Annotated in this window: 47 protein-coding genes and 2 pseudogenes; 15 read left to right on the top strand and 34 right to left on the bottom strand. The window is 71.8% G+C overall.

Features of this window, described 5'->3' with window-relative positions; all coding sequences use genetic code 11:
• Positions 1–181 precede the first annotated feature (181 nt).
• On the bottom strand, positions 182–1,102 hold the full coding sequence (locus ACZ68L_RS39760) for an SDR family oxidoreductase (RefSeq protein WP_469587801.1): 921 nt from the start codon (positions 1,100–1,102) through the stop codon (positions 182–184).
• Positions 1,103–1,236: 134 nt separating this feature from the next.
• Here ACZ68L_RS39760 and ACZ68L_RS39755 point away from each other — a divergent pair, with 134 nt between their 5' ends.
• The 4 genes from ACZ68L_RS39755 to ACZ68L_RS39740 are packed head-to-tail and all read left to right on the top strand — an operon-like array spanning position 1,237 to position 4,692.
• A complete protein-coding gene (locus tag ACZ68L_RS39755; protein WP_469587799.1) occupies positions 1,237–1,992 on the top strand; it encodes an enoyl-CoA hydratase family protein in 756 nt (251 codons plus the stop codon).
• A 14-nt stretch (positions 1,993–2,006) separates the two neighbouring features.
• Positions 2,007–2,855 carry a CoA transferase subunit A gene (locus ACZ68L_RS39750; protein ID WP_469587806.1) on the top strand — a complete coding sequence of 283 codons (849 nt, stop codon included), beginning with the start codon at positions 2,007–2,009 and terminating at the stop codon, positions 2,853–2,855.
• Positions 2,852–3,628 carry a CoA-transferase subunit beta gene (locus ACZ68L_RS39745; RefSeq protein WP_469587796.1) on the top strand — a complete coding sequence of 259 codons (777 nt, stop codon included), beginning with the start codon at positions 2,852–2,854 and terminating at the stop codon, positions 3,626–3,628. Before ACZ68L_RS39750 ends, ACZ68L_RS39745 begins: the two co-directional genes overlap by 4 nt.
• Entirely contained in the window at positions 3,625–4,692 is a 1,068-nt protein-coding gene (locus ACZ68L_RS39740; RefSeq protein WP_469587793.1) for an NAD(P)H-dependent flavin oxidoreductase, read from the top strand. The genes ACZ68L_RS39745 and ACZ68L_RS39740 overlap by 4 nt, the downstream gene beginning before the upstream one ends.
• 395 nt (positions 4,693–5,087) lie before the next feature.
• Here the strand turns inward: ACZ68L_RS39740 and ACZ68L_RS39735 are convergent, their stop codons facing one another.
• Complete coding sequence (locus tag ACZ68L_RS39735) at positions 5,088–6,254, bottom strand: acyl-CoA dehydrogenase family protein (protein WP_469587791.1); 1,167 nt, start codon at positions 6,252–6,254, stop codon at positions 5,088–5,090.
• 45 nt (positions 6,255–6,299) lie between these two features.
• On the opposite strand from ACZ68L_RS39735, the gene ACZ68L_RS39730 reads away from it, so the two are divergent.
• Genes ACZ68L_RS39730 through ACZ68L_RS39720 form a run of 3 tightly spaced genes read left to right on the top strand, consistent with a single transcriptional unit; the run spans position 6,300 to position 8,426 of the window.
• Entirely contained in the window at positions 6,300–6,539 is a 240-nt protein-coding gene (locus ACZ68L_RS39730) for a hypothetical protein (protein ID WP_469587788.1), read from the top strand.
• Positions 6,526–7,599 carry an acyl-CoA dehydrogenase family protein gene (locus ACZ68L_RS39725; RefSeq protein WP_469587786.1) on the top strand — a complete coding sequence of 358 codons (1,074 nt, stop codon included), beginning with the start codon at positions 6,526–6,528 and terminating at the stop codon, positions 7,597–7,599. Before ACZ68L_RS39730 ends, ACZ68L_RS39725 begins: the two co-directional genes overlap by 14 nt.
• 38 nt (positions 7,600–7,637) lie before the next feature.
• Positions 7,638–8,426 carry an SDR family oxidoreductase gene (locus tag ACZ68L_RS39720; RefSeq protein ID WP_469587783.1) on the top strand — a complete coding sequence of 263 codons (789 nt, stop codon included), beginning with the start codon at positions 7,638–7,640 and terminating at the stop codon, positions 8,424–8,426.
• 153 nt (positions 8,427–8,579) lie between these two features.
• Here ACZ68L_RS39720 and hsaA read toward each other — a convergent pair whose 3' ends face one another.
• The 4 genes from hsaA to ACZ68L_RS39700 all read right to left on the bottom strand — a co-directional run bounded on the left by hsaA (position 8,580) and on the right by ACZ68L_RS39700 (position 14,014).
• Complete coding sequence (hsaA, locus tag ACZ68L_RS39715; RefSeq protein ID WP_469587780.1) at positions 8,580–9,746, bottom strand: 3-hydroxy-9,10-secoandrosta-1,3,5(10)-triene-9,17-dione monooxygenase oxygenase subunit; 1,167 nt, start codon at positions 9,744–9,746, stop codon at positions 8,580–8,582.
• Positions 9,747–9,805: 59 nt separating this feature from the next.
• Positions 9,806–11,443 carry an AMP-binding protein gene (locus tag ACZ68L_RS39710; protein WP_469587777.1) on the bottom strand — a complete coding sequence of 546 codons (1,638 nt, stop codon included), beginning with the start codon at positions 11,441–11,443 and terminating at the stop codon, positions 9,806–9,808.
• A 70-nt stretch (positions 11,444–11,513) separates the two neighbouring features.
• A complete protein-coding gene (locus ACZ68L_RS39705; RefSeq protein WP_469587775.1) occupies positions 11,514–12,308 on the bottom strand; it encodes an SDR family NAD(P)-dependent oxidoreductase in 795 nt (264 codons plus the stop codon).
• 146 nt (positions 12,309–12,454) lie between these two features.
• Positions 12,455–14,014 (bottom strand): FAD-dependent oxidoreductase, encoded by a 1,560-nt coding sequence (locus tag ACZ68L_RS39700; RefSeq protein ID WP_469587772.1) that lies wholly within the window; start codon positions 14,012–14,014, stop codon positions 12,455–12,457.
• Between the two features lie 174 nt (positions 14,015–14,188).
• On the opposite strand from ACZ68L_RS39700, the gene ACZ68L_RS39695 reads away from it, so the two are divergent.
• A complete protein-coding gene (locus tag ACZ68L_RS39695; protein WP_469587769.1) occupies positions 14,189–14,800 on the top strand; it encodes a TetR/AcrR family transcriptional regulator in 612 nt (203 codons plus the stop codon).
• Between the two features lie 46 nt (positions 14,801–14,846).
• Here the strand turns inward: ACZ68L_RS39695 and ACZ68L_RS39690 are convergent, their stop codons facing one another.
• The 15 genes and pseudogenes from ACZ68L_RS39690 to ACZ68L_RS39620 all read right to left on the bottom strand — a co-directional run.
• Positions 14,847–15,773, bottom strand: a complete 927-nt coding sequence (locus ACZ68L_RS39690) for a 3-oxoacyl-ACP reductase (RefSeq protein ID WP_469587766.1) — start codon at positions 15,771–15,773, stop codon at positions 14,847–14,849.
• Positions 15,774–15,870: 97 nt separating this feature from the next.
• The gene (locus tag ACZ68L_RS39685; RefSeq protein WP_469587764.1) at positions 15,871–16,686 is read right to left on the bottom strand and encodes a 2-keto-4-pentenoate hydratase; all 816 of its coding nucleotides are present in this window, start codon (positions 16,684–16,686) and stop codon (positions 15,871–15,873) included.
• Complete coding sequence (locus ACZ68L_RS39680; protein WP_469587761.1) at positions 16,679–17,536, bottom strand: MaoC/PaaZ C-terminal domain-containing protein; 858 nt, start codon at positions 17,534–17,536, stop codon at positions 16,679–16,681. Before ACZ68L_RS39680 ends, ACZ68L_RS39685 begins: the two co-directional genes overlap by 8 nt.
• The gene (locus ACZ68L_RS39675) at positions 17,533–18,714 is read right to left on the bottom strand and encodes a lipid-transfer protein (RefSeq protein WP_469587758.1); all 1,182 of its coding nucleotides are present in this window, start codon (positions 18,712–18,714) and stop codon (positions 17,533–17,535) included. Before ACZ68L_RS39675 ends, ACZ68L_RS39680 begins: the two co-directional genes overlap by 4 nt.
• Positions 18,711–19,160: a MaoC family dehydratase gene (locus ACZ68L_RS39670; RefSeq protein WP_469587755.1), complete on the bottom strand. Its 450-nt coding sequence runs from the start codon at positions 19,158–19,160 to the stop codon at positions 18,711–18,713. The genes ACZ68L_RS39675 and ACZ68L_RS39670 overlap by 4 nt, the downstream gene beginning before the upstream one ends.
• Positions 19,157–20,275: an acyl-CoA dehydrogenase family protein gene (locus tag ACZ68L_RS39665; protein ID WP_469587752.1), complete on the bottom strand. Its 1,119-nt coding sequence runs from the start codon at positions 20,273–20,275 to the stop codon at positions 19,157–19,159. The genes ACZ68L_RS39670 and ACZ68L_RS39665 overlap by 4 nt, the downstream gene beginning before the upstream one ends.
• Positions 20,275–21,297 carry a bifunctional MaoC family dehydratase N-terminal/OB-fold nucleic acid binding domain-containing protein gene (locus tag ACZ68L_RS39660; RefSeq protein ID WP_469587750.1) on the bottom strand — a complete coding sequence of 341 codons (1,023 nt, stop codon included), beginning with the start codon at positions 21,295–21,297 and terminating at the stop codon, positions 20,275–20,277. Before ACZ68L_RS39660 ends, ACZ68L_RS39665 begins: the two co-directional genes overlap by 1 nt.
• On the bottom strand, positions 21,294–22,460 hold the full coding sequence (locus ACZ68L_RS39655; RefSeq protein ID WP_469587747.1) for an acyl-CoA dehydrogenase family protein: 1,167 nt from the start codon (positions 22,458–22,460) through the stop codon (positions 21,294–21,296). Before ACZ68L_RS39655 ends, ACZ68L_RS39660 begins: the two co-directional genes overlap by 4 nt.
• 42 nt (positions 22,461–22,502) lie before the next feature.
• Positions 22,503–24,158, bottom strand: a complete 1,656-nt coding sequence (casI, locus tag ACZ68L_RS39650) for a steroid-22-oyl-CoA synthetase (protein ID WP_469587744.1) — start codon at positions 24,156–24,158, stop codon at positions 22,503–22,505.
• Positions 24,159–24,568: 410 nt separating this feature from the next.
• Complete coding sequence (locus ACZ68L_RS39645) at positions 24,569–25,330, bottom strand: SDR family NAD(P)-dependent oxidoreductase (protein ID WP_469587741.1); 762 nt, start codon at positions 25,328–25,330, stop codon at positions 24,569–24,571.
• 14 nt (positions 25,331–25,344) lie between these two features.
• Positions 25,345–25,992 (bottom strand): PaaI family thioesterase, encoded by a 648-nt coding sequence (locus ACZ68L_RS39640; RefSeq protein ID WP_469587738.1) that lies wholly within the window; start codon positions 25,990–25,992, stop codon positions 25,345–25,347.
• Positions 25,989–26,879, bottom strand: coding sequence for a MaoC/PaaZ C-terminal domain-containing protein (locus ACZ68L_RS39635; RefSeq protein ID WP_469587737.1), 891 nt, complete (start codon positions 26,877–26,879; stop codon positions 25,989–25,991). Before ACZ68L_RS39635 ends, ACZ68L_RS39640 begins: the two co-directional genes overlap by 4 nt.
• Positions 26,880–26,881: 2 nt before the next feature.
• A complete protein-coding gene (locus tag ACZ68L_RS39630; RefSeq protein WP_469587734.1) occupies positions 26,882–29,077 on the bottom strand; it encodes an acyl-CoA dehydrogenase in 2,196 nt (731 codons plus the stop codon).
• Between the two features lie 8 nt (positions 29,078–29,085).
• Positions 29,086–30,246, bottom strand: coding sequence for a steroid 3-ketoacyl-CoA thiolase (locus ACZ68L_RS39625; protein ID WP_469587731.1), 1,161 nt, complete (start codon positions 30,244–30,246; stop codon positions 29,086–29,088).
• A 136-nt stretch (positions 30,247–30,382) separates the two neighbouring features.
• Positions 30,383–30,655 (bottom strand): annotated as a pseudogene (locus ACZ68L_RS39620) (SDR family oxidoreductase); the annotation flags it as partial.
• A 211-nt stretch (positions 30,656–30,866) separates the two neighbouring features.
• Between ACZ68L_RS39620 and ACZ68L_RS39615 the strand changes: the two are divergent.
• The 3 genes from ACZ68L_RS39615 to ACZ68L_RS39605 all read left to right on the top strand — a co-directional run bounded on the left by ACZ68L_RS39615 (position 30,867) and on the right by ACZ68L_RS39605 (position 33,636).
• Positions 30,867–32,024 (top strand): Rieske 2Fe-2S domain-containing protein, encoded by a 1,158-nt coding sequence (locus ACZ68L_RS39615; RefSeq protein ID WP_469587727.1) that lies wholly within the window; start codon positions 30,867–30,869, stop codon positions 32,022–32,024.
• Positions 32,024–32,347 (top strand): ferredoxin, encoded by a 324-nt coding sequence (locus ACZ68L_RS39610; protein ID WP_469587724.1) that lies wholly within the window; start codon positions 32,024–32,026, stop codon positions 32,345–32,347. Before ACZ68L_RS39615 ends, ACZ68L_RS39610 begins: the two co-directional genes overlap by 1 nt.
• Before the next feature lie 314 nt (positions 32,348–32,661).
• A complete protein-coding gene (locus tag ACZ68L_RS39605; RefSeq protein WP_469587721.1) occupies positions 32,662–33,636 on the top strand; it encodes a site-specific integrase in 975 nt (324 codons plus the stop codon).
• Positions 33,637–33,648: 12 nt separating this feature from the next.
• Here the strand turns inward: ACZ68L_RS39605 and thrS are convergent, their stop codons facing one another.
• The 10 genes and pseudogenes from thrS to ACZ68L_RS39555 all read right to left on the bottom strand — a co-directional run bounded on the left by thrS (position 33,649) and on the right by ACZ68L_RS39555 (position 45,206).
• Positions 33,649–34,977: a threonine--tRNA ligase gene (thrS, locus tag ACZ68L_RS39600; RefSeq protein WP_469587718.1), complete on the bottom strand. Its 1,329-nt coding sequence runs from the start codon at positions 34,975–34,977 to the stop codon at positions 33,649–33,651.
• An 86-nt stretch (positions 34,978–35,063) separates the two neighbouring features.
• Positions 35,064–35,384: pseudogene (locus tag ACZ68L_RS39595) on the bottom strand (Tn3 family transposase); the annotation flags it as partial.
• Positions 35,385–35,642: 258 nt separating this feature from the next.
• A complete protein-coding gene (locus ACZ68L_RS39590) occupies positions 35,643–37,124 on the bottom strand; it encodes an FAD-dependent oxidoreductase (protein WP_469587716.1) in 1,482 nt (493 codons plus the stop codon).
• The gene (locus tag ACZ68L_RS39585; RefSeq protein WP_469587713.1) at positions 37,121–38,050 is read right to left on the bottom strand and encodes a VOC family protein; all 930 of its coding nucleotides are present in this window, start codon (positions 38,048–38,050) and stop codon (positions 37,121–37,123) included. The genes ACZ68L_RS39590 and ACZ68L_RS39585 overlap by 4 nt, the downstream gene beginning before the upstream one ends.
• A 314-nt stretch (positions 38,051–38,364) precedes the next feature.
• Positions 38,365–39,549, bottom strand: a complete 1,185-nt coding sequence (locus tag ACZ68L_RS39580; protein ID WP_469587710.1) for an acyl-CoA dehydrogenase family protein — start codon at positions 39,547–39,549, stop codon at positions 38,365–38,367.
• Between the two features lie 8 nt (positions 39,550–39,557).
• A complete protein-coding gene (dmpG, locus tag ACZ68L_RS39575) occupies positions 39,558–40,619 on the bottom strand; it encodes a 4-hydroxy-2-oxovalerate aldolase (protein ID WP_469587707.1) in 1,062 nt (353 codons plus the stop codon).
• 21 nt (positions 40,620–40,640) lie between these two features.
• Positions 40,641–41,549 carry an acetaldehyde dehydrogenase (acetylating) gene (locus tag ACZ68L_RS39570; protein WP_469587705.1) on the bottom strand — a complete coding sequence of 303 codons (909 nt, stop codon included), beginning with the start codon at positions 41,547–41,549 and terminating at the stop codon, positions 40,641–40,643.
• 59 nt (positions 41,550–41,608) lie between these two features.
• Entirely contained in the window at positions 41,609–42,646 is a 1,038-nt protein-coding gene (locus ACZ68L_RS39565; protein ID WP_469587700.1) for a 2Fe-2S iron-sulfur cluster-binding protein, read from the bottom strand.
• Positions 42,643–44,340 carry an FAD-binding protein gene (locus tag ACZ68L_RS39560; RefSeq protein ID WP_469587695.1) on the bottom strand — a complete coding sequence of 566 codons (1,698 nt, stop codon included), beginning with the start codon at positions 44,338–44,340 and terminating at the stop codon, positions 42,643–42,645. The genes ACZ68L_RS39565 and ACZ68L_RS39560 overlap by 4 nt, the downstream gene beginning before the upstream one ends.
• Entirely contained in the window at positions 44,337–45,206 is an 870-nt protein-coding gene (locus ACZ68L_RS39555; RefSeq protein ID WP_469587694.1) for an alpha/beta fold hydrolase, read from the bottom strand. The genes ACZ68L_RS39560 and ACZ68L_RS39555 overlap by 4 nt, the downstream gene beginning before the upstream one ends.
• Positions 45,207–45,518: 312 nt before the next feature.
• On the opposite strand from ACZ68L_RS39555, the gene ACZ68L_RS39550 reads away from it, so the two are divergent.
• A complete protein-coding gene (locus ACZ68L_RS39550) occupies positions 45,519–46,088 on the top strand; it encodes a flavin reductase family protein (protein WP_469587692.1) in 570 nt (189 codons plus the stop codon).
• A 102-nt stretch (positions 46,089–46,190) separates the two neighbouring features.
• Here the strand turns inward: ACZ68L_RS39550 and ACZ68L_RS39545 are convergent, their stop codons facing one another.
• On the bottom strand, positions 46,191–47,021 hold the full coding sequence (locus ACZ68L_RS39545; RefSeq protein WP_469587803.1) for an IclR family transcriptional regulator: 831 nt from the start codon (positions 47,019–47,021) through the stop codon (positions 46,191–46,193).
• 371 nt (positions 47,022–47,392) lie between these two features.
• Positions 47,393–48,193, bottom strand: coding sequence for a helix-turn-helix transcriptional regulator (locus tag ACZ68L_RS39540; RefSeq protein WP_469587690.1), 801 nt, complete (start codon positions 48,191–48,193; stop codon positions 47,393–47,395).
• Between the two features lie 52 nt (positions 48,194–48,245).
• On the opposite strand from ACZ68L_RS39540, the gene ACZ68L_RS39535 reads away from it, so the two are divergent.
• Complete coding sequence (locus ACZ68L_RS39535; protein WP_469587688.1) at positions 48,246–48,725, top strand: DUF2000 family protein; 480 nt, start codon at positions 48,246–48,248, stop codon at positions 48,723–48,725.
• Positions 48,726–49,031: 306 nt separating this feature from the next.
• Entirely contained in the window at positions 49,032–49,955 is a 924-nt protein-coding gene (locus ACZ68L_RS39530) for an LLM class F420-dependent oxidoreductase (RefSeq protein WP_469587685.1), read from the top strand.
• A gap of 529 nt (positions 49,956–50,484) precedes the next feature.
• On the opposite strand, the gene ACZ68L_RS39525 is transcribed toward ACZ68L_RS39530, so the two are convergent.
• On the bottom strand, positions 50,485–51,138 hold the full coding sequence (locus tag ACZ68L_RS39525; protein WP_469587683.1) for a maleylpyruvate isomerase family mycothiol-dependent enzyme: 654 nt from the start codon (positions 51,136–51,138) through the stop codon (positions 50,485–50,487).
• A gap of 71 nt (positions 51,139–51,209) precedes the next feature.
• Here ACZ68L_RS39525 and ACZ68L_RS39520 point away from each other — a divergent pair, with 71 nt between their 5' ends.
• Positions 51,210–52,190: a LysR family transcriptional regulator gene (locus ACZ68L_RS39520; protein ID WP_469587680.1), complete on the top strand. Its 981-nt coding sequence runs from the start codon at positions 51,210–51,212 to the stop codon at positions 52,188–52,190.
• Positions 52,191–52,280: the final 90 nt, after the last annotated feature.

Below are 52,280 nucleotides of genomic sequence, written 5' to 3'. Positions count from 1 at the left end.
GCGTCCAGGCAGAGGGCGAGGGGGGGGGGGGGGGGGCCCCGGCGACCCCGTTGAAAACCCCGGGGTTGCAGGGGCGGGGGCGGGGGGGGGGGGGTGGGGGGCGGGGGGCGCGGGGGGTGGGGGGGGGGGGGGGGGGGGGGGGGGGCCCCCCCCCCCCCCCGCGGCGCGTCCCGGCGCGGCGTCAGCGGGCGCCGTACACCGGCTGAGGCGTCTCGGACGCGGCGAGCAGCTCGGTCGCGGCCGCCCCGGCCTCGGCCGGGCTCCAGCGGGCACCCTTGTCGACGGTGGGGCCCGGCCGCCAGCCCTCCATCACGGTGATCCGGCCGGCCTCGGCCTCGAAGACCCGGCCGGTCACCCCGGCGGATGCCGCCGAGCCCAGCCAGACGACGAGCGGCGATACGTTCTCCGGGGCCATCGCGTCGAATCCACCGTCCCCGGGCGCCGCCATGGACTCGGCGAAGGTCTGCTCGGTCATCCGGGTGCGGGCGGCCGGGGCGATCGCGTTGACCTGGACACCGTAGCGGCCCATCTCGGCTGCGGCCACCAGGGTCAGGCCGACGATTCCCGCCTTGGCCGCGGAGTAGTTGCCCTGGCCGACACTGCCCAACAGCCCCGCCCCCGAGCTGGTGTTGACCACACGGGCCTCGGGGAGCCGGCCGGCCCTGGCCTCGGCGCGCCAGTGCGCCGCCGCGTGCTTGAGCGGCAGGAAGTGCCCCTTGAGGTGGACGTGCATCACCGCGTCCCAGTCGTCCTCGTCCAGGTTCACCAGCATCCGGTCGCGGAGGAATCCGGCGTTGTTGACGAGTGTGTCGAGCCGGCCGAATGAGTCGAGCGCGGTGGCCACGAGGGAGGCCGCGCCGTCGGTGGTGGCGATGTCGCCGCTGTGCGCGACGGCTTCACCGCCGGACGCACGGATCTCCTCGACGACCTGCTGCGCGGGGCCGGTACCCGCTCCGGAGCCGTCGAGGCCCACGCCGAGGTCGTTGACGACGACCCTGGCGCCCTCGGCGGCGAGGGCCAGGGCATGTGCGCGGCCGAGTCCGCGGCCGGCGCCGGTGACGACGGCGACGCGTCCGGCGCACAGGGCGGTCGGTGAGGTCATGGCAGGTGTCCTTCCGATTGGGGCGGGAAGCGGGGCGGCCGTACCGCTCAGTGGCATGACGCTCTCCCGTGGCTTCCACATCACTGCTACGTTTTACCTAACAAACATTTGGTGGAAAGGTAGCTGATCTGCTCATGGGTGTCTCCACCTCCGCCCCGGAAGAGGGCATCTCGGTCGTCACCGTGGACTTCCCCCCGGTCAACGCCCTCCCCGTACAAGGCTGGTACGAGCTGGCCGCCGCAGTGCGCGCCGCCGGAGCCGATCCGAAGGTCCGATGCGTGGTACTCACCGCCGAGGGCCGCGGCTTCAACGCGGGCGTGGACATCAAGGAGATGCAGCGCGCGGCCGGGCCCGAGGCGCTGATCGGCGCCAACCGCGGCTGCTACGAGGCGTTCGCCGCGGTCTACGATTGCGAGGTTCCCGTGGTCGCCGCCGTACACGGCTTCTGCCTGGGCGGCGGCATCGGCCTGGTGGGCAACGCGGACGCCGTCGTGGCCAGCGACGACGCGACCTTCGGCCTCCCGGAGCTGGACCGCGGCGCGCTCGGCGCGGCCACGCACCTCGCGCGGCTCGTCCCCCAGCACCTGATGCGGGCCCTGTACTACACCTCGCGCACCGCGACGGCCGAGGAGCTGCACCGGCACGGCTCGGTGTGGCGGGTGGTCCCGCGCGACGGCCTCACCGAGGCCGCCCTCGAACTGGCCCGGGAGATCGCCGCCAAGGACGGCTATCTGATCCGGCTGGCCAAGGCCGCCATCAACGGCATCGACCCGGTCGACGTCCGCCGCAGCTACCGGTTCGAGCAGGGCTTCACTTTCGAGGCCAACCTCAGCGGCGTCGCCGACCGTGTGCGCGACACCTTCGGCACGGACAAGGAGCAACAGGCGTGACACAGGACAAGACGATGACGGCCGACGAAGTCGTCGGCCGTCTGGAGAGCGGCATGACGATCGGCATCGGCGGATGGGGCTCGCGCCGCAAGCCGATGGCCCTGGTGCGCGCGCTGCTGCGCTCGGACCTCACCGACCTGACCGTGGTCTCGTACGGTGGTCCGGACGTCGGCCTGCTCGCCGCCGCGGGGAAGATCCGCAAGCTGGTCGCGGCGTTCGGGACGCTCGACTCCATACCGCTCGAACCGCACTTCACCGCGGCCCGGCAACGGGGCGCGTTCGAGATGGTCGAGCTCGACGAGGCGATGCTGATGTGGGGCCTGACCGCCGGTGCGCACCGGCTGCCCTTCATGCCGGTGCGGGCCGGTCTCGGATCGGACGTGCTGAAGGTCAACCCGTCGCTGCGCACCGTCACCTCCCCGTACGAGGACGGTGAGGAGCTGGTCGCGGCACCGGCCCTGCGTCTTGACGCGGCCCTGGTCCATCTCAACCGCGCCGACGCACAGGGCAACGGCCAGTACCTGGGACCCGACCCGTACTTCGACGACCTGTTCTGCGAGGCCGCCGACCACGCGTACGTCTCCTGCGAGCGGATCGTCGACACGGCGGACCTGCTCAAGGAGCACGGACCGCAGACCCTCCTGGTCAAGCGCCTGTTCGTGGACGGCGTCGTCGAGACGCCGAACGGCGCGCACTTCACGTCCTGCGTGCCCGACCACGAGCGCGACGAGGCCTTCCAGCGCGCCTACGTCCGGGCCGCCCGCGACCCCGAGGCATGGCGGGCCTTCGACGAACGGTTCCTGTCCGGGGACGAAGCCGCCTATCAGGCCGCCGTCACGGCGTTCCACCAGGAGGAAGCATGAGCGCCACCGAGACCGGCACCCCGACGGCGACCCGCGCCGACTACTGCGTGGTGGCCTGTGCCGAGGCCTGGCGGAACGCCGGCGAGGTCCTCGCCAGCCCCATGGGCACCGTCCCGGCGATCGGGGCGCGTCTGGCCAAGCTCACCTTCTCGCCCGATCTGCTGCTGACCGACGGGGAGGCACTGCTCATGGGCGACGTGCCCGCGGTGGGGGTGCAGCCGGGGATCGTCGAGGGCTGGCTGCCGTTCCGTCAGCACCTCGCGCTCACCGCCACCGGCCGCCGGCACGTGATGATGGGCGCCAGCCAGCTCGACCGGTACGGCAACCAGAACATCTCCTGCATCGGCGACTGGGCCAGGCCCACGCGACAGCTGCTCGGAGTGCGCGGCGCTCCCGGCAACACCCTGAACAATCCGACGAGTTACTGGGTGCCCAGGCATTCGGCGCGGGTGTTCGTCGAACGCGTCGACATGGTCAGCGGCGTCGGGTACGACCGGGCCGCGGCGGCCGGCCCCTCCGCGACCCGCTACCACCGCATCCCCGACGTCATCAGCAATCTGGGCGTCTTCGACTTCGAGACCCCCGACCGCACGATGCGGCTGCGCTCCCTGCATCCCGGCGTCACCGTCGAGCAGGTCTCCGAGGCCACCGGATTCGCCCTCACGATCCCCGACGAGGTGCCCCTCACCCGTGAGCCCACCGAGGCGGAACTGCGACTGATCCGCGAGGTCATCGATCCGAAGGGGCAACGCGAGCGCGAGGTTCCGGCATGAGCGGGCCCGGGTCGATCCCGACCGCGCTCACCACGCTGACCGGGGTCCGGCATCCGATCGTGCAGACCGGGATGGGCTGGGTGGCCGGCCCCCGCCTCGTGTCCGCCGCCGCGAACGCGGGAGCCCTCGGGATTCTCGCCTCCGCCACGATGAGCGTCGAGCGGCTGCGCGCGGCCGTTCGCGAGGTCCGGTCCCGTACGGACGCGCCGTTCGGCGTCAATCTGCGGGCCGACGCGGCGGACGCCGGCGACCGGGTGCGGATCATCATCGACGAGGGGGTGCGGGTGGCGTCCTTCGCGCTCGCACCGTCGAAGCAGCTGATCGCCCGGCTCAAGGACGCGGGTGTCGTCGTCATCCCGTCCGTCGGGGCCCGACGGCACGCGGAGAAGGTCGCCGCGTGGGGTGCCGACGCGGTGATGGTGCAGGGCGGCGAGGGCGGCGGCCACACGGGGAACGTGGCCACCACGGTGCTGCTCCCCCAGGTCGTGGACGCCGTCGGCATCCCGGTGATCGCGGCCGGCGGCTTCCACGACGGCCGCGGTCTGGTCGCCGCGCTCGCCTACGGGGCGGCCGGTATCGGCATGGGCACGCGCTTCCTGCTCACCTCCGACAGCACCGTCCCCGCGGCGGTGAAGGCGAAGTACCTGGCCGCCACGGTGAAGGACGTCACGGTCACGACCAAGGTCGACGGGCTGCCGCACCGCATGCTGCGCACCGAACTGGTCGACGCCCTGGAGCGATCCGGCCGTGCGGCCTCGCTGCTGCGGGCGCTGCGGCACGCCTCGGCCTTCAGGAAGGAGTCCGGGGCGAGCTGGTCCGGGCTGGTCCGCGACGGACTGGCGATGAGGCACGGCAAGGAGCTGACCTGGAGCCAGGTCCTCATGGCCGCCAACACTCCGATGCTCCTGAAGGCCTCGATGATCGATGGGCGCACCGATCTCGGGGTGATGGCCTCCGGGCAGGTGGCGGGGCTGATCGACGATCTGCCGTCCTGCGCGGAGCTCGTCGACCGCATCATGGCCGAGGCGCAGGCCACGCTGAAGACGCTCTCCGGGGCCGGTTGACGGCCTCCCGCACACGCCGCCGGGGCGGTCCGGACTCCGGACCGCCCCGATCCGTGTGGATCGGACGGCGCCGGCCGTCGGCCGCACCGCTCAAGTCCGGGACGGAGAACCGCTCGGAGCTGACTTCACCCACGTCCGGGCACGTCCGTGTCCACCACGCCACCCTGACTCGACGCTCCGCCGCCGAGGCCTGCGCGCATACCGGTGCCCCCGGCCGTCATGTCGTCATCGGCCGGGGGCGGAGCGGACACGCACACCGTCGCCCGGTGACGGCTCACCTGCCCGCGATCGGCCCGTACTCCTGGCGGGCGGTCGCTCGGCCGATCCCGGCGGCGGCGATCACCCGGTGTGCCCGTCCAGGAGGCGGTGCCCCGAGACATGGGGCGGCCGGGGCGTCACGGGCGGATCTCCCTGGGCAGCCCGAGGACACGCTCCGCAATGATGTTGCGCTGGATCTCGTTCGATCCGGCGTAGATGGTGTCGGAGCGGGAGAAAAGGAACAGCCGCTGCCAGTCGTCGAGTTCGTAGGGTTCACCGGCGGCGAGCATGCCGCCCGCGCCGCAGACGCTCATGGCGAGTTCACCGAGCTCCCGGTGCCAGGTGGCCCAGAAGATCTTACCGATGGACGCTTCGGGCCCGGGAGCGCCCGCCGCCACGCCGTCGAGCATGCGCAGGGCGTTGCAGCGGATGGTCTCCAGCCCCGTCCAGGCGCGGGCGAGCCGGTCGCGGATCAGCGGATCGTCCGCGGCGCCGTTGCGCCTGGCCAGTTCGATGAGGGCTTCGAGTTCGCGCCGGAAGCCGACCTGCTGGCCGAGGGTGGAGACACCGCGTTCGAAGCCGAGCGTGGCCATGGCGACGCGCCAGCCCTCGCCCGGCGCTCCGACGATGTGTTCGGCGCGGGTGCGGGCCCCGTCGAAGAAGACCTCGTTGAACTCGCTGGTGCCGGTCAGCTGGGCGATCGGACGGATCTCGACGCCGGGCTGGTCGAGCGGGACCAGGAGGTAGGACAGGCCCTCGTGGCGGGACGAACCGGGCTCGGTGCGGGCCACCACGAAGCACCACTGCGCCTCGTGGGCGAGTGACGTGAAGATCTTCTGGCCGGTGACCACCCAGGAGTCGCCGTCGCGCTCGGCCCTGGTCCGCACGTTCGCCAGGTCGGAGCCGGCGTCGGGCTCGCTGTAACCCTGGCACCACAGCTCCTCGGCCGCGACGATCGGCGGCAGGAAGCGGGCCCGCTGTTCCGGCGTGCCGAAGGCCACCAGGGTCGGGCCCAGCAGTTGTTCGCCGATGTGGTTGACGCGGGCGGGCGCGTCGGCGAGGGCGTACTCCTCGTGGAAGGCGACCTGCTGCTCGATGGTCGCGCCCCGGCCGCCGTACTGCTCGGGCCAGCCCACGCAGGTCCAGCCGGCGGCCGCCATGTGCCGCTCCCAGGCGAGCCGTTCGGCGAAGGCCTCGTGCTCGCGGCCCGGTCCGCCACGGCCTCGCAGTCCCGCGAAGGGACCGGTGAGATTGGCGGCCAGCCAACTGCGGATCTCGGTGCGGAACTCCTCGACGCTGCTCATGGGGTTACGTTAATCTACCAAACACTTGTTAGGGAAGGAGGGTCGATGCCGGCTGCCCACGACGAACCGGATGAGGCCGCGTACCGGGCCGCACGGACGGCACCGCGGACGCACGGGGCCGTAGGCCGCACCGGCGGCCCCGGCCTGTCCCTCTGGATCCGCGAGGCCCGCCCGCCGCGCGACGCCCGGGACACCCCGGCCGCCTGCCGGGCCCACGTACTGGCCGCCTGGCGCGCACGACAGTGTGCGCCACACCGAGGGGAGCAGCCCGATGCGGCTGACTGAGGAGCAGGAAGAACTGAAGTCGGCCGTACGGTCACTGCTGACCCGGCACGAAGGAGCCGAGGCCTGGCGGCCGTTGACCGAGCAGATCGGCGTCGCCGGGCTCGCCGTGCCCGAGGAGTACGGCGGGGCGGGCGGCGGCGCCCGGGATGTCCACGTGCTGATGGAGGAACTGGGCCGGACCCTGAGTCCGCTGCCGTTCCTCGGCTCGGCGGTGCTCACCGCCGGGGCACTGCTCGCCACCGGCGACAAGGCGGCCTGCGGGCGTCTGCTGCCGGGGCTCGTCGAGGGGGCCTCGGTGGGAACCCTGGCCTGGGCCGAGCAGGGGTCCTGGGACCCGGAGGCGGTACGCGCCGAGGCCGTGCCCGGACCCGGTGGCACCTGGCACATCACCGGGACGAAGGAGCATGTGCTGGACTGGCCCCGGGTGGACGTGCTGCTCGTCGCGGCCCGTACGGCGGCCGGGGTCTCGCTCTTCGATGTGGCGGTGGACGCCGCCGGGGCGCACCGTGCGCCCGTCGTCACCATGGACGGCACGCGGAGCCAGGCACAGTGGGTGCTGGACGGCGCCGACGCGCGTCTGATCGGCGTGGACGGCGACGGCGGACGGACCCTGGCGCAGGTACGGGACCTGGCCTGCGCGGCGCTCGCCGCGGAGCAGGTGGGCGCGGCCTCGCGTTGCCTCGAACTCACCGTCGCCTACGCCAGGGACCGCGTCCAGTTCGGCCGCCCCATCGGCTCGTTCCAGGCCGTCAAGCACCGGCTCGCGGACGCCTACGTCCTGGTGGAGTCGGCACGTTCGGCAGCGCTCGGCGCCGCCTTCGCCGCCGACCAGGAGCCCGGCGCGCTGCCACGGGCCGCCGCTGTCGCGAAGTCGGTCTGTTCCGAGGCGTTCTCGGCGGTGGCCGGCGAGATGATCCAGTTGCACGGCGGCATCGGCATCACCTGGGAACACGACGCGCACCGTTACTTCAAGCGGGCGCACGGAGCGGGCGAACTGTTCGGTTCGCCCGCGCGGCACCGGGCGCGGCTCGCCGCCGGGCTCGGGCTGACCACGCACTGACCACCGACCGGGCACACCCGGCAGAGAGGCCGTACATCATGGACATCGGCAACCCGTTCGACTTCACGGGACGCGTGGTGCTCGTCACCGGCGGCACCAAGGGCATCGGTGCCGCCATCGCCGAGGCGTTCCTCGATGCCGGGGCCGACGTCGTCGTCTGCGGCCGCAACGCCCCGGACACGACGCCGGCGGTGCGGGGCCGGGCTGCGGTCTTCGTCTCCGCCGACGTGCGCGACCCCGCGGCGGCGGTCCGGCTCGTCGACGCCGCGGTGGAACGCTTCGGCCGCCTCGACGTACTCGTCAACAACGCGGGCGGCTCCCCGGACGCCGACGCGGCCACCGTCTCGCCCCGTTTCGTGGAGAGGATCGTCGCGCTCAACCTGCTCGCACCGTTCTACGTGGCGCAGGCGGCCCACCGCGTCATGAGGACCCAGCACGGCGGCGGTTCGGTCATCAACATCGGCAGCGTCTCCGCGCACGACCCGCAGCCCGGCACCGCCGCCTACACAGCCGCCAAGGCAGGACTGCTGGCCCTCACCAAAGCACTCGCTCTGGAGTGGGCTCCCGAGGTGCGGGTCAATCACATCACCACCGGGCTGATCCGCACCGAGGGCGCGGCAGCCGTCTACGGCACGGACGGCGGGGTATCGGTGGCCCGCGTCATCCCGATGGAACGGATGGCCGTCCCCACGGATGTCGCCCGCGCCTGCTTGTTCCTGGCGAGCGGGCTGTCCGGATACGTGAACGGGGCGGACCTCGCGGTGCACGGCGGCGGGGAGTTCCCCGCCCGCTATCTCGCCGCGAGGTCGGCCGACGGGCAGGTGTGAACGGGGCGAGGACGCTTCGGCGTGAACCCCGCGTGAACCGGCTGGAGCCCCCGCGCAGGGGGCTCCGGCCGGTTCACTCGGGGTTCACGCGGGCGGATTCACGGGCGGCGACGCGTCCGCGCGGGGTGCGTTCCCCCGGGGCCGGGACGATCCTCAGACCAGGTTGTCCTCGACTGTCAGACCGAAGGCCCCGCGACCGTACATGGCGAGGGCCCGTTCCACGTCGTTGGCCACGTGGACGCTTCCGGCGTGGGCGTCCCGCCAGGCGCGCTCGATGGGGTTGCCGCGCCGCAGCGCGTTGCCTCCGGCGGTCTTGAAGAGCAGATCGATCGCGGCGACGGCCCGTTCGGTGCCCCGGACCTGGTCCCGCCGCGTGCGCAGTCTCAGCTCCATGGGGATCTCCCGCCCGGCGGCGGCGAGTCCGGACAGCTCGCTCAGGTTCCGGTCCATCTGCAGGATCGTCGCGTCGATGTCGGAGGCGGCACGCGCGATGGCGACCTGGGCGAACGGGTCCTCGGTGAACCTGCCGCCGCCGAGGCTGAGCCGCACCCGCTCCTTCATCAGCGAGAGATAGGACTCGTAGCCGCCCGACACGACGCCGATCACCGGTGCCGTGATGGCACTCGTGAAGATCGCCCCGAACGGCAGCCGGTACAGCGGCCCCTGGTTGACCTGCTGCCCCGGCCCCTTCAGCTGGGCCTGCTCGTAGTTGCGAAGCACGCGGTGGGCCGGGACGAACGCCGACTCGACGACGATGTCGTTGCTGGCGGTGCCGCGCAGCCCGACCACGTCCCACATGTCCTCGATCGCGTAGTCGGACCGGGGCACCAGGACGGTGAGGAAGTCCACCGGCCGTCCCCGCGCCCCGACGACGAGAGCGCCGAGCAACGCCCACGAGGCGTGCTCGCAGCCCGAGGAGAAACTCCACCGGCCGGTGAGCCGGTAGCCGCCGTCGACGGGGGTGAGCCGGCCCACCGGCGCGTACGACGAGGAGATGCGGGTGTCCGGGTCGTCGCCCCAGACGTCGTCCTGCGCCCGAGACGGGAAGAGGCCCAACTGCCAGGGGTGCACGCCCAGGACGGACGCCACCCACCCCGTGGAACAGCACACCGCGGAGATCTCCCGCACCACCTCGTAGAAGTCGGCCGGGTCGGCCTCGATGCCGCCGTACCGGGCCGGCTGCAGCATCCGGAACACACTGGCCTCGGCCAGGTCACGGACCGTGGCCCCCGATATGCGCCGCGCCTCGTCCGCGGCGACGGCCCGTTTCCCGATGGCCGGCAGCAGAGCGCGCACCGACTCCAGAACCTGATTGCCCATCGTCCGTCCTCCAGGCCCTCGCGAGCCGTGTCCGTGCGGTGCACGCGGCACCGCGTCCGTCAGAGCGTCCGCAGCGCGGCCTTGTCGACCTTGCCGGAAGCGTTGCGCGGAAGAGTCCCCAGCACGACGACCTCGCGCGGGACCTTGAAGTTGGCAAGCCGCTCGCGGCAGTGGGCGACGAGGTCGTCCGGGTCGGTCCCGGCGCCCGGACGGGCTGTCACATAGGCGCGCGCGACTTCCCCGAGCCGTGCGTCGGGAACCCCGACCACGGCTGCCTCGGCGACGGCGTCGTGCCCGGCGAGCACCTGCTCGACCTCCGCCGGATAGACGTTGAACCCGCCGACCACGAACATGTCCTTCGAGCGGCCGGTGATGACCAGATTGCCGCGCTCGTCGAGGTGGCCCACGTCGCCGGTGGCCAGCCAGCCGTCCGCGTCGACGGCCGCCGCGCTCGCCGCGGGATCGTCCAGGTAGCCGAGCATCACGTTGTAGCCGCGGACCATGATCTCGCCGTCCCGCCCGGCGGGCAGCGGACGCCGGTCGCCGTCGGCCACCCGCACCTCGACTCCGTCGATGGGGCGGCCCGCGGTCAGAGCCACCGTCTCGGCGTCGTCGTCCGCGGAGCACGCGGTGACCGTGCCGCAGCATTCGGTCAGGCCGTACGCGGTGAGCACCTCGGGGAAGAGTTCAGCCCGCATCCGCCGGACGAGAGCGACGGGCACCACGGCCGCACCGGTCACCGCCAGCCGCAGCGACGACAGGTCGGACCGGCTCCTGCCGGGCGCGTCCAGGAGTTCGGTGTAGATCGTGGGCGGGCCGGGCAGGACGGTGATCCGCTCCGCCTCGACGGTGCGCAGAGCCCGGTCCACGTCGAACACCGGCTGCAGCACCATCGTGGCGCCCCGCAGCAGGCAGGCCAGCACGCCGGCCTTGTAGCCGAAGCAGTGGAACAGCGGGTTGATGATCAAGTAGCGGTCGTCGCCGGTGACTCCGGTCCGGTCGCACCAGGCCCGGTACGTGGTGAGGTTCTGCTGATGTGTGGTCAGCGCGCCCTTGGGCCGACCGGTCGTGCCCGAGGTGAAGAGCAGGTCGGAAGGGTCGTCGGGGCGTACGGACGCGGCACGGGCGGCGGCCTCCGCGTCCGGCACGCGCGCGCCGAACCGGAGAAAGTCGTCCCACGACAGGGTGCCGGGGCGCTCGGCACCGTCCAGCGTCACCACTGCGGCCAGCCCGGTCAGCCCCGGCACCGGCCTTCCGGCGTCCCCGAGTCCCGGCACCCGCCCCGCACCCGCACCCGCACCCGCACCCGCACCCGCACCCGCACCCAGCATGGCCAGGTAGTCCTTGCCGAGGAAGCCGTTCTCCAGGAACAGCAGCCGTGCCCCGCTGCGTTCCAGGAGCCAGCGCGCCTCACCGCCCTTGTAGCGCGTGTTGACGGGTACCAGCACCGCCCCGGCCGACGCGACGGCGAGCGCGGCCACCACCCAGTGGTGGCTGTTGGGCGCCCAGACGGCGATCCGGTCGCCGCGTCGCGTGCCGAGCCCGATCAGCGACTTCACCGCCGCCCGTACCCGGTCGCGCAACTGCTCCCAGGTCAGCCGTACGTCACCGTCCACGACCGCCTCCCGGTCGGGGCTCCGGGTCGCGGCGAGGTCCAGGGCGGCCGGGATCGTCAGGGGGTGCTCGGTCTCGCTCATCTGTTCTCCGGGAGTGGTCGGCCTGCGCGATGGGTACGGGGAAGGCCGGGCGAACACACGTGATGCTCCGTCAGGACGACGCGGGCAGCAGCCGCTTGGATGCCTCGTGGGCACCGAGGACCAGTTCGGCACGGGGGAATCCGCTGCGCCGCTCGGCCGTTTCGGCGTTCCCGCCGGCCACCCGCACCGGACCGTCGGCGAGGTGCTCCAGGCCCTCCTCGGCGACATCGTCCGGCTCGGCGACACGCAGGCCGGGCAGGTCCATGCGCAGCCCGGCGCGCTCCATGGCGGGTGTCCGGGTGACGCCGAGGACGAGTTCGAGGACGTCCACGCCGTACGGCCGCAGTTCCAGCCACAGGCCCTCGGCGAAGACGCGGCTGAATGCCTTGGCGGCCGAGTACACGCTGATCTGTGCCTGGCCCAGGTAGCCGGAGAGCGAGCCGACCAGCATGATGCCGCCGCGGCGCCGCTCCTTCATCAGGGCCCCGAAGTGGTGGGTGAGAGCCAGTTGCGCGGTGATGTTCAGGTCCAGTACGCCCTGGACGCGGTCGAGTTCGCCGGTCACGAACTCGTGGCCGTAGCTGTTGGCGCCTGCGTTGAAGATCAGCAGACCGACCTCCAGGCCGTCGGTCACGGCGCGGACCGAGGCCAGGGCCCCCGGGTCGAGCAGGTCGAGTTCGAGGGTGCGGACCTCGACGCCCTTGGCGCGTGCCCGCTCGGCGGTCTCATTGAGCGGATCGGGCTTGCGCGCGATCAGGACCAGGTTGATCCCGGCCTCCGCGAGCCGGTGCGCGAACGAGGCGCCGACTCCTTCGGAGCCTCCGGCGACGACCGCCCATGGCCCATACACGCTCTTGTCGGTCATCGAGTCCCTCTCTCTCGTCATGCCCGGCGGTCCCGGCCCGGCCCCTCCCCGCCCCTGCACCGCTGCGGTGCCGTGACCGTAGAACGGCCGTCCCGGGCCGCGCCGCCGGACATCCCACTGGCCGGGACGCTTTCGCCGCCCCGGCGTCAGGCGGTGTCGCCGGGTTGCCCGGTCATGTGCCGGACGGCCAGCGAGGCGAAGACCATGGCGGTGCCGATGGGGACGCCGGGACCCGGGTAGACGCGGCCCGTGAAGGACGCGCTGGTGTTTCCGGCCGCGTACAGGCCCGGGAGCGGCCGGCCCCCGGTGTCGAGGACGCGGGCGTGCACGTCCGTACGGAGTCCGCCCTTGGTGCCGAGGTCGGCGAGGACCAGCCGGGCCGCGTAGTAGGGCGGCCGGTCGAGCGGGACCAGGCACGGGTTGGGGCCGGGGGCGTTCTTCGTGTCGGCGAAGAACAGGTCGTAGGGGTCCTCGCCCCGGTGATGGTCCGCGTCGATGCCGGTGGCGGCGAAGCCGTTGAAGCGGGTGACGGTGTCCGTCAGCACATCGGCCGGGACCCCGATGAGACCGGCGAGCTCCGTCAGCGTGCCGGCCCGCACCCAGGTTCCGGACGCCAGGTGTTCCGCGGGCCCGGTGGGCGGCACGGTGATGGCGGGCAGCGTGCCGCCCTCCCGGGAGTCGAAGATCAGATACATGGGGGTCCGTGCTCCCTGGGCGGCGATGGCGCGGCCCATCCGGTCGTACGGCAGTGACTCGTTGGCGAAGCGCCGGCCTGATGGGTCGACGACGATCCCGCCGCGCAGGCCGAGGGTGAACGCGGCCGTGCCGTCGGGGAGTTCGGTACCCGGGCACCACCAGGCCTCGTCCATGAGACCGGTGGCGGCACCGATCGCGACGGCGGCGCGCAGTACCTCGCCGGTATTGGTCCCCCGGGGTGCCATGCTCCACACGGCACTGCCGGGGACCCCGTGTTCGGTGCGCAGGGTGTCGTCGCCCTCGAAACCGCCGGCCGCCAGCAGGACGCCGCGCCGGGCCCGCACCCGGACCGTGCCGCGCGGGGTCCGCGCCTCCACTCCCGTGACCCGTCCGTCCTCGGTGACCAGCCCGGTGACCTGGTGTTCGGTGCGGAATCGGGCGTTACCGGTGCGGGTGGCGGCGAGCAGGAGGCGGCCGATCAGGGCGCGACCCGCGCTGAGCGGCGCGTCGGGGTGGCCCTGTCCCGCGCGGTCCCGGTCGACCGCCGGGCGCACCAGGGGCAGGAGGTCGCCCAGCAGGTCCGGTGGCAGGTCGCGCGGTACGACGGAGCGTCCGGCGTCCATCCGGCCGGGGGCGGCGACGTAGTCGGGGAAGGCGCGCCACTCGAACTCGACGGCCGGGTCGCGTTCGAGCCGGGCGACCAGTTCGGGGGCGTGCCGCAGGAAGGCGTCGCGGCGTTCGGCTTCGGCGTCACCGAGGAGCGCCCCCAGATAGGCCCCGGCGGCGTCGGTGGAGTCGTCGAGTCCCGCCCGTTCCTGCACCCGGGTGCCGGGCAGCCAGCAGGCGGCCCCGGAGTACGCGGAGGTGCCGCCGAGCAGCGCCGTCCGTTCCAGTACGACGGTGTCGAGGCCGTCCGAGGCCGCTGCCAGGGCCCCGGTCATCGCGCCTGCCCCGGACCCGACGACGATCACGTCGTGGGTGGCGCCCCATTCCTGTCGGCCGCCTTGCATGTGCCCCTCCTGTGCCTCGGTGGTGTGGGACCTCAGCAGACCGCGCGAGCGGCTGCGGGTGTACGGCCGGTCCCGCTGACCGGTACGGCGTCCGGGCGGCACCTGACGCGGGGCCGGGGCCCGCGTATTGTCGGAGGCCGTCGACGGAACCGAGCGCCTGGAGGGAGTGGCAGCGTGCCCAGAATCGCCGAGGCCAGGGCGGGGGCCGAACCCAGTTCGCCCCGGCAGCGCGCACGCCGTCAGAGCATCCTGAAGGTGGCGGCGGACCTCGCCGCCGAGACGGGGCTGGAGCGGGTGCAGATGCACGAGGTGGCCAGGTCCGCGGGGGTGGCGATCGGCACTTTGTACCGGTATTTCCCGTCGAAGACCCATTTGTTCACGGCCCTGATGGCCGACCAGATCGAGGAGTTCGGGGCGCGGCTGCCCGATCGCGCGGCGGATGCCTCACCCGAGGACGTCGTCTTCGAGGCGCTCGGCAGCGCCACCCGCAAGCTGCTGCGCCGGCCGGCCCTGGCCATCGCGATGATCCAGTCGGCGAACGCGGCCCGTGCCTCGACCGTCCCCGATCTGGCGCGGATCGACACGGGGTTCCTCGATCTGCTGCTGCGGGCCTGGGGCGTCGAGCAGCCCACGGAACATCACATCACCCGTCTGCGGCTGCTGATCCTGCTCTGGTACGGGGTGCTCCAGGCCCGGCTCAATGAGCGGCTCACCCCGCAGGAGGCCGACGCCGACCTGCGGATGGCCTGCCGGCTCCTGCTCGCCCCGGCGACGGACGCCGACTGACCCGGCCGACGGGCGGGACGCGCGCCGGCCGGGTCGGTGCCCGCGCTCACGGGGTCTTCTGTGTGCCCGTCGTGTCGAGTCCGGCGACGCTGTGGGCGGCGTAGGTCCGGTGCGGGTCACGGCCACTGAAGTACGGCGTGAGCTGGGCGTCGAGCTCCTCCGAGGTGAAGGTGCCGTCGGCCGCGGTGAACTTCCGTTCCACGGTGGGTGGGGCGAGCAGGGCGATCATGTCGCCGTAGGCGACGAAGACCTGCCCGCTGATCCCGTCGGCGGCGGGCGAGGCCAGGTGCGCGACGAGGGTGGCGACCCGTTCCGGGGCCATGATGTCGAGGCCGCCCGGCGCGTTCACGCCCGCACCGAAGGCGTCGGCGGTCATGGCGGTGCGGGCCCGCGGGCAGATGGCGTTGGCGCGCACACCGTAGCGGGCCAGGCCCTGGGCGGTGGCCAGGGTGAGCGCGGTGATACCGGCCTTGGCGGCGGAGTAGTTCGGCTGGCCGGGGGCGCCGAACAGGAACGCCTCGGACGAGGTGTTGATCACGCGGCCGTAGACCGGGGCGCCGGCCGCCTTGCTCGCCGCACGCCAGTGCGCTGCCGCGGCGCGGGAGACGGCGGCATGGCCCTTGAGGTGGATCCGGATGACGTCGTCCCAGTCGGATTCGGTGAGGTTGAACAGCATCTTGTCGCGGAGTACGCCTGCGTTGTTGACGACGATGTCCAGGCTGCCGAAGCTCTCCAGGGCGGCCCGCACCAGACGGTCGCCCATGGACCAGTCCCCGACGTCACCGGTGACCGCGACCGCCCTCGCGCCGAGGGCCTCTATCTCGGCGACCACGTCCTCGGCCGCCGGGCCGATGTCGTTGACCACCACGTCGGCGCCGAGTCCCGCGAGCGCGAGGGCCTCGGCACGGCCGAGCCCCGCTCCGGCACCGGTGACGACCGCGGTGCGCCCCTCCAGGGTGTTCGTCGAGCTCATGCTGCCTCTTTCCGTGTTCCGTCGAGCCGTTGGATACGCCGGCGCACCCCGGCGATGCCGAGGGGGGTGCGCCCCGCCCACGAAACTAGTATCAATTTCAGTTTTCGGTCCGGCGGTGTCCCGTTGAGTGGATGAAGCCGACGGAGACGGAGCCGAGCCCCTCGAACTCGGCCCGGAACTCGTCCCCCGCCCGTACGTCGACGGCCCGGGTGCAGGACCCCGGCAGGACGACGTGCCCGGCCTCCAGACGCACCCCGCAGGACGCCACCTTGCGGGCCAGCCAGGCCACGGCCTCGGTCGGGTCGCCGAGCACCGCGCTGGTGTTTCCGCGGGCGATCTCCGCGCCGCCCCGGTACAGCACGGCGGCGATGTCGGCCGGGTTTAGGTCCTGCGGCCGGACCCGGGCCTCGCCGAGGATCACCCCGGCCGACGAGGCGTTGTCGGCGATCGTGTCGGCGAGCCGGATCCTCCAGTCCCTGATGCGGCTGTCGATGAGTTCGATTGCGGGGACGAGGTACTCGGTGGCCGCGAGGACGTCCGCCGTCGTGCACCCCTCCCCCGGCAGACTCCGGCCGAGTACGTACCCGATCTCGACCTCGATCCGGGGGCGGCAGTAGCGGTCGGCCGCCACGGAGGTCCCCTCGGGCAGCACCATGTCCGAGAGCAGATGGCCGTAGTCGGGCTCGTCCACACCCATCATCTGCTGCATGACCTTCGAGGACAGGCCCACCTTGTGTCCCCGGACCGTGCGGCCGTCCGCCAACTGCCTGCGGATGTTGATCAGTTGGATCTCGTAGGCGTCGGCCGCGTCGATCCCCGGGCAGGTGGTGGTGAGCGGTTCGACCGGGGCCCGGTCGCGCTGTGCGGCCCAGAGCACTTCGGCGGCCTCGGCGCGCTGCGCGGGCTCAAGCATCGGGGTTCTCCTTCTGGTCCGGGGTGTCGGCGTCGAATCGGGCACGGCCGCCGGTGAGCACCGCGCGGGCGTCGTCGGCGGACGCCTCGAAGCGCACGGCGACATCGTGCGGGGCGTCCTCGCCATGCGGGGCGGTCCAGCCGCGCAGGGCGAGCCGGTCGCCGGGGTACGCCGGAGCGGCGAACCGGGCCTCCAGCTCCACCAGTCCGGCCGGATGCACACCGAGCTCGTCGGCCAGCGACAGCAGGCTCGCGGCGAGGGTGCACAGCCCGTGCAGGAAGGGCCGGGGCATCCCTGCCGCCTTCGCCGCCTCGGGGTCGATGTGCATGGCGTGCCGGTCGCCGAGCAGCCGGTAGAGCGCCGCCTGCCGTGAGTGCGTGGCCACGGTCGGTGTGTGATCGGCCGGCCGGTCGGGGCTGCGCGGGGCGGACGGGCCGCGCTCGCCGCCGAAGCCCCCACGGCCCGGGGCGAAGAGGGACCAGGTCGCCGTGAAGCGCTCGCAGGACACCTCCACGTCGAAGACGGCGGCGGAGCCCTTGTCCCAGACCGCCGCCACACGCGCCGACGTCGTCAGCTCGCCGGAGGCGTCCAACGGCTGTTTCATCACAAGGCGTTGGCTGCCGTGCACGGCGGTGGTGACATCGAAGGCGCCGAGCTCGCCGAGCGCGTCGGGCGCCCACTGGGCCAGGGTCAGCGCGAAGGTGGGCAGCACCCGCAGGCGCTCCTCGTACACCAGGTCGAGCCTGTCCGCCGGGGCGCCGACCGCGAGCGCGTACAGGATCGCGTCACGTGCGGTGTAGGAGACGGTACGGGTGCCGAGTTCACGTCCCTGCCAAGGGGAGTCGGTCATCGGTCGGCTCCCAGGATCAGGCCGCTGGTGGGGACGCCGGTCCCGGCGGTGACCAGGACGTGGTCGGCCTTGTCCGGCTGGTTCACCGAGGTGCCGCGGACCAGCCGGACGCCCTCCGCGATGCCGTTCATTCCGTGCAGATAGGCCTCGCCCAGCTGTCCGCCGTGGGTGTTGACCGGCAGTCTGCCGCCGACCTCCAGGTGGCCGTCGGCGATGAAGTCCTTCGCTTCGCCGGGCTCGCAGAAGCCCAGTTCCTCCAGCTGGGGAAGGACCAGCGGGGTGAAGTGGTCGTAGAGGACCGCCGCGTCGATGTCGTCGGGGCCGAGACCGCTCTGCCGGTACAACTGCCGTCCGACCAGGCCCATTTCCGGGATCCCCGTGATGGTGGGCCGGTAGTAGCTGGTCATCATGTGCTGGTCCGCGCCGAGTCCCTGGGCCGCCGAGCGGATCACCGCGGGCGGATGCGGCAGGTCGCGGGCGCGTTCGGCGGAGACGATCACCAGGGCCTGGCCGCCGTCGGTCTCCTGGCAGCAGTCGAGCAGCCGCAGCGGTTCGGCGATCCAGCGGGAGTCGCGGTGGTCCTGGAGGGTGATGGGACGGCCGTGGAACCAGGCGGCCGGGTTGTTCGCTGCGTGCTTGCGGTCCACCACGGCGACCCGGCCGAAGTCGTCGGTGGTGGCTCCGTATTCGTGCATGTAGCGGCGGGCGAACATGGCCACCCACTGAGCGGGAGTGCTCAGCCCGAACGGGGTCATCCAGGCGTAGGCGGCGCGGTCCGCGGTGGTGTCCATGGGGCGGGCGGCCTGGCCGAGCCCGTACCGCTCGCCGGAACGTTCGTTGAACGCCCGGTAGCAGACGACCACGTCGGCGGCTCCGGTGGCCACGGCCATGGCCGCCTGCTGCACCGTGCCGCAGCCCGCCCCGCCGCCGTAGCCGATGCGGGAGAAGAACGTCAGGTCGCCCATGCCGGTGTTGCGGGCCACATGGATCTCGGAGTTGGTCTCCGCGGTGAAGGTGACCAGCCCGTCGACGTCGGCGGGCTCCAGTCCCGCGTCGGCGAGGGCCGCGAGCACGGCCTCACAGGCGAGCCGGAGTTCGCTGCGCCCGGAGTTCTTGGAGAACTCGGTGGCGCCGATGCCGACCACGGCGGCGGTCCCGGAGAGCGGAGCGGTACTCATCGCACCTCCCCCGGCAACCGCACCGCAACGGTTCCGGTGATGTGAGCACCCAGGCTGTTGGTGCCCTTGACGGCGATCTCGACCTGACGGTCCGCGTCCGACTTCGCCACCACGGTGCCGGTGAGCACCAGGGTGTCGCCGGGGTGGTTGGGGGCGCCGAGCCGGATGCGGATGGCCTTGATCACGGCGGCCGGGCCGGCCCAGCCGGTGACGTACCGGTCGACCAGGCCGTTGCTGGTCAGAATGTTCATGAAGATGTCCTCGGAGCCGCGCTCCCGGGCGAGTTCGGGGTCGTGGTGCACGTCCTGGTAATCACGACTGGCGAGGGCGGTGGCGACGATCAGGGTGCGCGTCACCGGGACCGGCAGCGCGGGAAGTACGTCGCCGACGGCCACCTCTTCGTACACACGGGTGGGCGGGAGAACGGTGCTGGGCTGCCGCGTCACGAGGTCACCGCCCCGCTGGTCACCAGGGCGCCGAGGCGCGCGAGGTCCGCGCCCGCGCCGCCCAGGGTGGTGGAGATCTGCTTGCCCCACAGGAAGTGGCGGTGCACCGGGTAGTCGGTGTCGACGCCGATGCCGCCGTGCACGTGCTGAACACGGTGCACGGTGTTCAGACCGCCCTCGGTGGCCCACCACTTGGCCACCAGGGCGGCACGGTCGGCGGTCTCGGTGTCGAAGGGCTCCGCCGAGGCGTCCACCGCCTGCCACAGCGTGACCCGCATCGCCTCGATGTCGATGTAGCAGTCGGCGAGCTGGTGCTGCACGGCCTGGAAGGTGGCGAGCGGGCGGCCGAACTGTCGGCGCTCGCGCAGATGGCCGGCCGCATACCGCAGCGCGCCGTCGGCCACCCCCACCTGGACGGCGGCCAGCGCCACGAAGGCGTTCCGGACAAGGTGCTCGACGCCTCCGCGGCCCGGCGTGCCGACCGCCTCGGCAGGGGCTTCGTCGAGCGTGAGGTGGGCGCTGAGGTCGTGGCTGGTGGTCTCGGCGTACTCCCAGGTCACGCCGGTGGCGTCGGACGCCACCAGGAAGAGGCCGGGCCCGGAGCTCGTGGCGGCGGTCACCAGCACGTGCCCCGCGCCGGCCGGCGCGGGCACCACGGCCTTGACACCGCTGAGCCGCCATCCCGGACCGTCCGCCACCGCGGCCGTCCCCGGCAGCAGCGGATCGGCGGGACCGAACTCCTCCAGGGCGAGCGTCAGCCGCCCGGAGCCGTCGGCGAGTCCCGTCAGCAGCCGTGCCCGCTGCGCTCCGGTGCCGTACGCGGCGACGGCCAGCGCACCGGTCAGCGCGGGCCACAGCGGCACCGGCGCCACCCGCCGGCCCTGCTCCTCCAGAAGGACGCAGAGCCCGGCCAGGCCGAGTCCGGCGCCTCCGTCCCGTGCGGGCAGCACAGCCCCGAGCAGACCTGCTGCCGCCAGATCGCCCCACAGCCGTTCGTCGACGCGAGCCGGCGAGGTCTCCACCTCTCGCAGCCGCTCGGGCGTGGCACGGTCGGTGAAGATCTCACGCGCCAGGTCGCGGACCGCTTCGAGCTCTTCTCCCAAGGAGAAATCCATCAGGGCGCCTCCGTCGGGGCGGGCCGGAACACCGGCAGGGTCAGATCGGGGTCGGCGTCGAGCCAGTCGAGGACCACGGGCATGTCGATCGCGACGTCCTCGGGCGCGACACCGGTCAGATTGGTGATGAGGCGGGTTCCCTCGGCGAGTTCGACCACCGCGACGACCAGGGGGAAGTCGAAGGCGGGGTGCCGTGGATGGTGGTTCACGACGAAGCTGTACACACGGCCGCGGCCCGAGGCCTCGACGGTGTCCCACTCCAGTGAGTTGCACCGCGGGCAGCAGGGACCCGGCGGGTGGCGCAGCTCGGAGCAGTCGGCGCAGCGCTGGATGAGCAACCGGTGCCGCCGCGCGCCCTCGAAGAAGAAGGCGTTGTCACGGTTGGCCGCCGGGCGGGGGCGCAGGGCGGAAACCGGGTCCGTTGCCGGTGCGGGTGCGGCCTCAAAGGCCGTCCGCGCCTCTGCGCCCGCGTCCGACGGCGTCCTCGCCGGGCGAAATCTCAGCGTCCGCCAGCGCTGGGTGGCGACGATCCCGCCGTGCTGGTCGCGGTACGACTTCAGGGTGGTGACGAACCGCCCCGGGCCGAGGCCGGTCTTCTTCTCCGCCGAGATCGACTCGACGGTCTCCTGGACACAGACGTGGTCCCCGGGCTCCAGCTCCCGGAGGAAGGTCAACTCCGAGTCGGTCGCCACCACGGAGGTGTAGCCGCCCTCGTCGAGGAGGCCGACCAGTTCGTCGAAGCCGCTGGGGCCGGGCGGCGGGGAGACGGTGGCCGCGTATCCGCGCATCGTCCACGCCTGGACCATGGACGCGGGTGCGACCACCCCGCCGCGCCCGGTGGCGCGGGCCGCACCGGCGTCGGTGTACACCGGGTTGGTGTCGCCCATCGCCTCCACCCAGTGCCGGATCATCGGCTGGTTCACCGGGTCCTGGGCCGGCGTGGGGGCGTGCACTTCGCGCCCGGCGAAGGCCGCCAGCCGCTCCTCGTACCCCGGCTGCGGACGGTCGCTGTTCCGGTTCACGCGCCACGCCCCGTGCGCGGGAGCCCGAGCCCCTGGGTGGCGACCATGTCGCGCAGGATCTCGTTGACGCCGCCGCCGAAGGTGTTCACGATGCCCTGCCGGGAGAGCTGTTCGATCTGCCCCGCGAGGACCGCGCCCGGCGATTCGGGCCGGATGCGCCCGGCCGCGCCGAGGATCTGGGCCAGTCCGCGCTGGACGTCGATGTGGGTCTCGGTGCCGTACGCCTTGGCGGCTCCCGCGTCGGCGCCGGTCAGCGCGGAGCGGGCGACGGCGGCGGTCATCTTCCAGTTCATCAGCCGCATCGCTTCGAGCCGGGCGTGGGTACGGGCGAACTCCTGCCGCACCCAGGGGATGTCGGCCGTCCCGTTCTCCTTGGCCCAGTCGAGGACCTGTTCCCACAGCTGGATCATGCGACCGCCGAGGGCGGCGAGTCCGATGCGTTCGTGGTTCAGCTGGGCGGTGATCAGCCGCCAGCCGCCGTCCACCTCGCCCACCACGTCGTCGGCCGGGACGCGCACCCCGCTGTAGTACGTCGCGGTGACGACCATGCCGCCGACCGTGCGGATCGGGCTCCAGGAGAAGCCGTCCTCGGTGGTCGGCACGATCAGGATGGAAATGCCCTGGTGCTTGGGGGCGTCCGGGTCGGTCCGGGCCGCGAGCCACACGTAGTCGGCCGTGTTGGCGCCACTGGTGAAGATCTTGCTGCCGTCGACGACGTAGGTGTCGCCGTCCCGGACCGCCCGGGTGGTCAGCGAGGCGAGGTCGGTACCGGCCTCGGGCTCGGTGTAGCCGATCGCGAACACGATGTCACCGGAGAGGATGCCGGGCAGGAAGCGCTTGCGATGCTCCTCGGACCCGTACGCCATGAGGGTCGGTCCGACGGTGTTGACCGTGACGAACGGGAAGGGCAGGCCCACCCGCTGGACCTCGTCGAAGAACACGTACTGGTCCTCCACCGGCCGGCCCTGGCCGCCGTACTCGGTGGGCCAGCCGATGCCCAGCCAGCCGTCCGAGCCGAGCCGTTTGACGACCTCGCGGAAGCGCTCGCCGCCCACGCCCTCCTCGCCGACGCGACGGCGCTCGTCCTCGGGCATGAGGCCCGCGAAGTACGCCCTCAGTTCCCGCCGCAGCTCCTGGTGCGCGGCGCTCTCGCGCAGTTGCATGTGGTTCTCCTTGATTGTCGCCGCCGGGCCGGCCGGGCCCGGTCAGGGCAGGAAGCGCCCTCGCCCGTTGGCCAGGAACTCGCCGCGCAGGGCGGCCTTGTCGTCGTCGGTCATCAGCGCGTACGCGGGCCGGCCCCGGCCCGCCCAGCGGTACACCGCGTCGTCGGTGCGCCAGCCGTCCAGCTGCATCTCCTTCTTGCGCAGCTTGTTCGAGCCGGTGGTGGGCAGCGTGTGCGAGACACGGACGAAGCGGGGGGCGCCCTTGGTGCCCAGATCCTCCTGACCGGCCAGGAACGCGGGCAGGTCCAGGTCCTCGAAGCGGGTGCCGTCGGCGACCTCCAGTGCGGCCATCACCTGGTCGCCGGAGCGCGGGTCGGGCACGCCGAAGACACCTGCGGCGACGACGCGCGGGTGTCTGCGCAGGATGCGTTCGGTGAGCAGGGCGGAGATGTTCTCGCCGTCGACGCGGATCCAGTCGCCGGAGCGGCCCGCGAAGTAGAAGTAGCCGGCCTCGTCGACGTAGCCGAGGTCACCGGTCCAGTACCAGCCGTGGCGGACGCGTTCCGCTTTGGCGGCCTCGTTGTTGTAGTAGCCCTCGAAACGGGCCGCGCCCTCGGTGTCGACGATCTCGCCGATGGCCTCCTCCGGGTTGCCCACCCGGCCGTAGGAGTCGAGCACGGCGGGCGGGCAGGTCTCCCGGGTCGTGGGGTGCACGATCCGGACGCCGTCGCGGGCGGGTACGCCGAGCGCGCCCACCGGCCCGTCGGGCGCCCGCTTGAGCATGCCACCGCCCTCGCTGGAGCCGTAGCCCTCGACGAGACGGCAGCCGAAGCGGCTCAGGAAGCGGGCCGCGTCCTCGGGTGACGCCTCGGTCCCGAAGGCGTGGGTGAGGCGGTTGTCGGCGTCGTCTTCGGTCTCGGGGCGGGCCAGGATGTAGCCGATTGCCTTGCCGACGTACGTGAAGTAGGTGGCTTCGAAGTGGCGGACGTCCGGGAGGAACCCGGAGGCGGAGAACGTGCGGGTGAGAGCGATGGTGGCGCCGGCTGCGAGGGCCGGTGCCCACAGCGCCATCAGCGCGTTGCCGTGGAACAGCGGCATCGGGCAGTAGCAGATGTCCTCGCGGGTGATGTCGTACTTCGCGCTGTTGGCGGCGCCGAGCGCGGCGAGCCTGCCCTGCGAGCAGATCGCCGCCTTCGACATGCCGGTCGTGCCCGAGGTCAGGAGCAGCAGCATCCGGGTGGCGGCGGTGACGTCCGGGGAACGCACGGGCCGGCGGGGGCGGGCGGCGAGACGGCTCATGTACTCCGGTTCGTCGACGACGAGGAACCGGTCCCGGTCCACGCCGACGTCCAGGCCGTGCAGCAGGTCGACGCCCGCCCGGTCGGTGACGATCAACTGGCAGTCGGTGTGCCGTACTTCCCGCTCCAGTTCGACGCCGCGGCGGGTGGGGTTGATGCCGATGACGGCCGCGCCGGCCAGGGCTGCGGCGCCCAGCCAGAAGAGGTACTCGGGGATGTTGTCGAGGAGTACGCCGATGTGGAACGGCCCCTCGGTGCGCAGCTCCCCGGCCCAGGAGGCACGGGCCGCGCTCTCCCCGACCATCTCGTCCCAGGTCCAGGACCGTTCTCGGGTCAGCAGGCCCGGGTGGTCGTCCCCGGCACGGGCGAGCAGCAGGTCGGCAATCGTCTGGTGTGGCAATGTCGGTCCCTCTCACCCGGTGGACGGGTTTCCCGATGTCGGTGGGGAGACGGGCCGCGCGGGTGCGCGGCACGTCGTCCCGTGTGGTCGTGGCGCCCGGAGGGGGCGCGTGAGGGCGCGTCCGGTCCGGCCGGACCGGACGGCGCCCGGATCCGTGGGGCGCGGTGTCGCCGTGGCGGCGGCGTCCCGGTCCGCGCCGGTGGCGACGCTATCCACGGATGGGGGCTTTTGGCCGGGGCGGTCCCGCTGACCGGGAGAACCCGCGACTTCGCCGCGACCGTGCCGGACGCCGGGCGCGTCCGGTCCGGCCGGGGCGTGGGCCGTGTCACTGGTCCGGAGCCACCGTGGGCGCGGAGCCTTCCCGGTGGCCCGGTATGGGCGTGACGTCGGCCGGACGCCCCCGGCCGGCGTCAGCCGAAGTTGGCCTGGCCGCCGTCCAGCGGCACCGTGGCGCCCGTCAGATAGCGGGCGTCCGGGCCGCACAGCATCGCTACGGCCCTCCCGATGTCCTGCTCGCAGTCGCCCACGTACCCCAGCGGGACGGACGCGCGGAACTCGGCGGCCTCCTCCGGGTGGGCGTCCTGCCATCGGGCGTACGCGGGCGACACGGCGTGCGGAGCGACGGCGTTGACGCGGATTCCGTCACGGCCCCATTCGTTGGCGGCGGCCCGGGTCAGGGAGCGCAGGGCGGACTTGGCCGCCACATACGCCCCGTAGGTACTCAGGTCCCAGCGGACCATGGCGGAGGTGACCAGATTTATGATCACACCGCCGTCGTTCTCCTTCAGATACGGATGCGCGGCCTTCATGAAGGCGAAGGCCGCGAAAGGGCCGCTGTCGAAGCCCTTCTGGAACTGCTCGTCGCTCAGCGACAGAAGCGGCCCGTAACACCCTGTGTAGGCGTTGTTGACCAGGATGTCGATGCCGCCGAAGCGTTCGGCGACCTGTTCCACCAGGGCGGGTATCCGCTCCGTGTCGAGCACGTCCAGGACGAACGGCTCGGCCTTCACCCCCCGTCCGCGCAGCAGCTCGCAGGTCGCCACCAGTTTGGCCTCGGTCCGCCCGAGGACGGCGACCGAGGCGCCCTCGGAGGCGAGGGCGAGGGCGATGCCCTGGCCGACGCCCTGGCCGGCGCCGCTGATGACCGCGACCTTGCCGTCAAGCTTTCCCATCGCTGTCGCCTCCTTCAACTCGGCCTGGACAGCTGCTTGTTGATGAACAGTCCTTCCGCGGTGACACAGGTGCGGCCACCGGCGGCGACAGCCCCGACGGTGCGGATCCGCGAGCCGTCCACCGAAACCTGTCGTCCGGTGACCGTCAGGGGCTCGAACAGCGGGGTGGGCCGCAGGTAGCGCAAGGTCAGTTCCGCGGTCATCCCGGAGGGGCCGCCCCAGTGGTTGGCCACGCCCAGCGTGTGGTCCAGGAGCAGCGCCGAGACACCGCCGTGCACATGTCCGGGCGGCCCCTGGTAGGGCAGGCCGAGTGTGACGACGCCCTCGACGGAACGGTCCTCCTTGCCGTGCAGCCGCAGCGGCGGTGCGAGGGCGTTCTCCGGGCCGGTGACGGGATCGTGCCGGGTCACGCCCTCGCCCCGCCACATCACGGCGAAACGCTCCTGGAGGGTGGGGGCCTTCTCGGTGAGCCGGTCGGCGACGGCGTCGAGTTGTGCGGCGATCTCCGTCATGCCGGCGCCGGTCTGGTCGCCGGCGTGCAGCAGTGCGGCGATCACCCTGCGGGCCGCGGCGACCGCCACGTCGACGCCGTCCTCGTGCGGTTCGGCCACCAGGCGCGGTCCGGTGGCCTGTTCGACGGCCTCGCGGGCGGGGATGCTCATGACCTCACCGTCGCCGTCGCATGGGTGAGCACGGGCGCGCCGTCGCGTTCGGGGCAGGCCGTGTGCAGTACGAGGCGCTCGGTGCCGTCGTTCACAGGTCCGTCGCGCCATACGGATGTCGCGATCGACTCCCCGGGAACCAGGGGGCCGGCGAAGCGTACGGCGAGGCCGGTGAGGCGGGTGACATCGCCGCCGAGGACGCCGTCGACGAGTGCCTTGCAGACCAGTCCGTAGGAGGCGAGTCCGTGCAGGATCGGCCGGTCGAAGCCGGCCGAACGAGCGAAGGCCGGGTCGGCGTGCAGCGGGTTGAGGTCACCGTTGAGCCGGTACCACAGTGCCTGCTGGGGTGTGGTCACCGTGGTGAGTACGGTGTCGGCGGGGTGATCCGGTGCCGACCAACGTTCCTCGGGGCCGGGGTCCTGGCTGAAGCCGCCCTCGCCGCGGGCCCAGACGCGGGTGGTCGTGGTCCACAGCGGTTCGTCGTCGGGGCCCGTGGCCGCGGACTCCAGGACGATCAGCGCGGCCTTGCCCTTGTCCCACACCTCGGCGACGCGCGAGCGCAGCGTCGCGGTGCCCGACGCCGGCAGGGGCCGGTGGATCTCAAGTCCCTGACCCGCGTGCAGCATGGTCCGCAGATCGATGTCGATGCCGGGCATCTCAAGCCCCGGCACGGTTCCCTCGCCCGAGGAGATCCCGGAGCCGGCCACCACGGCGAAGGTGGGCAGCACGGTGAGGCCGCTCTCGAAGGTCAGGTGCAGTTCGGGGTCGGTGGCCGCGTCGGCACCGGCGCCCAGGCTCAGGTGGTACAGGAGTACGTCGCGCGTGGTCCAGCGGATCTCGCGGACGGACGGGTCCGCGTTCAGCGCCTTGTCGCGGTCGATGGGCATGATCAGCCTTTCTCGGTGGGCTCGGGGTCACGGGGCAGGCCGAGGAGGCGCTCGCCGATGATGTTCAGCTGGACCTCCGTCGTACCGCCCGCGATGGACAGGCAGCGTGAGTTGAGGAACATCCAGGTGGCGTCGTGCCGTTCGCCCTCGCCGGTGAGCGCGGCGGCGCCCTGCCAGTCCACGCATGTCTCCCAGACCCGTTGCTGGTGTTCGACGCCGAGCAGTTTGGCGATGGACGCCTCGGCGCCGGGCTGCTGTCCGGAGACGGTGCGCAGCGTGGTACGCAGTGCGAGGAGCGCGCCGGACTGCGCGTCGCAGAGATGGCCGCCGAGCGTGGTGAGCTGTTCGTCGTCGAGACCGTCGGACGCGGCGGCGATCTCCAGCAGCGTCCCGGCGCCGGAGCCGACCGAGTCGTGGGAGAGGGCGACGCGTTCGTTGGCGAGGGTGGTCCGGGCGAGCTTCCAGCCGTCGCCCGGCGAGCCGACGAGCAGTTCGTCGGGGACGAACACCGCGTCGAGGAAGACCTCGTTGAACTCGGCCTCACCGGTGATCTGCCGCAGCGGCCGGATGTCGAGCCCGGGGCTCGTCATGTCGAGGAGGAAGTACGAGATGCCCTTGTGCTTGGGCACGGTCGTATCGGTGCGGGCCAGCAGGATGCCCCAGTGGGCGTCGTGGGCCATGGAGGTCCATACCTTCTGCCCGGTGATCCGCCAGCCGCCGTCCACCTTCTCGGCCCGGGTGCCGAGCCCCGCGAGGTCGGATCCCGCCCCCGGTTCGCTGAACAGCTGGCACCAGACGATGTCGCCGCGCAAGGTCGGGGCGAGGAACCGCTCCTGCTGGGCGCCGTCGCCGTGGGCGATGAGCGTGGGCACCACCCAGCCGCCGATGATCATATCGACGGGGGTGAGGTGCGCCGCCTGCAGCTCCTCGGCGATGACCAGTTGGGTCACGGGGTCGGCGCCCTTGCCCCAGGGTGCGGGCAGCTGCGGCGCGGTGTACCCGTGGTCGGCGAGGTGGGTGAGGCGTTGCTTGCCGTCCAGGGCCGCGGCCCCCCGCAGTTCGACCCGTATCCCCTCGCGTACGGCCTCGGCCTCCGGCGGCAGTTCGACGCCCAGCTTCCGACGGGTGCCGTCCAGGGTGAGGCGGGCGACGCGGCGGTGCCAGGCGGCGGTCGGGCCGAGTGCGACACGCAGGGTCTGGGCGCGGCGCAGCGCGAGATGCGCGTCGTGTTCCCAGGTGAAGCCGATGCCGCCGAGCACCTGGATGCAGTCCTTCGCGGTCACGAACGCGGCCTGCACGCCGACCGCTCCGGCGACGGCGGCGGCCAGTGAGGCCTCGTGGGGATCGTCGGCGCCACCCGGATCGCCCGCTCGGGCCGCGTCCCAGGCGCAGGCGCGGGCCTGTTCGGCCAGCGCGAGCATGCGGGCGCAGCGGTGCTTGACGCCCTGGAACTGGCCGATGCAGCGGCCGAACTGCTCCCGCACGCGGGCGTATTCGGCGGCGGTGGTCACGCAGCGGTCGGCGATGCCTGAGGCTTCGGCGGCGAAGAGGGCCGCGGCGAGGTCCTGGGGTACCTGCGGGTCGAGGTCCAGCACGTCCGCGGCCGGGACACGCACCGACCGGGCGGTCACGCGGGACGAGCGGCGGGTGAGGTCGTGGCTGCGGACGTCGGTGGTGTCCACCGCGGCGCGGGGCAGCACGAGCCATGTGATGCGGCCGCCGTCGGCGGCGGGCAGCACGAACACGTCGGCGAGGTGCCCGCCGACGACGAGTTCGCAGGTGCCGGTGACCGTGGCCGTGCCGTCGGCGGCGCGGTCCACGGCGAGGGTGCCGGGGGCGAGTCCGACCGCGCCGACGGTGGTGCCGGCGGCGAGCGTGGCGAGGTACGTCCGGTGTCCGGCGGCGTGCAGGACGGCCGAGGCCAGCGTCGTCGGCAGGAACGGTCCGGGGGCCATCGCGCGGCCCAGCTCCTCGGTGACGACGGCCAGTTCGACGAGGCCGTAACCGGCGCCGCCCGCCTCCTCCGGCAGGTGCAGTCCGAGCAGCCCCTGCCCGGCGAGGCCGCTCCAGTGGGCGGGGAGTGTCTCCTTGTCGGCGTCGGCCGCCGCCCGGACGGTGTCCTCGGTGATGTGCCGGTTCGCGAAGGTGCGTACGGCATCGCGCAGGTCGCGGTGCTCCTGGGTGAGCCCGATGGTCATGACGTCCCTCAGATACGTTCGATGATCGTGGCGGTCGCGTGCGCTCCGCCGGCGCACATGGTGATGAGTGCGGTGGATTTCCCGGTGCGTTCCAGTTCGTGCAGGGCCTGTGTGATGAGCCGGGCTCCCGTGGAGCCGACGGCGTGACCGAGCGCGATGGCGCCACCGTTGACGTTGACCTTGTCCAGGTCGGCCTTGTGGACCTGCGCCCAGGACAGGACGACGGAGGCGAAGGCCTCGTTGATCTCGACGAGGTCGAGGTCGCCGAGGGTCATGCCGGCGGTACGCAGCACCCGCTCGGTCGCGGCGACGGGCCCGTCGAGGTGGTAGTACGGGTCGGAGCCGACCATGGCGGACGCCACGATCCGGGCGCGCGGGCGCAGCCCTTCGCGGGCGGCGCGTTCCCGGCTCATCAGAAGGACGGCGGCGGCGCCGTCGCTGATCTGGGAGGAGTTGCCGGCGGTGTGGATGCCGTCGGGGAGCACCGGCCCCAGGGCGGCCAGCGCCTGTGGGGTGGTGTCGCGCAGCCCTTGGTCGCGGGTGATCAGGGCGGTCTCCCCGGTGGGCCCTTCGGGGCCGACGACGGGCGCCCGGACCTCGATGATCTGCCGGTCGAAGCGTCCCTCGGCCCAGGCTCGGGCGGCCTTTTGCTGGGAGGCGAGACCGAGGGAGTCCGCCTCGGCCCTGGTGATGCCCCGGTTCCGTGCGATGCGTTCGGCCGCCGTGAACTGGTCGGGCATGTCCAGGGACCAGCTCTCGGGCACCGGGACACCGGTGCCGGGCGCGAGCGCCGCGCCGAGGAAGACGCGGCTCATCGACTCGACGCCGCAGCCGATACCGGTCTCGATCGCACCGGCGGCGATGAGTGCGGCAATCAGGTGCACGGCCTGCTGGGACGATCCGCAGGCGCAGTCGATGGTGGTGCAGGCTGTGGTGTGGGGCAGTCCGGTGTGCAGCCAGGCGTTGCGGGTGACGTTGTTGGACTGTTCACCGGCCTGGGTGACGCAGCCTCCGATGACCTGTTCGACGGTGTCGGGGGCGATGCCGGCACGCTCCACGAGGCCCCTCTGGGCGAGCCCGAGGAGTTCCGCCGGGTGGAGCCCGGACAGGACCCCGCGGCGCCGGCCGACCGGTGTGCGCGCGGCTTCGACGATGACGGCCTCGGTCATGGCTCTCCATAAGGTGTGGGGGCCCGCAGGGGCCTGGACACTGACGACAGAAAACTAGAATTCGTTCTTGCAATTGACAATGCCCAGTCCCGCTCAGTGGCCGTGAGCACCGCACGCAGGACGAGGGCCCTTCTTCTCAGATGTGGGAGCCACCGTCGGCCCGGAGTTCCGCCCCGGCGAGGTAGGCCGCGTCCCGCGACGCCGCGAAGGCGATCACCCCCGCGATCTGCTCCGGCTCGGCGGTCCCGAACGGCGCCCGGATGCGCCCGTAGTAGGAGGCGCCGAGATCCGGCGGCAGCACATGCGGCCCGGCCGGCGGGATGGCTACCGAACCGGGCGACACGGGCAAGACCCGGATGCCGCGGTGCGGGACCTCCGCGGCCAGGGACAGCGAGAAACCGAGGACGGCCCCCTTCGCCGTATCCGTCTGCGGACAAGGCGGCGGACTGTACCCCCGCGGGCAGGGCGGCGCGGGCCCGGTCCCACCGAGCGGGACCGGTCGACGGCGGGCCGGGAGGCGCCGGTTCCGGTCAGTGGGACTTCCCCGTCCGGGTGCCTGCGTCCGGGCCTACCGTCCGGACCCTGGAGACCACGCGTCCTGATGAGGGGATGAGAACAACGTGAGCACAGTCGAGTCAGCACACGACGAGGTCAGGGCCATCGAGGCGGGTGCGGCACCCGCCCGTTTCGCGCGCGGCTGGCATTGCCTGGGCCTCGCGGAGACGTACCGGGACGGCAAGCCGCACTCGGTGCGGGCCTTCGGCCAGAAGCTCGTGGTGTTCCAGGCGGGCGACGGCACCCTCAACGTCCTGGACGCGTACTGCCGCCACATGGGCGGTGACCTCTCTCAGGGCACCGTCAAGGGCGATCAGGTCGCCTGTCCGTTCCACGACTGGCGCTGGGGCGGCGACGGCCGCTGCAAGCAGATCCCGTACTCCAAGCGGGTTCCGTTGCGGGCCCGCACGGCGTCCTGGCCGACGCTGGACCAGGACGGCATGCTCTTCGTCTGGAACGACCCGGAGGGCAATCCCCCGCCCGCCGATGCGCGTATCCCCCGCATCGAGGGCGCGACGAGCGACGAGTGGACCGACTGGCTCTGGTACGAGACCGTTGTCGACGCCAACTGCCGTGAAGTCGTCGACAACGTCGTGGACATGGCCCACTTTTTCTACGTCCACTACTCCTTCCCCACGTACTTCAAGAACGTCTTCGAGGGACACACCGCCACCCAGTACATGCGCGGCACCGGCAGGCCCGACGCCCGCCCGCAGGAGCAGGACGGCAAGCCGAAGACCACCGGCAGCGACTCGGTGGCCGCGTACCACGGCCCGTCGTTCATGATCGACGACCTCACCTACCACTACGACACCGGCGATGTGCAGTCGGTCCTGATCAACTGTCACTATCCGGTCGACGCGGACCGGTTCGTGCTCCAGTACGGGATCATCGTCAAGCGGTCGGCGTCCCTTTCGGCTGAGGCGGCCGACGAACTCGCCTCCGGCATGGCGCAGTTCATCAAGCTCGGCTTCGAGCAGGACATACAGATCTGGAAGAACAAGAGCCGGATCGACAACCCCCTGCTCTGCGAGGAGGACGGGCCGGTCTACCAACTTCGGCGCTGGTACGAGCAGTTCTATGTGGATGTCGCCGATGTGAGGGCGGAGATGATCGACCGCTTCGAGTTCGAGCTGGACACCACGCGGCCCGTCGAGGCGTGGCAGAACGAGGTCGAGGCGAACCTCGCCCGCAAAGCCGCCGCCGAAGGCCGGCCGGCCTGATGCGGCTCGACGACCGGCCCGGCCGATGGCTGGACAACCGGCTCGCCGACGGCCCCCCGATGCGGCCGCTGGCCTGTGAGCGGTGCGGCGCCCAGGTCCTGGTGCGCAAGAGCAGCCGGCGGCAGACGAGCGTCCAGTGGGACGGCCGGTCCATGGCGCTCTGCGCGGAGCGCGATCCGGCCGCCCGAGACTTCGAGGGCTGCCGGTCCCTGAGCGACACGATCCGCGAGTCCGCCCTGCGGGGCACGCTCGCGATCGTGGACGGCGCAGACGGCGCCCCGGTCCCCGATGCCCCCGGGAGGGCGCCCGAATCGGGGGCCTGACCTGCGGACCTGACTTCTGGGCGGGCCGGCTCCGGTCCTGTCCCGGTCTCGGTCCGCCTCGCACCTCCGCCGAGCCGGTCGCCGTCGGAGCCCTTCCCCCTCGGTTCCGGGGGTTGAGGAACATCCATGTCAGATCGTGCGCTAAGCCGACGTCGGCCCTGGCGGGCGGCTGACGGAGCGTCGGCGGCCGGACCCGCCTGAAGTCTCCCGTAGATAACGCCCTATTATCTGCGGGATAGCCGATCACGACCTGCGGCGCCCGCTTTCGGTCCTTACGTGAAGTCGCCCCGTTATCTGCGGTAAGAGGGGAATCGGTGCCGACCGTCGTTCGACTACCCGCTGGGAAGGCGCTCACCGTCCGCACCGCGGCGGACGCGTTCCTCGACTCGCTCAGCAACCCGAACACGATCCGCAACTACGGGATCGGGGTCGGCAAGACCGCCGAACGGCTCGGCGAGACAAGCCCGCTCGGGTCGGTCGCCGACGACGAGATCGGCGAGACCCTCGAACTGCTGTGGGGCGAGTCTGCGGTCAACACGTGGAACGCGCGCCGGGCCTCCGTATCGTCCTGGCTCGGATGGTGCGGTGAGCGGGGGTACGACTGCCCGAAGGTGCCGGCGTGGGCGAAGCGACTCACCCCGCCGGACTCCGAGACCCCGGTCCGCTCGAAGATGGCTGTCGACAGGCTGATCGCCCGACGTGACGTCCACCTCCGGGAGAAGACGTTCTACCGGATGCTGTACGAGACCTGCGGCCGGGCGGAGGAGATCCTCGGGGTCACCATCGAGGAGCTGGACCTCGCCGGGCTCCGGGCTCCGGTGAAGGCCAAGGGCGCCCGGCCGCGCACGCGCCGCCGTGGCGCTGTGCGCGAGGACTTCGTACCGGAGACCGTCTACTGGGACGCCGGGACCGCCCGGCTCCTGCCTCGCCTGCTCAAGGGCCGTACGCGCGGACCGGTGTTCGTCACCCACCGCAAGCCTGGCCCCGGCAAGGTCGTCAGTCCGCGCGACGTGTGCCCGGACACCGGGCTGGCCCGGCTGTCGTACGGGCAGGCCCGCGCCCTTCTCGACCAGCACACTGCGGTGCGCGGGCCGGGAACGGGCTGGGACCTGCACGAGTACCGTCACTCCTCGCTGACCTACCTCGGCGAGGCCGGGGCGAGCCTGCTGATGCTGATGGCCAAGTCGAGACACAAGAAGCCGGAGAACGTCCGCCGCTACTTCAAGCCCTCCCCCGACGCCCTCGCGGATATCACCAGCCTCCTCGCCCCGGGTGATAGCAGGCGCTGACCGCACCGCCTGCTATGCGGCAGTGTTGCTCCACAGGTCGGTGCTGTGGGCATCGACGAGAGCAGTGATGCGAGTGAGTACGTCGCTGACCGGCTGCGGGTCGAGTCGGCGTCCGTCACGCAGACGCATTGCGACGTGGTCGTCAGCGGCTTCCTTGGCGCCGATGACGGCTTGGTACGGAACCAGGCGGGCCTCTCGGATACGGGCGCCCAGAGTGCCGCGATCGGGTCCTGCGATCTCGGCTCGGAGTCCGAGGGTGGTGCATCGCTGGGCGAGGGCTGCGGCATTCGGCAGTTCGGTGTCGGAGATCGGGAGGATCACCAGTTGAGTGGGGGCGAGCCAGGCGGGGAAGGCTCCGCCGTGCTGTTCGATGAGATGGGCAACGGCTCGCTCCACACTGCCGATGATGCTGCGGTGGACCATGACCGGGCGATGTTTGGCGCCGTCCGCGCCGATGTAGTGCAGGTCGAACTGCTCGGGCTGGTGGAAGTCGACCTGGACGGTGGAGAGGGTGGACTCCCGGCCGGCGCCGTCGGTGACCTGAACGTCGATCTTGGGGCCGTAGAACGCGGCCTCGCCTTCGGCCGCCTCGTAGGGCAGGCCGGAGCGGTCGAGGACGTCGGTCAGCAGGGCGGTGGATTGTTGCCACTTCTCGGGGGCGGCGACGTACTTGCCACCAGGACCCGGGAGGGAGAGCCGGTAGCGGGTCGGGGTGATGCCGAGCGCCTCGTACGCCCGGCGGATCATCTCCAGCGCGGCCTGCGCCTCCTCAGCGACCTGGTCCAGAGTGCAGAAGATGTGCGCGTCGTTGAGCTGGATGGCCCGGACCCGGGTCAGCCCGCCGAGCACGCCGGAGAGTTCGGAGCGGTACATGCCTCCCAGCTCGGCCATGCGCAGGGGCAGCTCGCGGTAGCTGTGGGAGCGGGAGCGGTAGATCACCGCGTGATGAGGACACAGACTCGGCCGCAGCACGACCTGCTCCCCTCCGAGGTCCATCGGGGGGAACATGTCGTCGCTGTAGTGCGCCCAGTGTCCCGAGATCTCGTATAGCTCCCGCTTGCCGAGCACCGGCGAGTACACGTGGCGGTACCCCGCTCGCCGCTCGGCGGAGCGGATGTACTCCTCCAGGGTGTGCCGCACGGCCGCGCCGTCGGGCAGCCAGTACGGCAGGCCCGCGCCGATCAGCGGGTCGGTGTCGAACAGGCCCAGTTCACGGCCGAGCTTGCGATGGTCATGCATGGCGGTCTCCTCGCGGACATCGGGCGAGTGACCGCGAGGCGAAGCCCCGGGGCACTCGCCCCGGGGCTTCGGACTAGAACATCTGTCAGCGCGCCGGGACACTCTCCGGCGTCGTCGTCATAGCAGCGCGCTTCATGCCAGAGACGTTAGCAGGCCGTAGCGATGTCCACACGGTCATTCCTCGTCAGGGGTACCCGGGTCACGAACCGCATCCCGTCGACCGAGGCGACCAGCCCACCGCCCCACGCCTGCGCGAGACCGATGGCCGCCTGGTGCTCGATGAGCGTGGCGTTCGCGGCCCGGTAGGTGGCCAGCCGCAGATACGTCTGGTCGACGTGGGACAACGTGCCGTACTTCAGCACGTCGATCCCGCCGATGACCGGCGTGGAGCCGACGTTGCAGCCGTGCGCGACCAGCAGCCCGGCGATCGTCACGTGCAGGTCCCGCAACCGCGCCTCGCCGCCGGTGATCGAGGTGAACGCCTGGTCGGCGCCGGTCCAACTCCGTACGAGACGGCGTTTCGTTGAACGCCCCGTACTGGGCTGCCTGTTGATCCGACAGGAACTCGACCGCCACCAGGTCCTCCGGAGATCGACAACATCGACCCGCGAAGGCTGCGCCGTACGATCAGCCCAGGTCAAAGCGTCGATCAGAGCCGCGAAGGCTTCGCGCACGATCTGACACGGATGTTCCTCAACCCCCGTTCCGGCGGACGCACCGAAAGGGCCGGGTACGCGCCTGTCGCGCGTACCCGGCCCCTTCCGCGTTCAGGCGCCGTCGGCGGCGGCGACACCCGCCCGGCGCCCGAAGAACGTCCCGTCGCCGAGCGACGTGCCGCTTATGTACCCCTCGCCGTGGATGCCGGAGGTCGCCCGGCCCGCCGCGAACAGACCTGGCACCGCCTCACCGGACACGTCGAGCACGGCACCGTCCACGGTGGTGTGCAGGCCCCCGAGAGTGAAGCCGGCGACCCCCGTCCCGGCCCCGGCACTCTGCCGACCGCCCTGGTGGAAGCCGATCCTCGGATCGACCGCCGCGAACGGCCCCTTCAAGGGCCTGAGCCGGCGCGCGTCCTTGTGGAAGTACGGGTCCTTCCCACGCGCCGCATACGTGTTGTAGGCGCCGACGGTCGACTCCAGGGCACCCGGCGGCATGCCGAGTTCTGTCTCCAACTCCCCCAGCGTCTCCGTGACGAACCGCGGGATCACGCCCCAACGTTCCTTCTCGGGAATCGACTCGTAGCCCTCCTCGTCGATGATCACCCAGTAGGGCGCGGGCTGGGTCAGCACCGCGGCCACGCTGAACAGACCGGGGTAGACGTCCTCGTTGATGAAGCGCTGCCCGTGGGCGTTCACCAGCATGCCCCGGGTGGCCATGGCGGGCAGGGCCGTCAGCGCCAGCTCGACCACGCCCATCCGCCGGGTGGCGGCGCCGATCGCGGAGGCCATTCTGATGCCGCTGCCGTCGTCGAGGCCGTCACTGACCTTTCCGTGGCCGATGAGGTGCGGGGCGTGGTCGGCGAGCATCGCCTCGTTGTCGACGAAGCCGCCGGTGGTCAGTACCACGGCCCTGTCGGCCCGGTACGTCAGGTCCTCGCCGTGGTGGCGGGCGGTGACGCCCACGACTCGGCCCGTGTCGTCCACGACCAGCGCGGTGGCCAGGGTGTCGGCGTGCACAGTGGCCCCGGCTCCCTGGGCGGCGGCGACCAGCTTCTCCATCACCAGCCAGCCGCCGTACGCCTCGGTGGCGCACCGGTGCCCGCGCGGCGCGGGCCGGGCGAGCTCGTTGTACGGCCAGGCGTTCTCGCCCAGCCACATCAGGCCGTCCCGCGTGGTCGGCATCCAGGTCGGCGCGTCCCACAGGGTCGGCTCGAAGGTCAGCCCCCGGTCCACGAACCACTGGAAGTGCTCGGTGCTGCCGTCGCAGTACAGGCGCAACTTCTCCTCGTCGGCGTGCGGCCCGAGGGCCGCCCTGAGGTAGGCGAGCATGTCGTCCGCGCTGTCCTCGAAGCCGCACGCCTGCTGCACCGGGGTCCCGCCGCCCAGATACAGCTCACCGCCGGACAGGGCCGACGACCCGCCGGGCCCGCCCGCCCGTTCCAGGACCAGGACGTCGGCGCCCGCCGAGGCCGCCTCGAACGCGGCGGCCGCCCCCGCGCAGCCGAAGCCGACGACCAGCACGTCGGTCCGGGCGTCGTAGCGGGTGACGGTCTCGGCGCGGACCGGTGTCACCGGCCGTGCGGTGGTCATGTGGCCGCGCCGGGCGGACTGAAAGCGGCCAGTGGCTCGGACCCGGACCAGTCGTGGCCCCAGTAGCTGTCCGCGGTGATCTCTTCGGCGGTGTAGTGCGTCTCGTCGACGCGCAGCCCGTCGCAGCCGTACTCGATGTCCCACCCACCGGGCGCCCGCACGTAGAACGACACCATCTTGTCGTTGGTGTGCCGGCCCAGGGTGGAGGAGAGCGAGAAGCCGTGTCTGCCCACGTTGTCGAGGGCGCGGCCGACCGCGTCCAGGGTGTCCACCTCGACCATCAGATGCACCAGGCCGGGCTCCTCGCCGTGCGGGGCGGGGCAGACGGCGAGGCTGTGGTGACGTTCGTTGACGCCCATGAAGCGCACCCGGCGGGGCGGGGCGTCGGGTGACTGGCCGCCGAGCCGGATTCCGCCACGCGGCAGGAAGCCGAGCACCTCGGTGTAGAAGGCGACCGTGTCCTCCATGCAGGTGGTGGGCAGCACGACGTGGCCCATCCCCTGACCGCCGGTGACGAACCGCTGGCCGAGACCGGTCAGCACGGGGCTGTGGTCGAGGATCGGGGCGAAGAACACCTCGACGGGCACTCCGGCCGGATCGTCGAAGGTGATGCCCTGCTCGGCGCCGCGGTCGTCGGCCTCGTTCCGGCTGAGCACCTTCACCGCCGTACCGGACGCCTCGACGGCGCGGCCGACCGCGGCGAGCGCGAACTGGTCCCGCACCTCCCAGCCGACCGACAGCACCCGGTCGCTGTCGCCGGGCAGGACGACGAGCCGGGCGCGGCGCTCGTCCATCCGCAGATACAGGCCGTCGGGGTCCGGCCCCGAGCCCGCGGCGAAGCCGAGTGCCTCCACCGTGAGTTCGCGCCAGCGGTCGATGTCACGTGTCTGGACCCGGAGATATCCGAGCCCTCGGATCTGTGTCATGTGTTCTTCTCCCTCGTCTGCCGGCCGGGGCCGGATGGAGTGGCTCGGACCGGCCGGCACAGGGGCGCACCGGGGCCTCTCGTGCGGAGCGGGCCGGGCTCGCGTGCCCCGGCGCCGCGCATTGATCCGGCCTGGTCCGAACGAAGGCCCCTGGTGCTGTGACCGGAAACGTTCACCGGCTCTCGACGCCCGGCACGGCACCTCGCCTCGTTGACGCATCGCCCGAGTGCGTCCGGCACGAGGGCGATCCTCCGCCGTGCGATGCACCCCACCGGACGCCGCGAGCTTCCCGGCGAACTCTTCCGGCCACAGCACTAGATCATCGAGCGCATCGGGCCGGGCGGCGGCTCCACGCCGATCTCGGTCAGGGCCGCGGCGTGGAAGACCGGTCCCGGCACATGGATGGCGTGCGCGAGGCCCGTGTGCACATCGCGCCAGAACCGCTGGATCGGATTGTCCAGGCGCATCGCGTTGCCGCCGGAGCGGGCCACGATCTCGTCGACCGCGCGGACGGCCCGCCAGGCTGCGGCGGACTGGGTGCGGCGGCCGACGGCCCGTCGCTCGAAGGTGATCTCCCGGCCGGCGGCGACCATGTCGTACATCTCGCAGACGTTGACCAGGAGCGCGGAGCGGGAGGCGGCGATCTCGGCCGCCGCGTCGCTGACGGCGTAGAGGACGTACGGGTCGTCCTTCACGGCCTGGCCGGTGATCTGTACGCGGTCGCGCTGGTGGGCGAGATGGTGGGCGAGGGCTCCCTCGCACATGCCGATGACGGCGGCGGTGATACCGAGCGGGAAGGCGGCGGAGAACGGCAGCCGGTAGGCGGGGTTGGCCAGCCCGGACTCGACGGCCAGGGAGCCGTCCACGACCTTGGCGTACTCGATGACCCGGTGGGCCGGCACGAAGGCGTCCTTGACGACGACGTCCTTGCTGCCGGTGCCGCGCAGCCCGACCACGTCCCAGGAGTCGTCGACGATCTCGTAGTCGGCGCGCGGCAGGATGACGTGCACGGACTGCGGGGGGCTGAGCCGATTGCCGTCGTTGTCGGCGAGGAATCCGCCGAGGAAGATCCACCGGCAGTGGTCGGTGCCGGAGGAGAACTGCCAGCGGCCGTTGAAGACATAGCCGCCGTCGACGGGCCGGAGCAGACCCATCGGCGCGTACGGGGAGGCGATCCAGGTGTCCGGGTCCTGGCCCCAGATCTCTTCCTGGACCCGGGGGTCGGCCATCGCCATCTCCCACGGGTGGACCCCGACGACTCCGGCGACCCAGCCCGTGGCTCCGTCGCAGGAGGCGATCTTCATGACGGTCTCGGCGAATGCGCGCGGGTGCAGTTCCAGCCCGCCGTATGCCTTGGGCTGGAGCATGCGGATGGCACCGACGTCCCGCAGTATCTTCGCCGCCTGGTCGTCGAGCCTGCCGAGCGCTTCGTTGGCGGGGCCGAGTGCGCGGATCTCGTCGGCGCGCGCCTCGACGGCCTCAAGTACCGGATTGGTCATGGCTGTTCTCACTTCCCCGGGACGTTCCGCGCGCTGGCGGTCTTGGCGTCGCTCTTCGCCGCGAGGGCGACCGCGATCTCGATGAGCTGGTCCTCCTGGCCGCCTACGAGCTTGCGGCGGCCCGCCTCCATGAGGATCTCGGCGCCGGACACCTGGTAGGTGGCGGCCTGGCGGGCGGCGTGCTTCAGGAAGCTGGAGTAGACACCGGCGTAGCCCATCGTCAGGGACAGGCGGTCGAGCAGGCACTCGCCGTCCATGACGGGCCGCACCACGTCCTCGGCCGCGTCGATGATCTTCAGTACGTCGATGCCGGTGCGGATGGCCAGCTTCTCGGCGACGGCGGCGAACGCCTCGACGGGCGTGTTGCCCGCGCCCGCGCCGAACCGGCGTGTCGATCCGTCGATCTGCTTGGCCCCGGCGCGCACCGCGAGCACCGAGTTGGCGACGCCGAGGCCCAGGTTCTCGTGGCCGTGGAAGCCGACCTGCGCGTCGTCCCCGAGCTCGGCGACCAGGGCGGCGACGCGGTCGCTGGTCTGCTCCATGACGAGGGCGCCTGCGGAGTCCACCACGTAGACGCACTGGCAGCCCGCGTCGGCCATGATGCGGGCCTGCCGGGCCAGGTCCTCGGGGGGCCGGCTGTGCGACATCATCAGGAACCCGACGGTCTCCAGACCCAGTTCGCGGGCGAGTCCGAAGTGCTGGACGGCGATGTCGGCCTCGGTGCAGTGCGTGGCGATCCGGCAGATCGCGGCGCCGTTGTCGGCGGCCTCGCGGATGTCGTCCTGGAGGCCGAGGCCGGGCAGCATCAGGAAGGCGATCTTCGCTCGCCGTGCGGTCTTCACCGCGGCCTTGATGAGCTCCTGCTCGGAGGTGTGGCTGAAGCCGTAGTTGAAGGAGGATCCGCCGAGGCCGTCGCCGTGCGTGACCTCGATGACGGGGACGCCCGCGTCGTCGAGGGCGGCCACGATGGAGGTGATGTGGTCGACGGTGAACTGGTGCTGCTTGGCGTGCGAGCCGTCCCGCAGGGACGAGTCGGTGACGCGGATGTCCAGGTCGGGGCTGTAGGGCATGACTCGTGTACTCCTCGGTGATCAGGCGCCGGCGCGGCGGGCGACGATCCGCTGGGCGAAGCCCTCGCCGACCTCGGTGGCGGCGGCGGTCATGATGTCGAGGTTTCCGGAGTACGGGGGCAGGAAGTCGCCCGCGCCCTCCACCTCGATCAACACCGCCACCCGGGCGAGACCGCCACTGACCGCGCTCGGCTCGTCGAACTGCGGCTCGGCGCGCAGCCGGTAACCGGGCACGTACGAGGCGACCCGGGCGACCGTTTCGTGGACCGACGCGGTGACCGCGTCCCGGTCGACGTCGGCGGGGACGGCGCAGAAGACGGTGTCCTGCATCAGCATCGGCGGCTCCGCCGGGTTGAGGATGATGATCGCCTTGCCCTTGGCGGCGCCGCCGATCGTCTCGATGCCCCGGCTCGTGGTGAGCGTGAACTCGTCGATGTTGGCGCGGGTGCCGGGCCCGGCGGACGGTGAGGCGACGCTCGCGACGATCTCCGCGTAGGCGACCTCGGTGACCCGGGAGACGGCGTGCACGATCGGGATGGTGGCCTGTCCGCCGCAGGTGATGAGGGAGACGTTCGGCGCGTCGAGGTGTTCGCCGAGGTTGACGGCGGGCACCACCGCCGGGCCGATCGCGGCCGGGGTCAGGTCGATGGCCTGGATGCCGAGTTCGGCGTACTTGGGGGCGTTGGCCCGGTGCACGTACGCGGACGTGGCCTCGAAGACCAGGTCCGGCCGTTCCGTACCGGCCAGCAGGGCGTCGACGCCGTCGGCGCCGGTGTGCAGGCCGTGGTCGGCGGCGCGCTTGAGGCCGGGGCTCTGCTCGTCGATGCCGATCATCCAGCGCGGCTCGATGGCCTCGGAGCGCAGGAGCTTGTACATCAGGTCGGTGCCGATATTGCCGGATCCGACGATCGCGGCGGTCGCCTTGGTCACTGTTCGAACCTCATCCGGGTCGAGTGGGTACGGAGAGCGGGTACGCAGAAGAGGGCGGGTCAGCCGTCGTAGGTGACCTTCAGCCGGTCGCTGACCGGGCGCGCCTGGCAAGCGAGGACGAGCCCCTCGGCGAGGTCCTGCGCGTCGAGGACCTCATTGCGCGCCATGGCCACCTCGCCCTCGACGAGCACACAGGCGCAGGCGCTGCAGTTGCCCTCCCGGCAGGAGTACGGCGCGTCCAGTCCCGCGGCGAGCAGTACGTCGAGCAGCGGTGTGTTCCGGGGCCAGTCGACGGTGTGGCGCTCCCCGTCCAGTTCCACCTCGGCGGTGCTGACACGCCCGGTGGGCTCCGGCTGCGGCTCCTGCTCCGGCTGTGCGAACGGGTCGCCGGACAGTGAGGTGAATCGCTCCACCGTGATCCGTCGCGGTGGCAAGCCCAGTTCCGTGAGCGCGCCGGTGGCGAGGTCCATGAAGGGTCCCGGCCCGCAGACGAAGGCGGGGCGCCCGGCGTACGGTCCGGCGAGGGCCCGCAGACCGGACGCCGTGGGCCGGCCCTGGACGGACTCCAGCCAGTGCACGACGGTGAGCCGTACGCCGTACTCCCTTTCCAGAGCGGTCAGTTCGTCCCGGAAGATGACGGACTGCTCGTCGCGGTTGGCGTAGAGGAGCGTGACGGAGCCGGTCCCGGCGTGCAGGGCGGAGATGAGGATCGACATGACCGGGGTGATGCCGCTGCCCGCGGCGAACAGCAGGAAGTCGCCGTCGAGCGAGTCCGGGGTGAAGGTGCCCGCGGGCCGCAGCACCTCCAGGGTGTCGCCCTCGGTGACGTGGTCGCAGATCCAGTGGGAGGCATAGCCCCCCGGGGTGCGCTTGACGGTGACCTTCAGCTGCTCGTCGCGCACCGGTGAGCTGGACAGCGAGTAGCAGCGGGCGGCTCCGCCGGGGCGCTCCGAGCGGACCCGGACGGTGAGGAACTGGCCCGGTCTGTACACGAACCGGGCCCGGTCCTCGTCGGCGGGCTCCAGGACCAGCGAGTGCGCTTCGGCCGTCTCCCGGATCACCTTCACGACGCGTACGGTCAGCGGCGCGGGGCTCACGGGGCGCCTCCGGTCGTCCCGGTCCCCGGGCGGGCCGCGGCGGCGTGCCGGGCCGCGATGTAGCCGAACACGATGGACGGGCCGATGGTGGCGCCGGGTCCGGCGTACTCGTTGGCCATCACGGACGCGGAGGTGTTGCCGGTGGCGTACAGCCCGGCGACGGTCGAACCGTCCTCGCGCAGCACCCGGCTGTGCTCGTCGCAGACGAGGCCGCCCTTGGTGCCGAGGTCGCCGACCTCGATGCGGATCGCGCAGAACGGCGCCTTGTCGAGCTCGTCGAGGTTGGGGTTCTTCAGGGTCGGGTCGCCGTAGTAGCGGTCGTAGGCGCTGTCGCCGCGTCCGAAGTCGGTGTCCTGGCCGGTCCGGGCGAAGGCGTTGAACCGTTCGACGGTGTCGGTGAGAGCGTCCTCGGGGACGCCGATGCTCCGGGCGAGTTCCGCGATGCTGTCGGCCCGGTGCACGGTGCCGTTCTCGTAGAACGCCTTGGGGAACGGCATTCCGGGGAGGATCTGGGCGAACGGGTAGCGGGCGCGGGCCTTGGCGTCCATCACGAACCAGGCGGGCACGTGCCGGCCTTCGAGCTGGTCGTGGACGAAGTTCACATACGGCGACGACTCGTTGGTGAAGCGTCTGCCGGTCCCGGAGACGATCAACGACGGAGGGATGCACCGTTCGGAGACCAGGGGGATCGTCGCTCCGGACGGGTGGTGCACGGACGGCATCCACCAGGCGTCGTCCATGAAGTCGAGGGCTGCGCCGAGCGCCTGGCCGGCGATGATGCCGTCGCCGACGTTCTCGACGGCTCCGGCGCTGTGGTTCTCCCGGCCGCCCTCGGGCAGGTACTTCTCGCGCATCTCCTGGTTGTGGTCGAACCCGCCGGTGGCCAGGAGCACGCCGTACCGGGCGCCGAGCCGTACGGTCCTGCCGTCGCGGGTGACGACGACGCCGGTGACCTTTCCCCGCCCGTCGGTGACGAGTTCGGTCATCGGACTGCGCAGCCACACCGGTACGCCCGCGTCCTTCAGCGCCATGCGCATCCGGGCCACCAGCGCCCGGCCGCCGGTCGCCATGTGACGGCGGGCGACCATGTTGGACGAGACGCGCCAGGCGGCGATCACGGACGCCCAGCGTCCGCGCCAGGTCCGCTTGACCATGGCGAGGTTCCGGTAGTCCTTCGCGGTGATCCACAGTCCGAGCGGGCCCTTGAGGCTGTTGGGCCGCTGGTACTTCTCGTCCTCGCCCAGTTTGCGGGTGTCGAAGGGCAGTGCCTCGACGGACCGGCCGAGCGGGCGGCCGCCTTCGTACTCGGGATGGTAGTCGGCATAGCCCTTGACCCAGAAGAACCGCATCCAGCGGCTCCGGCCGAGCAGTTCCATCGCGGCCGGGCCCTGGTCGACGTACGCGTCGAGTCGGGCACCCGGTACCCGGTTCTCGGTGAGCCGGTCGAGGTAGCTGCGGACGGACTCACGGCTGTCGTCGTGACCCTTGGCCCGCAGGGTGGGGTTGTTGGGTATCCAGATGCCGCCGCCGGAGATGCCGGTGGTGCCGCCGAACATGGCACCCTTCTCGACCACGACGGTGGACAGGCCACTGTCACGGGCGGTCAGGGCGGCGGCCATGCCGCCTCCGCCGCTGCCGACCACGACGAAGTCGAACTCCTCGTCCCAGGCAGCTTCCTGGGCTCCGGCGCTCACGCCGCGTCCTCACGGGTGAGGAAGGCGAGGACCGCGCTCTCCCAGGCGGCCTTCTGTTCGATCATCACCCAGTGGCCGCAGTCGGGGAAGACGTGCAGTTCGGCGTCGGGGATGGTGCGCATCGGCAGGATCGCCATGTCGACGGGGCTGACCCGGTCGTCACGGCCCCAGGTGAGCAGGGTCTTCGCCCGGAGCCGGTGCAGCATGGCCCAGTAGGGCGCGTCGTCGGACGCGGCAGCGGCGGCGGCACGTGCCGCGAACGCCGCACTGCCGTACATCCGCCGGGCGGAGGCGAGGGTCTCCGGGTCGGTGGCCTGTGTCCACCGCTCCTCGATGAGCTCCTCGGTCACCAGCGACGGGTCGTACACCATGGAGTTCAGCCAGCGCACCAGACCCTCGCGGGACGGGGCGTCGGTGAACTCGGTGAGCAGCTTGATGCCTTCGCCGGGCCCCGGGCTGAAGACATTCCGCCCGATGCCGCCGATCGTCACGAGCCGGCGCACCCGGTCGGGGTGGGCGAGGGCGAACTGGGTGCCGACGATCCCGCCCATGGAGTTGCCGATGACATCGAGCTGCTGGAGCCCGAGCCCGTCGAGGAACCGCGTCACGGACGAGGCCGCCGTGGCCATGGGGTGACCGTCGGCCGGGTCGCTGACCCCGAAGCCGGGAAACTCCAGGATCAGGCAGCGGAAGTGCTCGGCGAACGCGCCGAGATTGTCCCGGTAGTTGCGCCAGCCCGTGACCCCGGGCCCCGAGCCGTGCAACAGCAGCAGGGGCGGACCGTCGCCGGCCTCGTGGTAGCGCAACACGCCCTGCTCGGTCGGGAGTTCGCGCAGTGTGGAGTCGTGGCTCAGCTCCGTCATCATCCCTGCCCTCATTGACCTCGGTGATCGTTGGATCCGGTGACCGATGGTTCCGGGTGGTCGTCGGCCCCGGTCGGCCACTGGTCCCGTCTGATCGGTTCCTGGACGGTAGCCACGGCCTCGGGGAGCGCGCGGCGGACGTCTCGGTCAGCGGGATGCGTACGGTCACGGGGGTGCGGGCGCGGTCCGGCGGCCCGTGCCCGGACACCGTTCCACTCATCGGGAACGGGCGCCCCGGCGCAGCCGACCGCTGTCCTACCTTCGGCCCTGCCCACGTTCGGGCACACCACCGCGCCGTCCCCCGAGGTGAAACCGATGACCGCAGAGTCCCTGTCCGTGTCCGAGACCCATGAGGAGACCGAGCCGACACCTCTGCAGATGCGGCGCGCCATGGGGAACTTCGCGTCCGGGGTCACCGTGGTGACGGGGATCGGGCGGGACGGCGATCCGGTCGGGTTCGCCTGCCAGTCGTTCGCGTCGGTCTCGCTCGAACCGGCCCTCGTCCTGTTCTGCGCCGATCGCCGAGGGCGCGCGTGGCCGAGGATCAGGGAGTCGGGACGGTTCACCGTGAACATCCTGGCCGCGGAACAGACGGACCTGTGCCACCGGTTCGGCTCCAGCAAGGGCCGTAAGTACGAGGGACTCCCCTGGGAACTCTCCCGCTGGGGGACGCCGTCGCTGCACGGCGTCCTGACCCGGGTGCACGCCGATGTGTACGAGGTGCGCGGCTCCGGCGACCACGACGTGGTGGTGGGCCGGGTCCTCGCCCTGGAGACCGTGACCGACCGGCAGCCGATGCTCTTCTTCCGCGGCGGATTCGGCGTCGAGAGCCCGCCGGCCGTCTCGGCACCCGACCCTTGGGACTGGGGCGACCACTGGGGGTGAGCGGGGCCGCCCCCGGCGACCGGCCGGGCACCGTGGGTCCGCCCCGTCCGGGGCCCGGGTGCGCCGGGTGCGGGGCGGGGGTTCGCCGACACCGTGTGCGGCCTACTGCCAGTCGCCGTACTGGCCCGCGGCGAGCAGGCGGTCCATGGTCTGCGCCGACCACGTCTCCTCCGCGACGGCCGCCGCGCGGCGCGCCGGCCTGACCGGCGCCTCCTGGCCGGGGAACAATTCCAGGGACACCCGCCGGGCCGCGTCCACCACCAGCGGGGCGACCTTCTCCAGCGGGGTCCAGGCGTCCCCCACCAGGGAGATGGCGGCGACGGGGCCCTCGGGACCGCGGACAGCGGTGGCGACGCACGCGATGTCGGGGAAGCACTCGCCGCGCTCGAAGGCCAGGCCGTGACGGCGCCGGATGCGGTTGAGTTCCTGGTGCAGGGTGCTGATGTCGGCGATCGTGCGCTGGGTCTGACGGGTGATCGAGTCGCCCGCCCTGCCCTCGACGTCCTCCGGTTCGAGCCAGGCCAGCATGGCCTTGCCGAGCGCTGTCGAATGGGCCGGCGCCCGGCCGCCGACGCGCGACGGGACGCTCGCGGCGAAGCGGCCCCCGACCTTGTCGAGGTAGTACACCTCCGCTCCGTCCAGCACGGCCAGGTGAACGACCATGCCGGTCTTGATCTGCAGATGGTGCAACCGGGCGGCGGCGGCCTCACGGATCCTGCTGTGCACGCCGTCGCCCCCGCCGAGCCCGAGGGCGCGACGGCCGAGCCCGTAACCGAGACCGGTGTGCTCGAGCCAGCACAGCCGCACCAACTGGTCGAGTATCCGGTGCGCCGTCGACCTGGGCAGTTGTGTGCACCGGGCCACTTCTTCCAGGGACAGCCGGGCCTCCCGGCCCTCGAACACATCCATGATCAGCGTCACCCGCTCGACCATCGACGGTGGCAACTCTCGACGCACCGGCACACGCACGGTGGGAACACCATCGACAGTTGTCATGGGAGCCTCCAGTCACAGACTGAAATGAATTCTTGTTTTCCGGAATGTAACAGCGCCTCCCGAACCCAGAGAAGACATGGGCACCGGCTCTTTTCCGACGACCGTCGCACCGAGCACCGCGGCCCCGCCCGGGCCAGGCCCTCAAGAGGCCCTGACACAGGCGCTGGACGGACGAGGGGGCCGCTGCCGCGACATCAGGCCACGAACCGGGCCACCACCCCGGCCGCCCTCCCTCCGCACAGGGACGTCGTTCGCCGTCCGGGGCCGCCGCCACCTCGGGGCAGCGGCCGGCCCCGTCCGGGACGTGCTCAACCGGCGGCGCCGGTTCGGGCGTACCGGCCCGGGGTGATGCCCACGATCCGCTTGAAGTGCCGGGTGAGGTGGGACTGGTCGTAGAAGCCGGCGGCGGCCGCCGCCTCGCCCGGCGGCTGTCCGTCGAGGAGCAGACGGCGGGCCAGGTCGACACGGCGGGATGTCACGTACTGATGGGGTGCGATACCGAAGGCGGCGCTGAATGCCCGCACGAGATGCGTGGGGTGGGCGTGGAACAGGCGTGCGGCCTCGGCCAGGGTGACGGCTTCGAGCAGTCGCTCGTCGAGGAGGTCGCGCAGATCGTGGGCGACTCCGCGGTCGGGCCCCGGACCGGCGGCGGCCGGCCCGGGGCGCAGGTGCTCGCGCAGGCGCTCGCCGATGAGGGCCAGACGGCTCTCCGCCTCGAACTCGTCACCGCGGCCGGCGAGGGCTGTGTGCAGCTGCCCGACGCGTCTGCGCAGGACGCGATCGGCCAGGTCAGGATTGTCCACCGCCGGGTTGATGAAACTTTCGTCCAGTTGCGACATGTCGAGATAGAGCACGCGCTTGCGGAAGCCGTGAGGGGTGGCAGGTGAGCCGTTGTGCGGGACCTGCGGCGGGAGCAGACTCACGGTGTCGCTCGGAGTGGCGCGCTCGTGGCGGGCCAGGTCGTAGCGGACCGCGCCGTCGTCGACGATCAGCAGGGTCCAGGCGTCGTGCACGTGCATGGGGTACGCGTGCTCGGTGAAGTGGGCGTGGAAGACCTCCACGACACCCGCGACCGGCGGGCGCCAGGCGGAGACTTCCTGCCGGGGCATCACGCAAAGAACGTACAAGACCAAGACGGCGTGAGCCCGGCAGTCTCGAAGCATGAGAATCAAGGATGAGACCGAGTCGGGGGTCCGCATCGGGACCGGTACGGGGCATGAGGAAGCACCTGTCCGCTTCGACACCAAGATCGCCGTACTGCTGCGCGACGACCTGGAGCCCTGGCAGCAGCTGAATGTGACCGCCTTCGTGGTCAGCGGGCTCGGCACCGCGTCACCGGAGGTGGTCGGCGAGCCGTACGCGGACGCGGACGACACCACCTACCTTCCGATGTTCCGCCAGCCCGTGCTGGTCTTCCAGGGGACGAAGGAGACGCTGACCACCGCGCACGCTCGTGCGCTGTCCCGCTCACTGCCGACAGCCGTCTTCACCTCGGACCTGTTCAGCACGGGCAACGACCGGGACAACCGGGCAGCTGTGCGGACCGCGGGAAAGGACCAGCTCGATCTGGTGGGGATGGCCGTCTACGGGCCGCGCAACGCGGTGGACAAGGTCCTCAAGGGCGCGCGGATGCACCCGTGAGCGACACGCTCCCACTGTGAGCGCCTTGCAAAGAGCGAGACACGCCCCCGCATCGACGCGGGGGCCACTGCTCGACGCCGCCGCGGACCCGATCTTCGCCGGCGGCGGAAGACGGTGACGCCTGTCGTGCTTCGGCACAGTCCCCGTGTGCCGAAGCACGGCAGTCGGCACGGAGGCAGGGTTCCCGTCACCGAGCTCCGGCGGACCAACCGCCGGATGCACGCAGCAGACGTGTACACACGAATGACAAAGAGCTGTCACACACGAACCGGAATGCGTGGCCGACCGCCGCTGGTTCGCACTGACATGACCCTAGGAGTAGCACTCAACGCGACCGACGCCGCCAACCAGATCGATGCCACCGTACGGCTCGCGCACGAGGCCGCGGCTGCCGGGCTGCGATCGGCCTGGTTCGGGCAGACCTTCGGCGCGGACTCACCCCAGCTCGCGGCAGTCGTCGGGCGAGAAGTACCGGGGCTGCACGTGGGCACGTCCGCGATTCCTGTATTCGGCCGCCACCCCCTGCTGGTCTCCAGTCAGGCCCAGACCGCCCAGGCGGCCACGCACGGCCGCTACCATCTCGGACTGGCGCTCGGCACCAAACTCCTGACCGAGGCGGGCTTCGGCATCCCCTTCGAACGACCCATCGCACGTCTGCGTGAATTCCTCACCGCTCTAAGGCAGTTGACCGACACCGGCACCGCCGACTTCCACGGAGAGCTGCTCACCGCCACTACGCCGATCCCCGCGCGTGTGCCGGGCGCCGAGAACGGCGTGCCGTTGCTCGTCGCCGCGATGGGTCCCCAGGCGTTGCGTGCCAGCGGCGAGCTGGCGGATGGGATCCTGCCTTATCTCGCCGGGCCGCGTGCCCTGAGCGAGCACATCGTTCCGGCTGTCACCGCGGCGGCAGAGGCCGCAGGCCGGCCCGCGCCCCGGATCGTCGCGCTGGTGCACGGCGTGGTCACCGACGATGTCGACTCCGTACGTGAGAAGGCCACCGAACAGCTCGCCTTCTACGAGCAGATCCCGTCCTACGCACGTGTCATCGAACTCTCCGGCGCCCGGCGGGCCTCCGATGTGGCGGTAATCGGTGACGAGAGGGCGATCGCCGCCGAGGTGCGGCGTTACCGGGATGCCGGGGCGACGGAGGTGGTGTTCTCGGGCACCGAAATCGCCGGGGACGCGGAGCGGCGCCGTACCTGGGAACTTCTTGGAGGGCTGGCCGGTTGAGTGTCGGCGGTGGTTGCGTGTGCGCTGCCGAGCAGTCGCTGCCGCCCCGTGCCGGAGGAGCCGCCCGCAACCGGCGAACGGGCGAAGAACGTGCGCGCGTACTGCAAGCCGTCTCCGCGGGCGAACACCCACATCGCCGGCCTGCTCGCGCCCTGCCTCAGCCGAACTGCCCCGGCTGATGGTCACCGGCGGGCTGCTGGACGATGCCGTTCGTGCGCCGCGCAACGGCGCCGACGACTTCTGAGCCGTCGCGAACCGGCACCGGACCGAAAGCGTGGAGAGGGAGGCCCCGACCACGGTCGGGGCCTCCCGTGTGATTCACCGGGCGCGCACGGGTGGTCAGGCTCGGCGGGGCGCGATCCACACTTCACGAGCTCGGGCGATGGGTCTGTTCGACCAACTGACTGGCACCATGCACCCCCCGCGGTGGTGTCGCACCGCGTTCCGCCGAGGAAGTCCGGGCGGCGCTGTTCGGGATCAAAGAGATGACCGCTCGCGGGCCACCCCCGGCACACCTGGGTGACCACGGTCAGGCCTGGGTGGCCACGAAGCGATCGCTCGATGCGCCGTGGAGGCGCCCCGGAGGGAGCCTGCGACCGTAGGTGAGCAGGAGCAGGTCCTGTGCGGCACCGGACAGCGGCGTCCCGGCACCGAAGGACCAGTCGAGGTCGTCGGCGCGGAGTTCGATGCCGTGGAGGTCGGCTCCGAAGAACTTGAGGGTCCTGGCGTCGACGCTCTCCAGAAGGATGCGCAAGCGATCCTCGGAAACCCGGCGGCCGAGGCCCAGCGCCACCGTGATGTCCAGACCGTGGATCACGTCGTGGCCCAGGGCCGCCGCGAACCCGCCGACCGGCGGCGTCCAGGGGTGGTCCGCGTTGTCTCTGAGCGCTGCGGCGAGTTCACCCGTCGAATGGGTGGCCGCGTCCTTATGCGCGCATCGATCGGTCATCCGGTGGAGGCTGCCTCGTGCTTGGACGAGTTCCCACGCCGTCTTGGGGAACGAGTACCGAAACCCCAGCGACATGTGGGCCGCGACTTCCCGTACGCGCCAACCCGCGCACAGGGTCGGCGCGTCCCATTCCTCGGCCGACAGCCCGTCCAGCATGGCCGCCAGCTCCCGGCGTTCAGCCGCGATCGCCGCTCTGATCTCCGCAGTTGGTCTCTGGTGCGTCGCTTTCCCCATGGCACCAAGGGTCGCGGCAGCCCTGCCATAAGTCCAAGAGTTTGCATGTCTCGCAGCTAGCATCACCGGTTATGGACATTCGGCAGCTGCGGTACTTCGTCACAGTGGTGGAGGAAGCCAACTTCACCCGCGCCGCCGCCCGCCTGCACCTGGCGCAGCCGGGGGTGAGCGCCCAGATCCGACAACTCGAAAAGGAACTCGGCCAGCCGCTGCTGGACCGCTCCGCCCGGTCGGTGACCCTGACGGAAGTGGGTGAGGCCGTACTGCCGTACGCGCGGGCAGCACTCACCGCGGTCGAAGCGGTGCGGCAGACCGTGGACGAGTTCACCGGGCTGCTCCGCGGCCACGTCCACATCGGCCTCGTCTCGGGGGCCGGCGCCGCCGCCCACGAGTTCGACCTGGCCTCCATCCTGGCCGGCTTCCACGACGGCCACCCACAGGTGGAGATCGTCCTGACCGAGGACACGTCGCAGCGAATGCTCGTCGCCCTGAATCGCGGGCACCTCGACATCGCCGTCATCGGGCTGACGGACGAGGAACCCCCACCGGGCATCTCCCTCCAGGTCGTGGTCGACGAACCCCTGGTGGCCGCTGTTCCCCCGGACGATCCGGCCATCACGCACGAGGGCCGCACGAGCGTTCCGCTGGCCGAGCTCCGGGATCGCCCACTGATCAGCCTGCCGCGCGGCACGGGCATCCGAGGAGTACTCGACCGAGCGTGCGCGCAGGCCGGGTTCCAGCCACGCATCGCCTTCGAGGCAGCTGCCCCGCTGTTCCTTGCCGAGCTCGCCGCCCGTGGTCTCGGTGTGGCGGTGGTTCCGGCGCTCCGGGGCGACGCGGCGTCACCCTTCGGACTACGGACGCTGGAGATCACCGGACCACGGCTACGCGCCCGGATGGCTCTGGCCTGGCGGACGGATGGTCCTTCCGGCCCCGCTGCCGCGGCCTTCCTGGACCTGCTGCGTGCGACTCTCACCCTGCCCGGCACCGACTGGCCGGCTCCGCCGAACAGCGGACAGCAGCGGGAGGCCATGGCCGCAGACGGCCCTTAGTGGTCGGCTCCGGAAATCCTTCGGGGGTTGACTCAGTGTCAGGCACAGGCGGCGTCGAGGAGCGTTTCGGCTGCGGCGGTGCGGGCGTAG

The sequence above is a fragment of the Streptomyces sp. NPDC104309 genome (assembly GCF_055584025.1).
This window is presented reverse-complemented; position numbering and strand designations above follow the sequence as displayed.

Coding starts and splice junctions, on each gene's coding strand:
- ACZ68L_RS39730 (WP_469587788.1), top strand. CDS start 6,300: ATGCCGGCTGCCCACGACGAACCGGATGAGGCCGCGTACCGGGCCGCA.
- ACZ68L_RS39645 (WP_469587741.1), bottom strand. CDS start 25,330: ATGGGAAAGCTTGACGGCAAGGTCGCGGTCATCAGCGGCGCCGGCCAG.
- hsaA (WP_469587780.1), bottom strand. CDS start 9,746: ATGGGCAATCAGGTTCTGGAGTCGGTGCGCGCTCTGCTGCCGGCCATC.
- ACZ68L_RS39745 (WP_469587796.1), top strand. CDS start 2,852: ATGAGCGCCACCGAGACCGGCACCCCGACGGCGACCCGCGCCGACTAC.
- ACZ68L_RS39720 (WP_469587783.1), top strand. CDS start 7,638: ATGGACATCGGCAACCCGTTCGACTTCACGGGACGCGTGGTGCTCGTC.
- ACZ68L_RS39755 (WP_469587799.1), top strand. CDS start 1,237: ATGGGTGTCTCCACCTCCGCCCCGGAAGAGGGCATCTCGGTCGTCACC.
- ACZ68L_RS39590 (WP_469587716.1), bottom strand. CDS start 37,124: ATGACCACCGCACGGCCGGTGACACCGGTCCGCGCCGAGACCGTCACC.
- ACZ68L_RS39640 (WP_469587738.1), bottom strand. CDS start 25,992: ATGAGCATCCCCGCCCGCGAGGCCGTCGAACAGGCCACCGGACCGCGC.
- ACZ68L_RS39610 (WP_469587724.1), top strand. CDS start 32,024: ATGCGGCTCGACGACCGGCCCGGCCGATGGCTGGACAACCGGCTCGCC.
- ACZ68L_RS39680 (WP_469587761.1), bottom strand. CDS start 17,536: ATGACCGACTCCCCTTGGCAGGGACGTGAACTCGGCACCCGTACCGTC.
- ACZ68L_RS39750 (WP_469587806.1), top strand. CDS start 2,007: ATGACGGCCGACGAAGTCGTCGGCCGTCTGGAGAGCGGCATGACGATC.
- ACZ68L_RS39675 (WP_469587758.1), bottom strand. CDS start 18,714: ATGAGTACCGCTCCGCTCTCCGGGACCGCCGCCGTGGTCGGCATCGGC.
- ACZ68L_RS39535 (WP_469587688.1), top strand. CDS start 48,246: ATGAGAATCAAGGATGAGACCGAGTCGGGGGTCCGCATCGGGACCGGT.
- ACZ68L_RS39735 (WP_469587791.1), bottom strand. CDS start 6,254: ATGAGCAGCGTCGAGGAGTTCCGCACCGAGATCCGCAGTTGGCTGGCC.
- ACZ68L_RS39665 (WP_469587752.1), bottom strand. CDS start 20,275: ATGGATTTCTCCTTGGGAGAAGAGCTCGAAGCGGTCCGCGACCTGGCG.
- ACZ68L_RS39705 (WP_469587775.1), bottom strand. CDS start 12,308: ATGACCGACAAGAGCGTGTATGGGCCATGGGCGGTCGTCGCCGGAGGC.
- ACZ68L_RS39760 (WP_469587801.1), bottom strand. CDS start 1,102: ATGACCTCACCGACCGCCCTGTGCGCCGGACGCGTCGCCGTCGTCACC.
- ACZ68L_RS39700 (WP_469587772.1), bottom strand. CDS start 14,014: ATGCAAGGCGGCCGACAGGAATGGGGCGCCACCCACGACGTGATCGTC.
- ACZ68L_RS39530 (WP_469587685.1), top strand. CDS start 49,032: ATGACCCTAGGAGTAGCACTCAACGCGACCGACGCCGCCAACCAGATC.
- ACZ68L_RS39740 (WP_469587793.1), top strand. CDS start 3,625: ATGAGCGGGCCCGGGTCGATCCCGACCGCGCTCACCACGCTGACCGGG.
- ACZ68L_RS39525 (WP_469587683.1), bottom strand. CDS start 51,138: ATGGGGAAAGCGACGCACCAGAGACCAACTGCGGAGATCAGAGCGGCG.
- ACZ68L_RS39550 (WP_469587692.1), top strand. CDS start 45,519: ATGACCGCAGAGTCCCTGTCCGTGTCCGAGACCCATGAGGAGACCGAG.
- ACZ68L_RS39540 (WP_469587690.1), bottom strand. CDS start 48,193: ATGCCCCGGCAGGAAGTCTCCGCCTGGCGCCCGCCGGTCGCGGGTGTC.
- ACZ68L_RS39685 (WP_469587764.1), bottom strand. CDS start 16,686: ATGCTTGAGCCCGCGCAGCGCGCCGAGGCCGCCGAAGTGCTCTGGGCC.
- ACZ68L_RS39585 (WP_469587713.1), bottom strand. CDS start 38,050: ATGACACAGATCCGAGGGCTCGGATATCTCCGGGTCCAGACACGTGAC.
- ACZ68L_RS39545 (WP_469587803.1), bottom strand. CDS start 47,021: ATGGTCGAGCGGGTGACGCTGATCATGGATGTGTTCGAGGGCCGGGAG.
- ACZ68L_RS39630 (WP_469587734.1), bottom strand. CDS start 29,077: ATGACCATCGGGCTCACCCAGGAGCACCGCGACCTGCGCGATGCCGTA.
- ACZ68L_RS39710 (WP_469587777.1), bottom strand. CDS start 11,443: ATGAGCGAGACCGAGCACCCCCTGACGATCCCGGCCGCCCTGGACCTC.
- ACZ68L_RS39625 (WP_469587731.1), bottom strand. CDS start 30,246: ATGACCGAGGCCGTCATCGTCGAAGCCGCGCGCACACCGGTCGGCCGG.
- ACZ68L_RS39725 (WP_469587786.1), top strand. CDS start 6,526: ATGCGGCTGACTGAGGAGCAGGAAGAACTGAAGTCGGCCGTACGGTCA.
- ACZ68L_RS39520 (WP_469587680.1), top strand. CDS start 51,210: ATGGACATTCGGCAGCTGCGGTACTTCGTCACAGTGGTGGAGGAAGCC.
- ACZ68L_RS39555 (WP_469587694.1), bottom strand. CDS start 45,206: ATGATGACGGAGCTGAGCCACGACTCCACACTGCGCGAACTCCCGACC.
- ACZ68L_RS39690 (WP_469587766.1), bottom strand. CDS start 15,773: ATGAGCTCGACGAACACCCTGGAGGGGCGCACCGCGGTCGTCACCGGT.
- ACZ68L_RS39635 (WP_469587737.1), bottom strand. CDS start 26,879: ATGCCCATCGACCGCGACAAGGCGCTGAACGCGGACCCGTCCGTCCGC.
- ACZ68L_RS39580 (WP_469587710.1), bottom strand. CDS start 39,549: ATGACCAATCCGGTACTTGAGGCCGTCGAGGCGCGCGCCGACGAGATC.
- ACZ68L_RS39655 (WP_469587747.1), bottom strand. CDS start 22,460: ATGCAACTGCGCGAGAGCGCCGCGCACCAGGAGCTGCGGCGGGAACTG.
- dmpG (WP_469587707.1), bottom strand. CDS start 40,619: ATGCCCTACAGCCCCGACCTGGACATCCGCGTCACCGACTCGTCCCTG.